The sequence below is a fragment of the Legionella nagasakiensis genome (assembly GCF_900639915.1).
Taxonomy (GTDB): domain Bacteria; phylum Pseudomonadota; class Gammaproteobacteria; order Legionellales; family Legionellaceae; genus Legionella_A; species Legionella_A nagasakiensis.
In genome coordinates this window covers 229,498-287,168 of sequence record NZ_CAAAID010000003.1, presented here as the reverse complement: position 1 = coordinate 287,168, position 57,671 = coordinate 229,498, and the positions used below count along the sequence as shown (strand labels likewise).

The window sequence follows — 57,671 nt, the reverse complement described above, 5'->3', positions numbered from 1 at the left end:
AAGGGTATGATCTTGCCCTTCCTTGGTCTGGGTAAACGTTTAATGTCTTATTTTTAGTTCGTTTCCTGTAATGTGCCACGTCTGATTTGGTCACGTTCGATGGCTTCAAATAATGCCTGAAAATTTCCTTCACCAAATCCTTGATTGCCACGGCGTTGAATAATCTCGAAAAATACTGGGCCGAAAATATTTTCAGTAAAAATCTGCAATAATAATCCCAATTCAGGATTTTTCTCACCATCAATCAGAATTTTTTCTGCTTGCAGTTGATTAACAGGTTCTTGGTGCCAGGGAATCCGTTCAGCAATCATTTCATAATAGGTATCTGGCACATCAAGAAAAGAAACACCATTCTTCCTTAAAGTATGGACGGTTGCATAGATATTTTCAGTACTTAGTGCCACATGCTGAATCCCTTCACCATGATATTCATGGAGAAATTCTTCGATTTGAGAGAGATCATCTTTGGATTCATTTAAAGGAATTTTAATTTTTCCGCAAGGGCTTGCCAAAGCACGGCTGACCAAACCAGTCATTTGCCCGGTAATATTAAAAAAACGGATTTCCTGAAAATTGAAAATGGACTCATAAAAATGCGCCCATTTATCCATATTCCCACGATAAACATTATGCGTTAGATGATCAATCTCAGTTAAACCGGTGGTTTTTCTAGCACTCGTATTATCTGACGTTTGTGTCCATTGTCCAGAAAATGGTTGGTGTTTACGGTCAACAAAATAAATCACGCTGCCACCTATTGCTTCGATGGCGGGTAATTTGTGGTTAGCATGCTTGACATCTTTAAAAGGTGTGGCACCACGCTTAATGGCATGGGCAAAAGCAAGCTCTGCATCTTCTACCTGAAATCCCATCGCACAGGCTCCTGCCCCATGTATTTTGGCGTGTTGTTCGGCCTGACTGTTTTGAGATGCATTGAGGATGAACTGAATGTGACCTTGCTCGTATAAAGTAATATCTTCTTTAACATGGGTTTTAAGTGGATAAAATCCCAGTTCAGAAAATTGGCGGTGTAGAAATGTTTTATCAGGGCCTGAGAATTCGAGAAAGGCAAAACCATTCAGGCCACATGGATTTTCTTTTGAAGAATGATTCATTGTGTGCTCCTTCCTTGTAGTCATTGATTCTGTGCTATATTGGATTTTTAGGTTGTACCAAGAACAAGCCGTCACTAACAGCTAGTAAGCTGGTGTATACACGCTTATCGTGTTTAAGCAATTCATTTAATCTGCGAATTTCTCGAGTTTGATTTCCTGTTTCCTGCTCGTCGATGACTTTACCGCCCCAAAGAACATTATCGATGATAATGAGACCTTGCGGGCGAATTAATTGTAATGCCAACTCATAATAATTGACGTAATTGCTTTTATCAGCATCGATAAATATAAAATCAAAGGAATGGGAAAATCCTTCGTTTAATAATTGATGAAGGGTATTAAGGGCAGGCGCCAAACGTAATTCAATTTTATTATCTTGTTTTGCGCGTTGCCAGAAAGGATGGGCTTTGCTTGTCCATTCTTCATTAATGTCACAAGTGATTAAGTGGCCATCTTCTGGTAAGGCTAATGCCAATGCTAACGCGCTGTACCCTGTAAAAGTACCGATTTCTAATACTTTTTTAGCATTAATGAGACGAATAAGCAGCTGCATGAATTGGCCTTGCTCGGGCGATATTTGCATCATGGCAAGAGGCAATTTAGCAGTCTCTATCCGTAAGGCTTGCAATGCTGGGTGCTCATTGAGTGAAACATCCAGCATGTATTCGTACAAAGCAGGCGTCAAATTTAAATGTTTCATCCTATCCTCTTAGGCTAGTTTTTCCTGCGCAAGTGTGTCAGCAATTTCACTGACCGGACGATTTTCATTCTGGGAGCGAGTAAATATCTGCAACAGAGTGGTACCGATTCCGTCTATTTGTTCATTCACAAGTTCTTCGTGTGTATGTAAATACTTGCTGGCAGCAAAAATAAGCCCGCCGGCATTAATGACATAATCGGTGGCATAGAGTATGCCCCTATCATGTAATTTTTGTCCGTGGTAAGTATGGGCAAGTTGGTTATTGGCAGCACCAGCAATGATGGTGGTTTGCAATTGATTAATAGAAATATCATTAATGATTGCACCAAGTGCACAGGGAGAAAATACATCGCAGGGAACTTTATGAATGTTGTCGGTGGTGGTGGCTGTGGCACCGAATTCTTTTACCGCTTGTTGCACGCGTTTGGGATCAATATCAGCGACAGTAAGCTGCACGCCTAATTCATGAAGATGGCGAGCTAATAAGTAGCCTACATGCCCTAATCCCTGAATAGCAATATGTAATCCATTTAAATTCTCTTTTCCTAATTTGAACAGTACGGCTGCTTGTATTCCGCGTAATATTCCTTTGGCAGTATAAGGAGAAGGATCACCATTGTGACTGGACAAACTGGCCACATAAGACGTTTGCTCGGCGATGATGTCCATGTCACGCAACTCAGTACCACTGTCCAAAGCGGTGATATAGCGTCCTCCCAGCTCATTAATAAATTGACCAAAACAAGTTAGATAGGCGCGGCGATCATAGGTTTTAGGCGGTTGAATAATAACGGCTTTACCACCTCCCAAAGGTAGATTAACCAAAGCCGCCTTATAACTCATCCCACGTGCAAGACGCATGGCGTCATACAAGGCGGACGTGGTGTCTGGATAAGGAATAAAACGGCATCCACCCAGAGCTGGGCCAAGTTTAGTGCTATGAATGGCTATGATGGCTTTCATGCCCGTTTCAGGGTCAACTTTAAAATGTAAATCCCCAAATCCTCGTGTTAAGGCATAATCAAGAAAATCATGGTCATAATTGGTGATTGTATTATTTGCAAACGTATCGATAGACATCATGGGGTAAAACTCCCTAGTAAATATTGTGTAATGTTATAGACGTATTTTGTTGCTAAATCAATTGAAAATGCGAGTGTACAAGGATGAATAAAAGTAAAACATAGCGTACACTAGATTTTTTATCATTTTGGAGAAAAAAATGAAAAAAATGGCTGGATTGCTTGGTTTGGTTTTGTTTAATTCACAGGGATATGCGTTGGATATACCGATCGAACCAGCGCTTGATAAGATAACGTTTCAAGTGTCAGCAAAACAGTGGGTCACGACAAAAACGGCATTGCTTACGGTAAATATCAATGCCACATTGAATAATGCTGAATTGGTTAAAGCGCGCGCCGAAATTATGGCTCAGTTGGCGAAGATAGCACAGGGTGAATGGCATTTAACGCAATTCGATCGCTCGCAGGATAGTTCCGGATTGGAGAAACTTACTGTTCAGGCTCAAGCACGTGTGGATCAAGCAAGTTTGGCGGATGTGTATAAAAATGCAAAGTCAGTGAGTAAGCCGGGCACAAATTATGACATTGGCTCCATTGAATTTAAGCCTAGTCTTGAAGAAGTGCAACACGTGAAAAACGCATTGCGTGAGCAATTATATGGTCAAGTACAAAATGAATTGGCACGGATAAATAAAATATATGCTGGTCAAGCATACAGTGTGTACAATATGGTGTTTATTGAGGGTGATTCAATGCCTCAACCAAAAGCTTATCAAGCACGCGAAATGATTAATACCATGGCGATTGCGGCTCCGGCACCTGTGTTAACCGTGAGTAATGAATTGATCATGACGGCCATGGTACAAGTGGCTTCTAATCGTCAATCGGAGAATTGAATTGCTGCAGGTGGAACGGTTGATAAGTCATCGGGGTGCTTCTGCTTATGCCCCTGAGAATACATTAGTTGCTTTTGATAAAGCGCTTGCTATGGGATGCCGTTTTATTGAATTTGACGTGATGTTAAGTGCGGATGGTGAAGCGTTTATATTTCATGATGAAACGCTACAACGAACAACCAATGGACGGGGGGCGTTTGGCTTAACAACGTCGGCTGTGTTAAAGTCTCTGGATGCAGGACGCTGGTTTTCAAAACAATATCAAGGGGTGAGAATTCCTACGTTGCGTGAGGCACTGGATTGGCTCATCGCCTCAGAAGTCCAAGCCAATATTGAAATAAAACCTTACCCTGGTCAAACTGAAGAAACCGCTGTGGCGGTGCTTACCCACCTGAATCGTTATTGGCCTCAGGAAAGGCCTTGGCCATTATTATCCAGTTTTGAAGTGGAAGTATTAGACCTTTGTCACAACATTTCACCGGAAATGCCCTTGGGACTGCTGTTGGATCAATGGCAAGAACATTGGCTTGAACAGGCTCGTCGTTTGAATTGTTATTCAGTGCATTTAAATAAGCGGGTTTTAACAAAATCACGCGTGGAAGAAATCAAACAATATGATTATAAGGTATATGCTTATACGGTGAATCGTCGGCGCCAGGCCGAAAAATTATTGAACTGGGGGGTTGATGCTGTCTTCAGTGATTATCCGGATTTATTAACTTGATGGTTGTATGATGCATGACTTCTTTTTTTAAAAAAATGTGGATTGCAATCTTTGGGTTATGGGTGTTATTTGCCCCCATGCCTTTATACGCCAAGCCAGTAGAACTCATATTATGGCATTCATTGGCAGGAAAATTGGGGGAAGAAGTTGCTAAATTAACGAAAGGATTTAATCAAAGTCAGCAGGATTATATCATCAAGCCCATTTACAAAGGCGATTATTTAGAATGCTTAACCAGTTTTGCTGCAGCTTTCCAGGCAAAACAACCACCGGCGATTATACAGGTTTTTGAAGTGGGTAAAGCAACCATGCTGGCGCCTATCGGTATTATCAAACCCGTTGAGCAATTGATGCAGGAACAAGACATCCATTTACCGAAAAGCAGTTTTTTCCCTGCGGTACGTGATTATTATAGCGACCATGGTCACTTGATGGCGATGCCATTTAATATTTCAGTTCCAGCCATGTTTTACAATGCAGATGCTTTAGCAAGCGTTGGGTATACTGCTGAAACCTTTCCGCAAACGTGGGATGAGTTAGAACAATTAGCCGAAAAACTTAAGCGGGCTGGTTATCCTTGTGTTTATACATCCGCCCATCCTGCATGGATTTTGTTGGAGTCTTTTTCTGCAATTCACGGCTTGCCAATGATTGATGCTCGTGGCACAAAAGCACTCTATAATAATTTGCCTATTATTCATCATCTTGAACGTTTGGTGCGCTGGCAACGGCTTCATTATTTTGAATATGGCGGACGGACTGATGATTCTACGGTGTTGTTTACCAGTGGCCGATGTCCTCTCTACAGCCAATCTTCTGGTGCCTATAATAGTTTGATGGAGTTGGTGCCTTTTAAATTGGGAATAGCTCCCATACCGTTGGATCAAGCGATTACACCTCGGCGATATGCCAATATTTCTGGTGGAGCGGCTTTGTGGGCTGTTGCCGGCTTATCTTCTACGGAATATAAGGGAGTTGCTCGTTTTTTTATTTATCTTGCGCGACCCGAAGTACAACAACAATGGCATCAGAACACAGGGTATTTACCGCTAGGGGTGGATGGTGTTTATCAATCCTTGGTAAAAAATAAATCACATCCATCACTGTTGTTAGGGCAACACGAACTGACGGGAATGCAAATAGGAGCAAAAATAAATCAATCAGGCATGCAAAATCAAATCCGTGTTATCAATGGCGAATCGCTTGAAGCGGCATTTGCTGGTATTAAAAGCCCTGCAGAAGCCATAAACACGGCAGTGCTACGTGCGAATCATGCATTGTCGCGTTTTAAGCACAATACTGGTGATGAATAAACAAAATGGAGTAAAAGATGCTATTTAGACAACTATTCGATCATGAATCGTCCACTTATACTTATTTGATTGCTGCCGATTATGGGCGAGAAGCAGTTATCATTGATCCGGTTAAGAGAAATGTACATCAATATATAACATTGATAGATCAACTTGGTTTAAAGCTTGTTGCAGCACTTGATACGCATTTGCATGCCGATCATATCACAGGGCTTGGGGATATTAATAAACAACTGAATTGCATGACCATGATGGGAAAACAAAGCAAAGCCAAATGTGTTATGAAAACATTCAGTGATCAGGATCGTTTGAGTTTTGATGGTTTCGAACTTAAAGTACTTTATACGCCTGGCCATACGGATGACTCTTATTGTTTTTTAATGAGTGATCGAGTGTTTACTGGCGATACTTTATTGATTCGTGGAACTGGACGTACCGATTTTCAACATGGTGACCCAGGCACGCAATACGACAGTTTATTAAACCAATTGTTGACTTTGCCTGATTCTATTTTGGTTTATCCGGGACATGACTATAATGGCATGACCGTAAGCACTGTTGGCGAAGAAAAAAGATTCAATCCTAGATTACAGGTGCAATCACGGCAGGAATACATAGAATTAATGAATGCCTTAAATTTGCCTAATCCTAAAATGATGGATATTGCCGTGCCGGCAAACGAGAAATGTGGTTTGCTGGAAGACTTAAATTAGGTCATGATTATTGTCGCTGCTATGGTTAAAAGGGATTTTTTATGAATGAATTTGATCTTTTAGGGATTTTTTATGAGGAAGTGAAAGCTCGAGGAACCACTTATGATAAGGTTTTTCTCGATATTGATCAGAATATGGTTGCTATGTTACGGCAAAATTTTGGTTACAATGTCGGTCTGGATGAACTTTATAGGCTAGCAGATCTTTGTATAGCCAATGAATGGCTGGAGAGAACAACGGCTGATCCTTATTATAATTTTCTTTCTTTAACGGAAGATGGGTTGAAAGTGTTTGTTAAGCATAAGTATAAGGATGAAGTATAGCTCTTTCGTGAGGGGAAAACATGGTCGTTGAAATTCTTTCCAGAATACAATTTGCTTTTAGTATTGGTTTTCATATTTTATTTCCCACATTAAATCTGGGGCTTGCTGTGTTTCTGGTGTTCATGGAAGCAACCTGGCTCTATACTAAAAATCCCATATATCTGAAGATATGTAAATTTTGGGTTAAGATTTTTGCGTTAACGTTTGGTATGGGCGTGGTTTCAGGAATTGTTCTTGCGTATCAAATAGGCACTAATTTCGGGCCATTTATTTCCCAATATGGGAATGTGCTTGGTGCACTATTTGCCTATGAAACGTTGACGGCTTTTTTTCTGGAGGCCGGTTTTTTAGGCGTCATGCTCTTTGGTTGGAAACGCGTTTCGCCGCCAATTCATTTTGCGGCGACCTTATTCGTGGGAATAGGAACAACCCTATCTGCTTTTTGGATTATGTCGGCTAATTCCTGGATGCAAACACCAACGGGATATCAATGGGTTGATGGTAAATACCTTGTGGATGACTGGTGGCGCGTTGTGTTTAACCCCACATTTTTAGCAAGAATGCTTCATATGCTGTTTGCCTCTTACACGACAACCTGTTTTGTCATCGCCGGTATCGCAAGTTATTTTTTGTTAAGAAGCAAACAGGACGACATCGCCAGGAAATCGTTATCCATTGTTATGTGGGCCGCTTTATTTTTGGTTCCTGTACAAATCATCATCGGTGATACAGTCGGTTTGAATGTGCATAAATATCAGCCATTAAAAACGGCTGCCATTGAAGGTGTTTGGGAAACACAAAAGGGTGCTCCTTTGGTGTTATTCGCATGGCCCTCACAGGAAAAGCAAAAAAATGAATACGTTATTTCTATTCCCAAACTTGCCAGTCTAATTAATACTCATCAGTGGGATGGGGAACTGCTTGGATTACGTTCTGTTCCAAGAGAGGATCAGCCATTGGTTGCACCGGTATTTTTTTCATTTCGCATTATGGTTGGTATTGGTATTTTGATGCTAATCACTGCTTTATTTGCGTTATTTTTACGCCCTGGTGATAAACTGTTTACGTCAAAATGGTTTCATCGATGGAGTTTGCTGATGGCGCCGCTTGGTTTTATTGCAGCAATTACTGGCTGGTTTACCGCTGAAATTGGTCGTCAACCTTGGGTCGTTTATTATTTGATGCGTACGAAAGATGCTGTGTCGGCCCTTGGTAAAGAAGAAGTGATTATCTCGATGACTTTATTGGTTTTGGCTTATGGCATCATATTCGGTTTTTATCTTTATTATCTGTTCAAAACGATTCGTTTAGGCCCCGAAAAATCAGAAGAAAAAGAGATGGAGCATCATACTTTCCAATACATGACTGATCATTCTGGAGACAAGAAATAATGTTGCCATTTATTTTTGCATGTCTTATCGCTTTTATCATTATCATGTACGTCATTCTTGATGGCTTTGATTTAGGGATAGGAATTTTGTTTTTGTTCACCCAGAGTGAACGTGAGCGTGATCTGATGATGAATTCGGTAGCGCCTGTATGGGACGGTAACGAAACCTGGCTGGTTTTTGGCGGGGCAATGCTTTATGGCGCTTTCCCCATTGTCTATGGTCTATTATTGCCCATCCTCTACATGCCAATTATGTTGATGCTGCTTGCGTTGATTTTTCGTGGCGTGTGCTTTGAGTTTCGTTTTAAGGCAGAAACGTCTAAGCCGATTTGGAACTGGGCGTTTGCGATGAGTTCCATCATGGCGGCATTTATGCAGGGCGTGATTTTAGGATCCTTCGTGCAAGGCTTTAATATCAATGAAGCGGCATTAGTGATTAGCGATGCTGACTGGCTGACGCCGTTTAGCCTGCTAACGGGTATTGCAGTTATCTGTGGTTATGCTCTGCTTGGAGCAACTTGGATGGTTATAAAAAGTGAAAAAGGTTTGCAAAAGAAAATGACCCATCTGGCGAAGGGGTTTTTGACGATGGTGGCTGTTTTTTTAGTGTTTGTTAGTATTTGGACGCCCTTGCATAATGAAGAAATATTTAATCGCTGGTATAGTTTTCCCAATGTGTTTTTATTGACGCCCTTGCCGATTATTACGGCAGTGATGATCTTTCTTGTGTGGAAAAATTTGTCTGGCGGTCATGAAATTAAACCTTTTGTATATAGCATTGTAATATTTCTCTGTTCCTATTGTGGAATAGGCATCAGCGTATATCCGTACCTCATTCCTCATGACATTACTATTTGGGAGGCCGCTGCTCCTGATAAGACCCTTATTTTTATTTTAATTGGTGTGGTGATTATGTTGCCGGTGTTATTAGGATATACTCTTTACGCTTATCGTGTTTTTTGGGGTAAATCAGCTGGTGAAGGGTACCATTAGATTGAATCTCTTTTCCAATCTTCTTTTAAAAAGAAAAAGATGAATAGGCAGAGCGGTATCAATAAAAGTAAGGATAGTATCTTTGGTTGCATGAATTGAATGGCGGGGTATTGAGTGTATGCATGATGGTGCAGTTTTTTATACAATTTTTTTAATCTTTGGCGGAGCAGCCGTTTTTTCAACCATCGTACTTTATACCAGGCAATTCTTATTGGTTGCCTATATTTTGTTGGGTGGAGCGTTGGGTCCATGGGGATTGCAGTTGATCCCTGATTTAAGTGCAGTACAACAAGTGGGTGATATGGGAATCGTGTTTCTCCTTTTTTTGTTGGGCTTGCATTTACAGCCACAAAATCTGGTGCATATGCTTAAGAAAGTGACGTGGATTGCATTATTTAGTTCTGTTTTTTTTGCAGCCGTTGCCTATTTAATAGGGCGGTGGTTTGGTTTGACGGTTGCTGAGTCGTGGGTACTTGGTGCAGCGATGATGTTTTCGAGTACCATTATTGGGCTGAAGCTATTACCAACGACCATTCTTCATCATCAACATACTGGGGAAGTCATGATCAGTGTGTTGCTGATGCAGGATCTTATTGCTATTGTCGTGTTGATCTTAATCAATGGTGCACGGCAGGATGGTAGTTTGTCTTGGAATGACTTACTTTTAGTGGGTGTTGCGCTCCCTGCCTTGATTTTATTTGCTTTCGCTGTGGAACGTTATGTTCTGGTTAAATTGCTGGCCCGTTTTGACCGGACTCAAGAATATGTCTTTTTGCTTTCCATTGGATGGTGTCTTGGATTATCGATTCTTGCAAATCAATTAGGACTGTCAGAGGATATAGGTGCTTTTGTGGCTGGTGTGGCTTTAGCTGCTAGTCCGATTTCGCTGTTTATTGCTGAAAGCCTCAAACCGTTGCGCGATTTTTTTCTGGTGATGTTTTTCTTTTCAGTTGGCGCGACTTTTAATTTTAGTTTTGCAGCACAGGTGGTTATCCCTGCAATAATCCTGGCTGCGTTAGTATTGTTTCTTAAACCATTGTGTTTTTATTTTCTATTGGCTAAAGCGGGTGAAAAAAGGCCTGTTTCAAAAGAAGTGGGGGTTCGCTTAGGACAGGCGAGTGAATTTTCTTTATTAGTCGCAAGCATTGCTTTGAGCAGTAAGCTGATATCTGATGTAGCATCCAATTTGATTCAGGCTACAACAATTTTAACGTTCATCGTTTCATCGTATGTTGTGGTATTGAAATACCCGACGCCCATGTCATTGTCTGAAAAAATGCGAAAAGATTAGGATTTATAATGAAACTTTTGATTATTGTTCTTTGCCTATTAAGTGAGCGTTTTTTAGTCCATATTAGCGCCCATAAGCGATTTCATTGGTTTTCTTCTTACTTCAATACATTGAGTAAAATCTTACCTGAACGTAGCATCTTTGCAAATCCATGGATAATAATGGCGATGATTTTATTGCCTTTGCTTTTATCAACGAGCATTGTTTTTTATTTTTTTGCGCATTTTCTATTTGGTTTTATCGGATTGTTTTTGAATCTTGTTATTTTTTATTATTGCCTTGGTCCTGGTCATCCGTTTTATCCTGCCCATCCCCAATCGCCTGAATCAGAGATTCATGATGATGTCGGAAATTACCTGGCTCAGGTGAATGGGCAATTATTTGCCGTAATTTTTTGGTATATTATTTCTGGTCCAGTGGGTGTGTTGGCCTATCGTCTGATTTCCCTTTGTCAGAAACAGAATAAAGTACAAGTACAAGCGAGTGTTCTGACGGCAGCCCTGGATTGGTTTCCGGCTAGGATGACCGCGTTATTATACTTGCTGGCAGGGCATTTTCAGATGGGAATTGGTTATTTTTCTCATGGTTTTCTTACATCGCCAGACAATAATCATGTGATGTTAAAGACGTGTGGATTAAATGCCATGGATGGTCATGAACAGGCATCCTTGTTGATGCCAAAGGCTGAAACCCTTGTAGAGCATGCCACCATTGTATTGCTGGTTTTCCTAGCTTTTTTCACTATAGTGGCATGGCTGTAACAAATTAGCACCCAGAAAAAGACACATGGGCAATAAAAGCAATGGCATCAAACCATTTTAAAGAAGAGTGAACCATTATGTATATCATGATTCGATTAATTTTTTGTTTTGTATTTATCTTACTTGCAAGTTGCACCAAGCAAACGCCTGCCTCGGGACAAGCTGGATGTAGGATTTCCTGTGAAAAACAATTTAATGAATGTAAAGCAGTATGTACTAATAATTGCCGTCGATGTTCCACCTGTACGGATTTATCTGCCGCCAAAAGCTATAACCAATATAAGCATGAACAATGTATGCAAGGTGGAATTATTGCTCGCGAGTTGAAATCTTATCGTGATCCACTACAATGCCGCAAAACAACGTGTAATTGCCTGGCGGATTATCGCATGTGTGTCCAATCTTGTGCAGGAACGATACAAAAACGTCTGCAAGTTGCACCAACTTGCTGCTAAAAAAGTCTTTATAGACGAGGAATGATATTCATGACAGATGAGAAATTTAATGATATTGATCCGGTTGAAACTCGGGAATGGCTGGATGCTTTGAAAGCGGTCATTGCTTATGAGGGTAATGAGCGTGCAGAATTTATATTAAAGGAATTGCTTAAAAAAGCCGGCGCAGAAGGGATTAATATTGCAAGCTCAATCAATACCCCTTATCGAAATACAATAAAACTCCATGAAGAAAAACAAATGCCACCCGATGAAGGGATAGGCAAACGCATTAATGCCTTGATTCGCTGGAATGCTGTTGCTATGGTTTTACGTGCGGGGAAATATGCTCCTGAACTGGGCGGTCATATTGCAACGTATGCGTCTGCTTCAACCTTATATGAGGTTGGCTTTAATTATTTTTTCAAAGGTCCAGATAAGCATTTAGGAGATTTGTTATATATTCAAGGGCATTCCTCTCCCGGCATTTATGCCCGTGCTTTTCTTGAAGGCAGGCTTTCTGAGGAACAACTGGGTAATTTCAGACAGGAGGTGGAAACGGATGGCTTGTCTTCCTATCCTCATCCTTGGTTAATGAATGATTTCTGGCAGTTTCCTACCGTATCTATGGGGTTAGGTCCTTTGCAGGCCATTTACCAGGCGCGATTTTTAAAATATCTGGAAAATAGGGGGCTAATTGCGACCGAAGGGCGCAAAGTATGGGCTTTTCTTGGTGATGGTGAAATGGACGAACCAGAATCAGTAGGTGCGTTGTCCATTGCTGCTCGGGAAAAGTTAGACAATCTCATCTTTGTTGTGAACTGTAATCTTCAACGTCTCGATGGTCCAGTACGAGGAAACAGCAAAATTATTCAAGAGCTTGAAGGACTGTTTCGTGGTGCAGGCTGGAATGTGATTAAAGTGGTTTGGGGGGGGCGATGGGATCCTTTATTCGCTCGTGATCATGACGGCTTAATGCAAAAACGTATGGAAGAATGCGTTGATGGTGATTATCAGGCCTATAAAGCAAAAGATGGTGCGTATGTACGGCAGCATTTTTTCGGTCAGTACCCTGAGTTGAAAAAAATGGTTGAACATTTGTCGGATGATGAAATCTGGCGATTGAATCGTGGCGGCCATGACCCACAAAAAGTATATGCCGCTTATGCTCGGGCGGTTGAGCATCAAGGTAGTCCAACCGTCATTCTGGCAAAAACAATTAAAGGATACGGGATGGGGGCTGCTGGTGAAGGCATGAACATCACGCATCAACAAAAGAAAATGACCATAGAGCAATTGCGTGCGTTTCGTGATCGCTTCAGTATTCCTATCAGCGATGACAAAATTACAGAAGTTCCCTTTTACCGCCCCGAAGAAGATAGCCCTGAAATACAGTATTTACGAAAGCAACGAGAAGCTTTAGGTGGATTTTTGCCAGTACGTAATACAGAATTTGAATCATTAAATGTTCCTGATTTATCTGCTTTTTCAGCGGTAACTAAGAGTTCAGGGGAGCGTGAAATTTCTACGACAATGGCGTTTGTTCGTCTTTTATCGATTTTGCTGAAGGATAAAGAAATCGGTCCGCGTATTGTTCCCATTGTACCTGATGAATCCCGTACATTTGGCATGGAGGGCTTATTTCGTCAAATAGGCATTTATTCTCCAGTTGGTCAATTATATACCCCTGTCGATCACGAGCAAGTCATGTATTACCGTGAGGCTCGTGATGGGCAAATTTTAGAAGAAGGAATTAATGAAGCAGGCGCATTTGCTTCTTGGATGGCGGCAGCAACTTCATACAGCACGAATAAGTTGCCCATGATTCCATTTTATATTTATTATTCTATGTTTGGTTTTCAACGTATTGGTGATTTGGCGTGGGCTGCAGGAGACATGCAGGCTCGTGGTTTTTTACTGGGTGGAACGGCTGGGCGGACCACGTTAGCCGGAGAAGGATTGCAGCATCAAGATGGGCATAGTCATTTGTTGGCTTCTACGATTCCAAATTGTGTTTCTTACGACCCAACGTATGCTTACGAACTGGCGGTGATCATTCAGCATGGTTTGTATCGGATGTATCAAAAGCAGGATAATGTGTTTTATTATATTACTGTGATGAATGAAAACTATCATCATCCTGATATGCCTGAAGGAGTAGAGGAAGGTATCCTTAAGGGCATGTATCTCTTGCAAAAAAGCAGCAAAACCTTAAAACATCATGTGCAACTATTAGGATGCGGCGCTATTTTGCGGGAAGTCATTCATGCTGCAAACCTATTGCGGGATGAATTTTCAGTTTCTTCTGATGTTTGGAGTGTCACAAGCTTTACCGAATTGCGTCGCGATGGCTTGACTGTTGAGCGTTATAATCGCATGCATCCAGAGAAAGCACCACAGCAAAGTTATGTTAGCCAACAGTTAACGGGTAAAAAAGGACCGGTGATTGCTGCAACGGATTATATGAAGTTATATGCTGATCAAATACGGCCGTTTGTGCAGGCTCCTTTTGTCACTCTCGGCACGGATGGTTATGGTCGTAGTGATACTCGTGCTCGTTTACGACACTTCTTTGAGGTGGATGCAAAATTCATTGTTATTGCCACATTAAATACTTTAGCTGATCAAGGTGAGTTACCAAAAGAAACGGTGCTGAAAGCCATGAAAAAATTTGGCATTGATAAGGAAAAACTGGATCCGGCAACTCACTAATGCATTGAGAGAAGTATAATGTTTGCACAATAGAGACGAGAGATTATAAGTATGGCAGACGAAAAAAAAATAAAAATACCGGATATTGGTGGTGCCGCAGGCGTGGATGTCATTGAGATACTTGTTAAAGTCGGTGATGAGATAGGCAAAGATACGCCACTCATTACCCTTGAATCTGACAAGGCAAGCATGGAAATTCCATCTCCTGAATCCGGAACTGTCCAATCTATTGAAGTCAAGGTAGGTGATAAGGTGTCTGAAGGTGATGTGATTTTAATGCTTGCTCCAAGTCAAAGTAATACACAACAAGAATCTGACTTCAAATCTCAAGAAAACTCCGAAAGTAAATCTGAAAAGAAAACAACGAATGACAAAAAAAACTCTGATAAAAAAACGCGGAAAGAAACCACGGAAAAAGAAATAAAGATCCCTGATATTGGCGGTGCTCATGGCGTGGATGTGATTGAAATATTGGTTAAGGAAGGGGATAAAATTAATAAGGATACACCACTGATTACCTTGGAATCCGATAAGGCAAGTATGGAAATTCCGTCGCCTTGTGAGGGAACGGTCCAGACCGTCAAAGTAAAACTAGGCGATAAAGTCTCGGAAGGGGATGTGATTTTAACATTAATGCAAGAAGGAGAGACATCTCGGCTAGAATCAAAGCATGAACCAACTTCCTCATCTGTGGAAAATAAAAAAGAAAAACCACAGGAAACATCCCAACCTGTTGTTGAAATTTCAGGAAAATTACCTGCCAAAAGTTCCATATCCAATGCGCCTGTCATTGAGAAAAATGCAAATACGGTTGTTTTTGCCGGCCCTGCTGTAAGACGATTGGCGAGAGAGTTAGGTGTTAATTTGGCCGAAATACAGGGTAGTGGTCGAAAATTACGCATCAGTAAAGAAGATGTCCAGCAGTTTGTGAAAGCGAAATTACAAGAAAAAACTGTTGCTAGTGGGTTGGCGCTATCGCCTGCTCCTGCCATTGATTTTAGCCAGTTTGGTCACATTGAAGTTAAGCCGTTAAATAAAATCAAACGATTAACGGGTATTAATGTACATCGTTCTTGGGTCACAATTCCTCATGTGACTCAATTTGATGAAGCGGATATTACGGAATTGGAAGCGTTTCGTCAGCTTGAGGCGGAAGGTGCAAAAAAATCAGGTTATAAGCTGACGCTGCTTGCGTTTGTATGTAAGGTTGTCAGTAAGGCACTGGCTAAATTTCCGCAATTTAATGCGTCTCTTGACGTCAGTGGAGAAAACTTGATTTATAAACATTATTTCAATATTGGTGTTGCGGTTGAAACACCAAATGGTTTGGTTGTGCCTGTTATAAAAGACGTGGATCAATTATCCGTCGGTGATATTGCTCAAGAAATGGCGCGATTGAGCTCTAAAGCACGTGAAAAAGGATTAATGCCGGCTGATATGAATGGCGGTTGCTTTACAATTTCAAGCTTGGGTGGGATTGGAGGCACCGCATTTACTCCAATCGTTAACAGCCCTGAGGTGGCAATTCTTGGATTATCTCGTTCCATGATAAAGCCAGTTTATCTAGATGGCGAATTTAAGCCGAGATTGATGTTGCCTTTGTCGCTTTCTTATGACCACCGTGTAATAGATGGAGCCGAAGCGGCGCGATTTACTGGATTTTTAAGTGACAGTTTAAGCGATATTCGAAAAATTTTATTGTAGCAGGTCGTTTTTGTGCGACCAGTATCCTAATGAGGTTTTTAAAATGACAAAGCAAATAAAAACAGACGTCGTTGTTATAGGTAGTGGCCCGGGGGGTTATACAGCTGCTTTTCGCGCTGCTGATTTGGGCAAGAAAGTAGTGCTAATTGAACGTTACGACACACTGGGCGGCGTTTGTTTAAATGTGGGCTGTATTCCTTCTAAGGCTTTATTGCATATTGCCAAGGTTCTCGATGAAACAGAAGAAATGGCAGAGTATGGTGTGTCCTTTGCAAAACCCAAACTGGACAATAAAAAGTTGGTTGCCTGGAAAAATTCAGTAGTAAGCAAATTAACAGGTGGATTAAATGCCCTGGCAAAACAGCGCAAGGTTGAAGTAGCCACTGGTCACGCTAAATTTTCAGGAACACATCAAGTTATTGTTGATGGAAAAGAAGGTAAAATTCAAATTGAGTTTGAACATGCGATTATTGCCGTTGGCAGTGAATCCGTCAATTTGCCCTTTATTCCTGAAGACAAACGTATTTTTAGTTCCACAGGTGCACTTGAATTAGCGGATATCAAAGGCAGTCTGCTTGTTTTAGGTGGAGGCATTATCGGGTTGGAAATGGCGACCGTTTATTCTGCTCTTGGTGTTGAGGTAACGGTTGTAGAATTTATGGATCAGCTTATACCTGGTGCAGATGCTGATCTGGTCAATGTATTACAAAAGCGTATGAGCAAGAAAGGTGTCAAATTTTTGTTGAAAACCAAGGTTACAAACATGGATGCTCAAAAAAATGGTATTTACGTCTCAATGGAAGGTGAGCATGCAACGGATAAGCCGTTATGCTTTCAGCAAGTTCTGGTGGCGGTAGGGCGTAAGCCTAATGGTGGTACAATTGCTGCTGATAAAGCAGGTGTTAACGTCGATGAGCGTGGCTTTATTCAGGTGGATAGACAAATGCGTACCAATGTTTCTCATATTTTTGCGATTGGTGATGTGGTTGGGCAACCTATGTTAGCCCATAAGGCGATCCCAGAAGGTAAAGTTGCGGCTGAAGTTATTTCTGGAATGAAGCATTATTTTGATCCTAAGTGTATTGCCAGTGTGGCATACACGGATCCGGAAATTGCCTGGGCAGGACTTACTGAAAAAGAAGCAAAAGCACAAAACATCGCTTATGAGAAAGCTTCTTTTCCTTGGGCAGCCAGTGGACGTGCATTGAGTATGGGTCGTGAGGAAGGCATAACCAAATTATTATTCTGCCCAGACAGTAAGCGTATTTTAGGCGCAGGAATTGTTGGGATTAACGCCGGCGATTTAATTGCCGAGACGGCACTGGCCATTGAAATGGGTTGTGATGTTGAAGATATTGCACTGACGATACATCCACATCCGACCCTTTCAGAAACGGTGGCACAGGCGGCAGAAATTTTTGAAGGTACTATTACGGATCTTTATCTGCCGAAAAAAAAGAAGAAATAAGATAGAACAGTTTTCCATTTTAATGTTCACAGGTTGTGATAATAAACATTCGAAAAAAATGCTTGCATCCCGCGAACAAGCCGTGGGAAGTAGGCAAAATTCAATCGGTCAAAATGAAATGGCATGGTAAGAGGTCATCCATAAGCGGTATTAAACAGGATCAGGTATGCTGTATCACATACGTCCCATGACGGTTGATGATATTGAGAGTATTTACGCCATTGAATGTTCAGCACACAGAGCTCCTTGGAGCCGTGATATTCTGAGAGACTGTGTGCTGGTGGAGTATGATTGTCGTGTGCTCGAATCTTTTGAGCGAACTAATTCTGAGATCATCAGTTATATTATTTCCCGCTATCATGAAAATACCTGCCATATTTTGAATGTATGCGTGGCGTTTGCTTATCAAGGAAAAGGTTATGGCCGGGCGCTTTTACAGGACATGATTGATTCGTTAGCGGGTTCTCAGATTCATGTGATAGTGCTGGAAGTACGACCAAGTAATGTGTCGGCGATAAAATTATATAAAAAAATGGGATTTTATCAGGCCGGTATTAAAAAAGATTACTACCAGGACGAGCATGGGGTTGAAGATGCTGTTTTGTTACAAAAGGAAATTTAATCACTTTTATATCATTCTTTGCAAAAATTCCTGTAAATGCATTTTATCTTGTTCTTCTTGCAGATAGCTGCGAAGTCTTTCAATGGCGCTTCTGTATTCCACCTGATTAATAGAACCGCGCATTAATTCAAAGCGCAAATAAACGCAGTAAGTGTTTAAAACGTCCGTTTCACAATAATCACGAATTCCTTTTAGATTACCGGCTTGATATTCTTCCCATACTTTTGCACCATTCATTCCCATTTTTCCTGGAAAGCCTAACATACTGGCAATTTCATCCAATGGGGCGAAGGCTTTATTTTGATAGGCAGCGAGTATATCCATCAGATCAAGGTGGCGGTAATGAAAACGGTTTAAATAATTATTCCAGCGGAATGCTTGTTGATTATCACCTGCTTCCCAATAGATCGGCGCTTCTATACCATGGAGTAAAGCTCGGTAATGCAGCACCGGGAGATCAAAGCCACTTCCATTCCAGCTAACCAGCGTTGGTGTGTGTTTGTTAATACCTGTAAAAAATCGCTGAATAAGTTCGCGTTCATCGGCAATCTCATCTCCGAGTGTCCAGACTTTTAGTTGTGTGGCACTGCTGATAACCAGTGAAATGACGACAATTTTTTGCAGATGATGGGGTAAAAATTCCTGTCCGGTCTTGGCGCGACGCATGGCAAAAAGTGCTTTAGCCGTATCGTCATCCGATAAGCCGTCCAGATCATACAGTGTACGGCCAGTATCAATATCTGGAATCGTTTCTATATCAAACACTAAGATCGTCATGCAATATCCATTCTGAGGTGAATTGACACTTAGGTGGTGGTCAGGTGTTTTTGCGTCAACCAGAATTGAGAACCTGGATATCGCTTTGCGCTATCCAGGCTACAAAATCCGTTTTTGCTTATGACTATGTTATCAGAAAAATCCGCCGGGAATAAATGTTAATTAATGGCTCCTTCATTCAAGATGACGTAGAAGAATGAATTCATTTCCATATTTTATTTTCTTATGAATTTTGTTATTAATGCAGTGTCTGTTTACTCTCAGGGAATTCATTGAATGAGCTGCGCAAAAATAGGGTTGGGTCTTTTGTTGATATTGATGCTTGCAGGATGTGTCAGTCCACCGCCAAGAGATGTCAATAATATCTGTAGCGTTTTTAGAGAATACCCTGGCTGGTATATGGATGCAAAAGATGTACAGCGACGGTGGCGGGTACCTATCGCCGTACAAATGGCTATTATTCATCAGGAATCAAAATTTAATGGCAGAGCACGTCCGGAGCGTACTAAATTACTGTGGATCATTCCCTGGACACGTCCATCGACCGCTTACGGCTACACTCAGGCGCTGCGCAGCACTTGGGAACATTATAAAAAATCATCGGGCGGCATGTGGTCTTCACGGGATGATTTTGGTGATGGTGTGGATTTTATTGGCTGGTATGCAAACATTGCTTATAAAAAAGCAGGCATCTCGCGTGACGACGCCTATTCATTATATCTTGCCTATCATGAAGGCATTGGCGGCTATCAACGTAAAACGTATCTAAAGAAAAAATGGTTGATGGCCGTGGCTCATAAAGTGGAAGCCCGAGCTCGAATTTATCAGGCTCAATTAGCATCTTGTGAAAAATCATTCAGTCGAAAGGCATGGTATAAAATTTGGTAGCTGCAATATGAGTTTAAACGATAAAGGTGACAATGATCGCTTGAAGCGGTACGATATGGGGCAAAATTCACGTGGGAGCCGATGCATGGGATTAATGCGATTGATGTTATTAGGTGGTCCTGGAGCTGGGAAAGGTACACAGGCATCAAAATTGATGAATCATTTTAATATTCCCCAAATTTCAACAGGTGATATGCTGCGTGCTGCCATTGCTATTGGAAGTGAATTGGGTTTGAGCGCAAAAAAAATAATGGATTCCGGTCAATTGGTTTCAGATGATATTATGATTGCTCTGGTTAAACAGCGCCTACAGCAGGACGATTGTTGTCATGGTTTTCTTTTGGATGGATTTCCTCGTACCATTGTACAAGCGGAGGCATTAAAACAAGCCGGTATTTGTCTGGATCATGTGATAGAAATATCTGTGGATGATGAAGAAATTGTTAAGCGTATCAGTGGCCGACGTATTCACCCCCCTTCTGGACGTGTTTACCATATTGAATATAACCCACCGAGACAGCAAGGCATGGATGATGTGACTGGTGAACCTTTAGTACAGCGTGAGGATGATCGCGAGGAAATTATCCGTAAACGCTTACAAGTCTATCATCAACAAACTGAGCCATTGGTTAAATATTATCGATTATGGGCAAACAGCAAAGATAAACAAGCGCCAAAATTTCATCATATTGTTGGCACTGGCAATGTTGATGCAATTTTTCAAACTATTTTGGCCGCCATTCAATAGGGAGAGAAGTCATGTCATCAGGAAGTAACATCACCCGAACGGTAAACCGCAATAATTTTGAATCGTTGATTCGTGATAATGAAATTGTTTTTATTGATTTTTGGGCAGCGTGGTGCGCTCCATGTAAACAATTTGCTCACATCTATGAACGGGTAGCTAAATTGTATGATCAAGTGGTTTTTGCCAAAATTAATATTGAAGAAGAAACAGAATTGGCTGAAACGTTCCAAATTCGTTCTATTCCTCATTTGTTGGTCTTCAAACAAGGCATTGTGATCTATTCCGAGGCCGGCAGCATGCCAGAATCTACTTTAAAGGAATTGGTTCAGCAAGCATTGGAGGCTGATGTGAGTCAAATTCGGGCGCAATTGGATGAGGAAGATAGCCAGTAATTTATCCATACGGAATGTCGGATTATTGTTTTCAGATGAGGTTGGGCGTCTTCATTTTAGAAGATTGCTGCATTTGGGATAAGTAGTATTCTAATTTTCCCCAAGCGGCTTTATCTAAAGTAAGGCCGAGTTTGGTGCGGCGCCAAAGGATATCTTCTGTCGTCATCGCCCACTCTTCCTGAAGCAAATAATCCACTTCAGCCTGATAGAACGTTCTGGAAAAACATACACCCAAATCACTAAGGGTTTTGCATCCTTGTAATAAGCATTCTATTTGAGTGCCGTAGGTGTTTAAATAGCGATGGATTATTTCTTTATCTAGCCAGTGGTATTTTTCTTCTGCATATTTTTTATATTCAAAAAAATTCATTTCTGCCAAGGTAGCTCCTGGCAGTGGCGTGGAAGCGGTGCGTGATTGCGGTAAAGAAGGGAAAATTTTTTTTAATTGATTAATAACGTGCAATGATAACTTACGGTAAGTAGTGAGCTTACCCCCGTAGATGGTCACAATAGGAGCTGGTTCATTCATGTATTCATAAGCGTAATCACGGCTGAGTGCATTAGGCATTTTGCCTTCTTCTGCCAGCAAGGGTCTAACACCGCTCCAGCTATGGATAATGTCCGCTTTGTTAATTTTTTTCAAAAAGTAGTGGTTTACAAGCGCTAGTAAATACTCTATTTCATGAGTTTCGATGCGGACCCTGTTCAGGGAGCCAGTAAAAGATACATCTGTAGTGCCTATCATGGTGAAATCATAATAAGGAATGACGAATACGATACGGTCATCTTGATGTTGCAACACATAAGCATGTTCGCCTTGATAGAGCTTAGGCACGACTAAATGACTGCCTTTGACCAGAGACATTTTATATTTAAGCGGCCTATTTAGAAGTTCACCTACCGGCTCTACCCAGGGGCCTGCGGCATTGATGACGGTTTTTGCCTTAATATGAAAGGTATTACCTGAAGCGGGCTGCAATGTTAAATGCCATATATGATTGCTGACTTCTGCCTTAATTAATGTTGTTCTGGTGAGAATGGTGGCGCCATGATTGCGGGCTTGTAGTGCGTTAGCGAGCACAAGCCGGGCATCATCCGTTGCGCAGTCATAGAAAAGAAATCCTTTATAGAAGTCTTTTAGCAATGGCTTGAAATAGGGAGATTCATTAGTACGTCGGATGAATTTAGTTTTCGGTAATGTATTTTTACGGCTTAAATGATCATAAAGATACAAACCTGTGCGTAACATCCAGGCAGGCCTCATGTTTTTTTGATGAGGTAAGATAAAGAGCAAAGGATGAACTAAATGAGGGGCTTGCTCCAATAGGATTTGTCTTTCATCCAATGCTTTTTTCACCATGGCAAAGTCATAGTATTCCAGATAACGCAATCCTCCGTGAATAAGCTTGGTGCTGCTGGATGATGTTTTTGCCGCCAAGTCATCTTGTTCACAAAGTAACACGGATAGACCTCGTAAGGCAGCATCAGCTGCACAACCGCAACCATTAATCCCACCTCCAATAATGGCGACATCATAAACCTGGACCATGTTGTTATTTTTCCCTGTTTAAATCTTGCATGGAGTTTTTTTATGGTATAACAATTTAATAGGGGAAAATATAGGGCATGGCAGTATTTGGGGCTGTATGTCAATACGATAAGAAACTAGCTTCGCTCCTTTTGTAAAGGGGAAATGATAGGAGATGTCATTAACTATTTGTTCTACCAGAAGGATTAAATCCAATGAATTATCTTCTTGCTATTGATCAAGGCACAAGCAGCACCAGAGCGGTTTTGTATTCTCGTGAAGGTCAACTTGTCCGCATCAGCCAGCATCCCTTAGCCCAATATTATCCTAATCCAGGTTGGGTTGAACATGATCCTGAAGAAATATGGGAAAAAACACAGCTTGCTATGCAGGAGGTATTGGATGGGATAGAACCAAACCGTGTATTGGCTTGCGGCATAACCAATCAACGGGAAACAACATTAATTTGGGATAAGCAAACCGGTCAATGCTTATATCCAGCTATTGTGTGGCAGGATCGCCGTACTCAAGATTTTTGTCTTACCTTATCTGAAAATAAGGAAATGATTAAAGCCAAAACAGGATTACTTCCTGATCCTTACTTTTCTGCCAGTAAATTACATTGGTTATTTAATCATGTCCCTCAAGCGCGACGACTTGCAGTGGAGGGAAATCTTGCGTTTGGAACCGTGGATTCTTATTTGCTATGGCGTTTGACAGGGGGAAAAAACCATTTAACGGATGTTACCAATGCTTCAAGAACGCTCCTGTACAATATTGTTGATCAAAGTTGGGATGAGCAGTTGCTGCAATTATTTGATATTCCTTTTTCCATATTGCCGGAAGTACAGGCAAGTGATACGTATTTTGGTGTTATAGATAAACACTTACCAGGTGCTTCCATTGCGATTACGGGGGTGGCTGGTGATCAACAAGCCGCCTTAATTGGGCAATGCTGTTTTGCTGAGGGCATGATTAAAGCAACTTTCGGCACAGGTGGATTTTTACTGCTAAATACGGGTCGTAAACCTGTTTTCTCAAAACATAATTTGTTAACCACGATTGCTTATCGTATTCATGGCCAAACGACTTATGGACTGGAGGGCAGTCTCTATCAAGCTGGTACAACCGTAAAGTGGTTGCGGGATGAAATGAAGCTTATCCAGGTTGCAAGCGATACGGAATTTTTGGCTAATAGCCTTGTGAGCAATGAAGGCGTTTATTTGATTCCATCATTTACTGGATTAGGGGCGCCACATTGGCTGACGACTAATGGTGCCGTTATTACTGGGCTCGCTCGTACAAGCACTGCCGCGCATTTGGCACGAGCCGCGCTTGAAAGCGTGTGTTATCAAACACGGGATATTCTTGCATGCATGCGCGATGATAGCGACCTTGATTTTTCCGTTTTACGAGTGGATGGAGGAATGGCGAACAATCAATGGTTTTTACAGTTTCTATCGTCTCAATGTGACTTATCAGTCCAGCGTCCCCAAGACATTGAAACGACGGCTTTAGGAGCGGCCATGTTGGCCGCTATCGGATGTGGTGCAATTGAGTCGCTGGCATCCTTGCAACATAACTGGGTATCTCAGCAACAATTTACTCCCTCTACAGATAGGCAAGCTGCTGAGCTTTGCTATAAAGGATGGTTGCGTGCTTTGTGTATGTTGAAAGCAGGTGAAGAAAGGCTTTAAGTTTGTAAGGATGTTTTCAGGCTACACTGGCAATAATGAAGGCAGTGGTTACCGCGTAGCGGTAACCAGCTCTAGGTAATCCCTTCTGTCTGTTCAAGAGCATAAAAGATCATTGCACATCGCGTTTTTTTTCGCCTGTGTACAGTTGGCGTGGGCGACCAATTCTTGACTTACTGGCAGCCATTTCCATCCAGTGTGACATCCAGCCAACGGTGCGGGCCAAAGCAAAAATGACTGTGAACATGTTGGTGGGAATGCCAATGGCGCTTAAGGTGATGCCAGAATAAAAATCGACGTTTGGATACAGTTTTTTCTCAATGAAATATTCGTCTTCAAGGGCAATACGTTCTAGTTCCATGGCGAGTTTAAATAATGGTTCATTATGAGCGTCAACCGCTTTCAACACTTTATGGCAGGTTTCACGCATGACTTTTGCCCGTGGGTCATAACTTTTATAAACACGATGACCAAAGCCCATTAAACGGAATGGATCGTTTTTATCTTTTGCCCGTTTAATGAATTGCTCAATTCGGCTTACATCGCCAATTTCCTTCAGCATATTTAAGCATGCCTCATTTGCGCCACCATGGGCAGGTCCCCATAAGGCGCCAATGCCAGCTGAAATACAGGCAAATGGATTGGCGCCAGTGGAGCCAGCTAGACGTACGGTTGACGTTGAGGCATTTTGCTCGTGATCGGCATGCAAGGTAAATATGGTATCCATCGCTTTAACGATGATTGGATCGGGCGTGATTTCTTCTGTTGGCACACCAAACATCATATGCAGAAAATTCTCGGCATAAGACATTTTATTTTGTGGATACATATAAGGTTGGCCGATGGAATATTTATAACTCATGGCAGCCAGGGTTGGCATTTTGGCAATCAACCGTACTGCAGCAGTATAACGATCGTTTTGATTGTTCAAATCCATGGTGTCATGGTAGAAGGCCGAAAGCGCACCGACGATTCCAACCATGATGGCCATAGGATGAGCATCACGACGAAATCCATTTAAAAACTGGTACATTTGTTGATGTACCATGGTATGATTGTTAATTAATTGATTAAAATGACTTTTTTCTTCCGTATCAGGAAGCTCTCCATTTAAGAGCAAGTAGCACACATCAAGAAAATCTTTTTTTTCTGCCAGTTGTTCAATGGGATAGCCACGATACAGTAAAATACCTCGTTCACCATCAATATAGGTGATTTTTGATTCGCAAGAAGCGGTGGAGACAAACCCTTGATCGAGCGTAAATACCCCGTGGGATCCAAGCTCACTGATATCGATGACGTCTTTACCCAACGTTGGGCTATACATCGATAACTCGATTGGCTCTGATCCAGGTATGGTCAATTGCGCAGTTTTTTTTGTCATGGTGACTCCTGTTGATTTAAGCGCTGGCCGATGGTTATAAAGTATATACCGCCTAATGCGGCCAAGTGCAGCACTATATAAAAACGACCGGCTTACGTCAATTTATCCAGCATTCGAGGTAAATTCTAGATTATTTTTCAATTTTTTTCGAAGTGTGATGATTCCAGGTTCGTGAATCTAGGCTTGTTATTATTTATTTTTTGCAATAGTTTGGTTTGTTGAAGTAATTTTGCCTGTGGGCGGTAGGCTATGGGAGTTTTTTATGATTAAACCAGCTGAATTACCACTGAATAGTCGTGGGGCCGTGTATCATCTTGATTTGCTTCCGGAAGAATTAGCAGATTTAATTATTACAGTTGGCGATCCTGGGCGTGTGCAACAAGTCAGTCGTCATTTTGATTCTGTTGAGCTTAAGCGTATTCATCGTGAGTTTGTAACCCATACAGGATATATTGGTCAACAACGCATTAGCGTTATTTCCACAGGCATTGGTGTACCGAATGTTGATATTGTTATGAATGAACTAGATGCTTTAGTCAATATTGATTTGGCAACACGCATGCCTTATGAAAAAACAAAGCAGCTTACCATCATTCGTCTTGGCACTACAGGCAGTCTGCAAGAAAGCAGCAGGCCCGGCGATATGGTTATCAGTCATTTTGCCGTGGGTTTTGATACACTGCTTGATTATTATCAAAGCAATTTTTCTCCTGAACTCATTGCAATGCATACAGCGCTGGCAGACCATTTGGCCGAAGCGTGTGGTTCATTTTATTTGGTTGAAGCGGATAATACCTTGCGAGAATTGTTTAAGGATCTGGGAGCCGCGGCGATTACGGCTACCTGTGGTGGATTTTATGGTCCGCAAGGACGGCGTTTGCGTATTCCATTACGTTATCCTCATTTATTGGAAAAATTAGCAACATTTAATTTTTCCAATCTGAAGATACTCAATTTTGAGATGGAAACTGCAGGGATTTTAGGGTTAGGGCAACTCTTGGGACACCGCTGTATTTCTGTGAGTGTAACCATAGCCAATCGCATCACTGGGGAATTTGCTGAAAATATACAAAAACAGGTGGAGCATTTGATTATTAAAGCATTGCAATACATGGGTCATCTGTCTTCTGACAGCAGTTCATGATATACTATCAGACTAAATTTTATCGGGATCTATTGAATTATTTTAGCATTTCATAAAGACCCTAAAGTGATTGCATGAGGACATGTCCCGCCATGATATCAGCCAAAGAAGTTACACCCGTCAATATTGAAGACGAACTGAAACAATCCTATTTGGATTACGCCATGAGCGTCATCGTCGGCCGCGCCTTGCCAGACGTGCGTGATGGTTTAAAGCCGGTTCATCGCCGAGTGCTTTATGCCATGAGTGAATTAGGTAATGACTGGAATAAGCCTTATAAAAAATCAGCACGCGTCGTTGGGGATGTGATTGGTAAATACCATCCGCATGGTGATACGGCCGTTTACGACACCATCGTGCGGATGGCACAACCGTTTTCCATGCGTTATATGTTGGTTGATGGTCAGGGAAACTTCGGGTCGGTTGATGGCGATGCTCCTGCGGCCATGCGTTATACCGAAGTAAGAATGTCAAAGCTTGCGCATGCGCTTTTGGCTGATCTGGAAAAAGAGACGGTTGATTTTAGTCCAAACTATGATGAGACAGAATTTGCTCCCGTGGTGTTGCCGGCCCGGATTCCCAATTTGTTGGTTAATGGTTCTTCCGGCATTGCTGTAGGCATGGCTACCAATATTCCACCGCATAATTTAACTGAAATTATTGATGCTTGTGTTGCTTTGGTTGCTGAACCGGAAATCAGCATTGATGATCTGATGACCATTGTTCCAGGACCTGATTTTCCTACAGCCGCCATCATTAACGGTCGCGCCGGTATTATCCAAGCTTACCGCACTGGCCGCGGACGTATATTAATTCGCGCCAAAACCGATGTTGAGACCGATAAAGATAACGGGCGCCAGGCTATTATTATTACGGAACTTCCTTATCAGGTGAATAAGGCTCGTCTTGTGGAGCGAATTGCTGAGTTAGTTCGCGACAAACGCTTGGAGGGTATTTCAGGCCTGCGTGATGAATCGGATAAGCAAGGGATGCGCGTGGTGATTGAATTGAAACGCGGGGAAGTTGCTGAAGTCATATTAAATAATCTATATGCCCATACCCAAATGCAAAGTGTATTTGGTATTAACATGGTTGCTTTGGTTGACGGTCAACCACGTACGTTAAATTTAAAGGAAATTTTAGAGTATTTCATCAAACACCGCCGTGAGGTGGTGACAAGACGTACCATTTTCGAATTAAAGAAAGCGCGAAATCGGGCTCATTTATTGGAAGGATTGGGAATTGCCCTAGCCAATATTGATGAAATGATTGCATTAATCAAGCAATCACCCACGCCGCAAGAAGCAAAAGATGCTTTATTAGCTCGACATTGGCAGCCTGGGTTGGTGCGTACCATGTTGGACAAGACTGGCAGTGATGGTTCTCGTCCAGATGATCTGCCTGCTCATTTTGGTCTGAGTGAGAAAGGTTATCTTTTATCTCCTCAACAGGCACAAGCAATACTCGAACTGCGCCTGCATCGGTTGACGGCGTTGGAGCAGGACAAAATTCTGAATGAATTTGAGCAATTGCTTGACCAAATTAAAGAATTACTTGACATTTTGGCATCACCAGAACGTTTGATGCAGGTGATTCGCGATGAACTTTTGGAGATGAAAGCTCAGTTTGGTGATGGAAGACGCACGGAGATCATTGCTTCTCAGGAAGATTTAACCATAGAAGATTTAATTACTGAAGAAGATGTGGTGGTCACGATGTCGCATCAGGGGTATGTGAAATACCAACCTTTGTCGGCCTATCAAGCGCAACGACGCGGAGGTAAGGGTAAATCTGCGACTCATGTCAAAGAAGAAGATTTTGTTGAGCGTCTGCTTATCGCCAGTACTCATGATACATTGCTATGTTTCTCCAGTCACGGCAAGGTCTATTGGCTTAAAGTGTATGAACTGCCTATGGCCAGCCGTATCTCAAGAGGTAAACCAATTATTAATGTATTGCCTTTGGCGAATGGCGAGGCTATTAATGCCATGATGCCGGTGCGGGAATACAAAGAAGGTTATTTTGTGTTTATGGCAACCAGCAAGGGTACGGTTAAAAAAGTGCCGCTAGATGCGTTCAGCCGCCCACGTTCCAGCGGTATTATTGCCATTGATCTTGAAGAAGATGATCGTTTAATTGGTGCCGATATAACCGATGGTTCCAAAGACATTATGTTATTCAGTGATGCAGGTAAAGTGATTCGCTTTGATGAAAATCTTGTCAGAGCGATGGGACGAACTGCTCGCGGTGTAAGAGGCATTCGTATGGGTGCCGGACAGGCTTTGATTTCTCTTGTCGTGGTGCGTCAAGGCGGTACGATATTGACAGCCACGGAGTTTGGCTACGGCAAACGCACAGCGATTGAAGAGTATCGCGTAACCGGTCGTGGCGGACAAGGCGTTATCTCCATTCAGGTCAATGAGCGTAACGGCAAGGTTGTGCGTGCCTTGCAAGTGGATGAAAACGATGAAGCAATGCTTATCACCGATAAAGGCACGTTGGTGCGTTTTAAGGTAAATGAGTTGTCGATCATTGGCAGAAATACGCAAGGCGTGCGTCTGATTAATGTCAGTTCTGGCGAGCGTGTCGTTGGAATGCAGCGAATCGATGAAATCCAGGACGACCAGGATGAGCTAGAGGCGTGAAAACCAGAGCGTATAACTTCGGTGCTGGACCTGCCATGTTGCCTGAATCGGTTTTACTGGAAGTAAAATCAGAATTAATGAACTGGCAAGGGTCCGGCATGTCAGTGCTTGAAATAGGTCATCGTTCGGATGAATTTAAGGCATTGCTTGACGAAGCTGAAGCTGACCTTCGCGAACTGATTGCAATTCCTGAGCATTACCATGTGTTGTTTCTTGGGGGGGCAGCGCGTACGCAATTTGCAATGATTCCTATGAATCTTTTACCTCCTGGCCAACAGGCTGGTTATTTGATCTCCGGTTTTTGGTCATCATTAGCGTTTACTGAAGCAACTAAATTGGCAAATGCTTATTGCGTCGCCAGTTCAGAAAAAACTGGATTTGTCTCTGTTCCAGAACCGATAAACTGGCAGATTCAGCAAAATACTGCTTATCTCTATTTTACGCTCAACGAAACCATCAATGGTGTTCATTTTTCTTCGCCACCCAGCGTTGCAAATATCCCGCTTGTTGCCGATATGACGTCTTGCTTATTAAGCGAGCCATTAAACGTGACTGATTATGGTTTGATTTTTGCGGGCGCGCAGAAAAATATTGCTCCCGCTGGTTTGACGATTGTTATTATCCGCGAGGACTTATTGGCAAAATCTGCCAATAGACCGTTGCCAACGATGATGGATTATCGTACTCATGTGGCTTATCATTCAGTCTATGCCACACCGCCGGTGTTTAATTGTTATTTAGCAGGAAAAATGTTTAAGTGGATCAAGACTCAGGGGGGGGTTGAACAATTACATCATCAAAACTGTCAAAAAGCGGATAGATTGTATCAATATATTGATGAGTCCTCTTTTTATCATTGTCACGTTGAGAAGCGTGCCCGCTCGATTGTAAATATTTGTTTTTCCATAACAACGCAACAGCTAGAAGCAGAATTTGTTCGAGCCGCTGCTCAACGAGGATTGTTATCTCTGGCTGGACATCGGATGGCAGGGGGATTACGTGCAAGTTTGTACAATGCTATGCCAATGGCAGGTGTTGAGTCATTAATTGCTTTTATGCAAGAGTTTTCTGAGGAACATCATTGATGAAGCCCTATCATTTAATCAGCAGCCCGGTTGACTATTTACAGGGTGATATTACTGTCCCCGGCGATAAATCCGTTTCACATCGAGCGATCATGTTTGGGTCGCTTGCTAAAGGAATAACAACCATTAATGGTTTTTTAGACAGCGAAGATTGCCTGGCAACGTTACATGCTTTTCAGGCAATGGGAGTTCGTATCGAAGGGCCTGTTTCCCAACGGGTTGTGATTTACGGCGTGGGTAAGTATGGTTTGCAAAACCCTGAGCAAGTAATTCACTGCGGTAATTCAGGTACGACCATGCGACTTCTTACAGGTCTTCTGGCAGCCCAAGAATTTGATAGCGAATTAACAGGCGATGCCAGTCTCTTAAAAAGACCTATGGAGCGAATTGCAAGACCGCTGATGAAAATGGGAGCCAGCATAACGACCAATGAAGGTTGTCCGCCAATTATAATTCGTGGAGGACAAACATTACATGGTATCACTTATGAAATGCCGGAAGCCAGTGCGCAGGTCAAGTCATGTATTTTATTAGCTGGTTTGTATGCTGAAGGTGAAACGTGCGTCATCGAGCCAGGTTTGACTCGTGATCATACAGAACGGATGCTCACCACATTTTCTTATCCTATTCAAAAATTCGATAACGCCATCATCATTAATTCATCGAGTGAATGCCAGGGTACGGATGTGATTGTACCGGCCGATATTTCATCCGCGGCGTTTTTTATTATAGCTGCAACACTTATACCGGGTTCAGAATTATTTATTAGGAATGTAGGTATTAATCCAACCCGTACTGGTGTTCTTCATATATTACAGCAAATGGGAGCCAATATTAGTTTCAGTAATAAGCGCTTATGTGGCGAGGAGTTAGTTGCCGATCTGTATGTGCGCCATGCCCCATTGGAGGGTATTGATATTCCCGTGGCTATGGTTCCTTTAGCAATTGATGAATTTCCTATTATTTTTATCGCGGCTGCTTGTGCTAAAGGACAAACGTTATTACACGGAGCGAAAGAACTGCGTTGCAAGGAAAGTGATCGTATTGCCGCCATGGTGGACGGCTTACAGCGGCTTGGGATAGAAGCTCAGGCATTGGAAGATGGGGCGTTCATCAAAGGTGGGATTTTGCAAGGCGGGGTGGTAGACAGTCTTGGTGACCATCGCATTGCTATGGCATTTGCAATTGCCGGAGCTGCGGCAAGAGAATCTGTAAAAATTTTAAATTGCGCTAATATAGCCACGTCTTTTCCAACGTTTGTTAATACGGCAAATCATGTAAAATTAGCAATCCAAGAGGCAAATGCTTAGAAAGCAGTATGTGACTGATTTAAACGTAAAACTTAACACCAAGATTGGGTTTTTTCGTAAGTCCTGAAAGAAACAGGAAGGATAAATGAAAAAAAATCGTTCTATTGTTTTACGCACTATGAGGATAATCTAAAAATGTCTGAAGAACATGCGCCTGTTATTACCCTAGATGGTCCGAGCGGTACTGGTAAAGGCACAATAAGTCTTATGTTGGCAAGACATTTTGGCTGGCATTTTTTAGACAGTGGTGCATTATACCGTGTGCTGGCCTATGCTGCTAAAAGAAAAAGTATTGATTTTGATGATATAGAAGCGATGGTAACGCTTGCGCATGCATTAGATTTACGGTTTGAAGTCAATGAAAAAAATATCAGTCATGTCTTTCTCGATAAGGAAAACATCAGCGATGCAATCCGTTCCGAACGGTGTGGACAAGATGCTTCTCAGATAGCGGCTATTCCTGAAATTAGAAAGGCCTTATTAAGTCGTCAGCGTGCTTTTGCCAAGCTTCCCGGATTGGTAACGGATGGCCGGGACATGGGCACGGTTGTTTTTCCAAATGCTATCTTAAAGATATATTTGGACGCGAGTCTTGAAGAAAGAGCGTCTCGTCGATATTTACAGTTGAAAGAAAAGGGAAATGATGTTAGCCTCGCGCAGGTTGTGGAAGAATTGGCTAGGCGTGATGAAAGGGATACAGCACGCACGCATTCACCGTTGAAGCCAGCACCTGATGCCGTGCAGATCGATACAACCAAGCTAACAATTGTACAAGTATTTAACAATGTATTACAATTAGCTAAAAAGAGTCTGTTTGTACAAACTGATCATAATAACAATTAAATGAATTGTTGTTGTGATTTTGTTGTTTAAATTTGTACAAAATATGGGGGGAAGATGAGAGGATTTCAGCTTCCATTTTTTTACTAAAGAGTCTATTAACATGTCTGAAAGTTTTAAAGAATTATTTGAGAAAAGCATTGCTGGTGCCCAATTTTATCCAGGCGCTATTATTAACGCCAAAGTCATCGACATTGACGATGACTATGTGACTTTAAATGCAGGATTAAAATCGGAAGGTATCGTCGCTATCGAAGAGTTTCAGGATAAAAATGGTGACCTGGAAATCAACGTTGGTGATGTGGTTGAAGTGGCATTGGATTCCGTCGAAGACGGCCGTGGAGAAACGCTGTTGTCTCGAGAAAAGGCAAAGCGTCAAGAAGCATGGCGTAAGCTTTCGAAGTGCCATGAAAACAATGAAACAGTCACTGGATTAATTTCAGGTAAGGTCAAGGGTGGTTTTACTGTTGAAATTGGCTCAATTCGTGCTTTCTTGCCCGGCTCTTTAGTGGATGTCAGGCCCGTACGTGACCCATCCTATCTTGAAGGAAAAGAACTTGAATTTAAAGTCATCAAGATGGATCTCAAACGCAATAATATTGTTGTTTCTCGCCGTGCAGTTGTAGAAGAAGAAAGCAGTGCAGACAGACAAGCATTACTTGAATCTCTGCATGAAGGCCAGGTATTGAATGGCGTTGTCAAAAATCTTACAGATTATGGTGCCTTTATCGATTTGGGAGGTATTGACGGCCTATTGCATATTACCGATATTTCTTGGAAGCGAGTTAAGCATCCAAGTGAAATGCTGTCGGTTGGTCAGGATGTTAAAGTAAAAGTGTTAAGTTTTGATAGTGAGCGAAATCGTGTTTCGTTGGGAATGAAACAATTAGGTAATGACCCGTGGGTTGACTTGGTTGACCGTTATCCAATAGGCAAACGATTAGAAGGGAAAGTGACTAATATTACCGATTATGGATGTTTTGTTGAAATTGAAGAGGGCGTAGAAGGTCTGGTTCATATGTCTGAAATGGATTGGACAAATAAGAATGTTCATCCCAGCAAAGTTGTTTCAGTCGGCGATATGGTTGAAGTCATGGTCCTTGAAATTGACGAAGAGCGTCGTCGGATTTCCTTAGGCATGAAACAATGTGTTGGCAATCCATGGCAAGAGTTTGCCAAAGCTCATAATAAAGGCGAAAAAGTCTGCGGTAAAATTCGCTCCATTACCGATTTTGGTATTTTCATCGGTTTGGAAGGCGAAATTGATGGCTTAGTTCATTTATCTGATATTTCTTGGGATATTCCAGGAGAAGAAGCGGTTAAGCAATACAAAAAAGGTCAAGAGCTGGAAGCGGTTATTCTTGCCATTGATGCTGAGCGTGAGCGTATTTCTTTAGGCTTGAAACAACTGGAAACAGATAATTTTACCAGCTATGTGGATGAACACGGAAAAGGTGCTATCGTTACAGGAAAAGTAACGGCTGTTGATCCAAAATCCGTGGTGGTTATGCTTGCGGATGATGTATTTGGAACCATTCGTGCCGGTGACTTATCTGATGAAAAAGTAATCGATGCTTCTACTTTGGTTAAAGAGGGTGATGAGATTGAGGCGAAAATTATCAATGTTGATAGAAAAAATCGCAACATTTCTCTTTCTGTTAAAGCCAAAGATGCGCATGATCAGGCTGAAGCAATTAAAAAATATTCCCGAAGCGGAGAGGCCACTGCAACATTGGGTGATTTGCTAAAGGAAAAAATGGCGACTAAAGAAGATGAGTAACTTTTGAAATTCCCTAAAAAAAGCGTAGATACCTACGCTTTTTTTTTATAGATTTTTCGCACATATTGTTTGATGAATTAAAATGTGGATAATTCAGTAAAGAATACAAGATTGTAAGCGCGGATAGCACAAAGTGATAACTGGAAAATTAAGGCTTAATCTTGGTTAACAAACACGTTAACTAATGTACATGATTGATATTTTTGCCCTTCAGCAGATGGACTTTTATATCTTATCTAGGGTAAACCTGAATTTTAATGACTTCATAAGTAAGGTTGATTTGATGCGGATAATACTGATTATTTTTTATTTAATATTGATTTTGGTTGGCGTTAGTTTCGCTGTTTTGAATGCTGCTCCCGTATCGGTGAATTTTTATTTTACGATGATAAAAATGCCTATATCAGTCTTAATGACTATTACGCTTGGGATTGGTGTGCTTATCGGAGCATTTTTGTTTTTATGTAAATATTGGCGCCTTAAAATAGAGCACCATAAAATTAAAGTCCAGTTAAAACTTACTGAAAAGGAAATCAAGAATTTACGTTCGATTCCATTGCAGGATCAACATTAATGGGGGAGCTTTAATGATTAATTTATGGCCATTATTATTGCCTGCTGCTGCCTGGTCTGGCTGGTGGGTTGCGAGCCGTAATTATTCCATTAAAGGAAGGCGCACAACCAGCCATTTTTCCAGAGAATATGTCGTTGGTTTAAATTATTTATTAAATGAGCAGCCTGATAAAGCGGTTGATGTGTTTATTAAATTGCTGGAAGTTGATAGTGATACAGTAGAAACCCATCTCGCATTAGGGAGTTTGTTTCGTCGGCGCGGGGAAGTGGATCGCGCCATTCGTATTCATCAGAATTTAATTGCCAGACCGCAACTTAGTTTATTACAACGTAAAGAAGCGTTAATGGCTCTCGGTCAGGATTATATGAGTGCCGGTGTTTTTGACCGTGCCGAGAGAATTTTCACGGAAGTGGTTGAACTGGGTGGCAATCGTGAAACAAACAGCCTTCATGGCCTGCTGGCTATATATCAACAAGAAAAAGCTTGGGAGAAGGCATTAGATATTATTAAAAAGCTAGAAGACTCGACGGGAAACAGTATGCATGCCCAAATGGCGCATTATTATTGTGAAATAGCCAACCAGGCATTAAAAAGTGGTGCTTATGATAGAGCTTACCATGCCATTAAACAGGCTTTGATAACAGATAAGCAATCCGTACGTGCCAGTTTAATGCAGGCCAATCTGGACATGAAAAGCGGACGTTATAAACAGGCAATTCGTGCTCTGAAGTCAGTCCCCGAGCAAGATCCAGAATTTTTAACCGAGATTGTTGATCCTTTGGTTCATTGTTATCGTGAATTAAATGCGATGGATGAATGTGTTGATTATCTGGAGCAAATGTTGATAGAGCATCCCCGCGCTTCACTGATTTTTGTGGTAGGGGAATATTTGCGGCGTGAAAAAAGCATTGATTTCGCTATAGATTTTGTTTCAGTCCAGCTTGGAAGACATCCTTCCATACGAGGTTTGAACCGCCTTATTTGTTGGCATTTGGAGTCGGCCCATGGAAAAGTACGTGAAAAATTGCAAATGCTTTATGACATTACTAGTAAATTTTTAGACAATAAGCCAATTTACCGCTGTGGTCAATGTGGCTTTGGTGGTAAGTTTTTACACTGGCATTGTCCAAGCTGCAAACAGTGGGGTAGAATGAAGCCGATTCATGGACTGGAAGGTGATTGAGGATTGTTCATGTCGATAAAATTAATTGTTGCACTTGATTTTGCTGATCGGTCTGCTGCGTTGACGTTGGTTGATGAACTGGATCCTACTCATTGTGCTGTCAAAATTGGCAGTGAAATGTTTACGTTATTTGGCGATGCTTTCGTTCATGCATTGGTTGCACGGCAATTTAACGTATTTCTTGATTTAAAATTTCATGATATTCCTAATACTGTTGCACGGGCATGCAAAGCTGCTGCTGAACTTGGTGTCTGGATGATGAACGTTCATGCCAGCGGGGGACTAAACATGATGGAAGCGGCAAAACAAGCTTTAGAATCTTATGGTTCTGAACGACCATTGTTAATTGCGGTGACTGTTTTGACCAGCATGAGTCAGAATGATCTTGTGGCTATTGGTATTCGTGAGACATTAGAAGAGCATGTGTGCAAATTGGCTCGTTTAGCCCAAGAGGCAGCATTGGATGGTGTGGTGAGTGCGGCGTACGAAGTACCTCTCATCAAACAGGCGTGTGGCCGTGATTTTTTGACGGTTACCCCTGGTATTCGTCTAACCGCTGAAAAAATAGACGATCAGGCAAGGATTATGACTCCGGCAGAGGCTTTAAAGACTGGAAGTGACTATTTGGTCATTGGACGGCCAATTACGCAAGCAGAGAAACCAGCACAGGTCATTCAGCAGATACTTGCAGAGATTAGAGCCTGATTTAAGAATAAAAAATCATTTTCTATATTAGATAAATAATCAGATATGCAAAAATCTCTCCAGCAATATTACTTACAACAGATGGGTATTGAAACCTGGGTATTACGCCACGATGCAAGTCAACCTTCATTGCAAGCATTGGCACTAGAGGTTCAGTCATGTACTCATTGTCCACTTCATAAAACGAGAACTCAGACTGTTTTTGCTCGAGGAAATCCTAAGGCTAAATTAATGATTATTGGTGAGGCACCAGGATTTCATGAGGATAAACAAGGATTGCCTTTTGTAGGGAAAGCTGGAAATTTATTAAATAAAATGTTGCTCAGCATTGGATTCACTGCTGAGGATGTTTACATAGCCAATGTGATTAAGTGCCGGCCGCCCAATAATCGCGATCCAAAGGCAGAAGAAATCGAGGCATGTTCGACCCATCTCACTCAGCAGATTATTTTAGTTAATCCACAGTTGATACTGGCTGTTGGGCGTTTTGCCGGACAATTTTTGCTGAATCAATTTCTTCCCTTGAATAAAATGCGTCATCATGTTCACCATTATCAAGGAAAACAAGTATTAGTTAGTTATCATCCGGCCTATCTTTTAAGAAATCCTAAAGATAAAAAGAAAGCTTATGCTGATTTGTTGAACGTTAGGCGATTAATCCTTGCTGCATCATGTTCAAATCTGTCGGCTTAACCCTGATAGAATTATTGGCTACTCTCGCTTTGATGGCATTCGTCTTACTATGCTGCATTCCCTCCATGGACAAAAGCCACAAAAAAAATCAATTAGTATTTATGGTTGATCAATTAAAAAATAATTTACAGTTTGCTAGAACTCAGGCGTTGATACGAGGAGAAACATTGGCATTAACACCGCTACCTGGTGCAAACAATTGGCGGCAAGGGATGATGTTATTTGTTGATAATCCCGAACATGTGTATTCACCAGGCAGTAAAATCATTCATGAATGGCATTGGAATTATCCCTCTGAGTGGGAAATTCTATGGCAAGGGTTTCAATCCAGTCATTATTTATTATTTTCAGCCAATATTAGACAATCTGCAGCAAATGGTCATTTCATAGTAAAAGATAGAAAAACACAATATCAATTAATTGTAAATCGTTTTGGAAAAGTTCGGGAAAACAGGGGCTCTTATTCGTAGTGGTCTATAATTATTACGATAAGTATAAAATTTGACTTTTAATGGTATGACTAATAAACGATTTCCTGGGTTTTCTCTGGTTGAGTTTTTGACGATCTTAACCATCGCTGCTATCTTTACTACGTTGGCAATACCAGGGTATAACGCATTGATTCAAAATAATAAAATTGTGAGTGCTGCAAATAAGTTATCAGCAAGTCTTAATTTTGCACGAATGGAAGCTGTAAAACGAGGTGTTCGGGTAGCCGTATGTCCAGCGGCAAATGCCGCTTTTACTGCATGTGGTAATAACACTCAGTGGTCACAGGGATGGATAGTATTTATCGATGCGGATAATAATAATGCAATTGAGACAACGAGTGATCTGGTTAAGGTTGCCCAATCCTTGCCGAATGATGCGGTAATCACGTCAAGCAGTGACGTCATTAGTTATGATGGTTCCGGTTTTTTAACCAATGGAGCCTCATCATTATCACTGAGAACGAGCGGTTGTACTGGAAATAATGCACGGGTCATAAATATTGCAAATAGTGGACGAATAAGTATCGGTGTCGCGGCCTGTAATTAGGGCATGCCCCTAAGATATGATTTTGCTAAGAAAGTAATTTGTGGTGGAAAAATCAATAGAGGGACGTTAATATAAACGTCTTGGATACTTGATGCATTACTATGTTGATTAACCTAGACAATTTTCTTCAGGAAGAATGTCGACCGCCCAACGAACTTTTACCTTGGATTGTTTATCAAAGTTCATTAACAGATAAGCTTAAACAAGAAGCTGGTGAAGCAAACTTGACGCTGCTTAGGCAGCAATGGGATTCTCCTGATTGGTGGGATGAGCATGTATTGACCTTGAAAAATGATCCTGTCATGCATCGAGAAATTCTAATGTGTGCAGAACATGAGCCTTGTTGGTATGGACGCACCATTATCCCTAAGCAGACTTATGAAAGCGATGTCACTTTTTTTGCAAGGTTAAAAAAAGAATCTTTAGGTCAATTGATATTTGATAATGAAATCATTGAGCGAATCTCTTTAATGAGCTATGCAATTAATCCGCAAGTTATAGAATACCACTGGTTAACCGATGTTATGCATGGCCATGCAACGATTCTCTGGGCGCGTTTCTCAGTATTTATGATTCATAAGCAATTTTCTTTTTATCTGGTTGAAATTCTATTGCCTGGATTAATGAGGTATGCCAATTGAAATTAAGTGCATACTTACGATTGATGCGTTTTCATAAGCCGGTAGGGATTTTTTTACTGTGGTTTCCTATTGCCTGGGCATTATGGCTTGCAAATCAAGGAACCCCCCCCTTGGTCTTGCTGATTTATTTTATGCTGGGAACCATATTGATGCGGGCGGCTGGCTGTGTGGTTAATGACATAGCCGATCGTAATATCGATAGGCATGTCAAGCGTACGCAGCTTCGGCCTTTAACCAATAACGAAGTCAGTTTATCGGAAGCGTTAGTCATTTTTATCTTATCGCTTTTAGCGGCGTTTGTTATCGTGATGCAACTTCCTCGAACTTGTTTTTATTACGCATTATTGGCGTTAGCTATCACAATAATTTATCCTTTTTGTAAACGTTTTATCTATGTTCCTCAACTGGTGTTAGGTATTGCATTTTCTATAGGAATTCCTATGGTTTACAACGCCTCTATGAAAATGCCCAATACTGAAATGGCGATACTGTTGCTTATTAATTTTTTATGGATTGTTTCATATGACACGATGTATGCCATGGTTGATCGTGAAGACGATTTACGAATTGGCGTTAAATCCACGGCCGTGCTTTTTGCTCAATATGATTGTTTGATCATTCTGTTACTCCAAGCATGTTTGCATGTATTATGGTTGGGACTGGCGTTTGTTCATCATTTCTCTTTATTATTCTATGGTGTTTGGGGGATAGCGGCACTGATATTAATGCATCAACAAAAATTGGTTAGCAGCCGCGACATTGAGGCGTGTTTTAAGGCTTTTTCTACCAATATCTGGTATGGTGCGACGATGTGGGTTGCTATCATCGTCGCTTAAAGACTTTATGGAGAAAAAACAGGATGTTTAAATTTCCTGACGATCTTATTTGCTATAATCAAACGGATATTGCTCATGATGGCAATCTTATTTTTTTTCTGGAAAAACACAGCACCAAAGAAGGAACGTGGGGATTTCTACAATTAACGTCTGGAGAGATTGATTTTATCTTCCTGGATGGTTCAGGTCAGGAATTATCCAGACAACGCCTGAATCAAATGAATTCTTCTCAGCTGATTCCTCCAGCATCCTGGCATAAAATTCAACCCATCAGCGAAGTATTCACCGCCTCACTTGAATTTTATTGCAAACCACATCGCTTTTTTAGCAAAAAGCACCGGCTGGCTGCGGTTCATAGTGACTTGCTATACATTTATCAAACCTACGTTCAGAAACAAGATAAACTTGATATTCTTGATGTCGGGTGTGGCTCTGGTCGTAATCTGTTATTTTTAGGATTGGCTGGTCATCACGTCACTGGCATTGATGTTAATGAATCTTCGTTGCAGCAAATTGATCACATCGCGCAGCAGGAGAAGATGACCAACGTCGTAACCAAAATGCATGATCTTCATCATTCATTAAATGTTGCAGTCAATGCATTTGATTTTGTTATTTCAACCGTCAGTTTGCAATTTTTGCAGCCTGAACGGATTCCATCATTATTGACGGAATTGCAATTGGCAACACGTGTACAAGGATTGCATCTATTGATTTTTCCTATTGCGGCCAAGACGTTTGCCTGGCCTGCTTCGTTTACTTATCTGGCAGCCAGCAATGAATTGTATGAGTTTTATCAGAACCGTGGTTGGTCGATATTGGAATATAAAGAAACAGTGGGGCACTTACATAAACTGGATGAATCAGGCAAACCAATGCAAGGGTTATTTGGGCTGCTACTGGCGCAAAAAATAGCTTAGTTCCAGAGTGATTATATTTGCAAGCAATTCAGTCAGTTATGCCCATTATATTTTTTATAATGGCATCTACTGGCAGTATTTCATCAATTAAATCAATGCATTCTCCTGCAAAAACTGGGTATATATCAAAATTATTTTGCTGCTGTGCTTGTAAAAATTCGTTTTTATCAGCCGGGGTGATGTCTTTTTGGGGATTGTTTAAATGCAATAAGCGGCCAAAAAAATCATTTTGAATGATTCTTGCAGTAAATTGCTTTGGCCAGGCAACGCCACGTAAATGATCGGTTAAATGGCTTCGAAACGTTTGATCGCCTTTTCCCATGAGAATATGTTGTTTGGCATCTTGATGACCACCTGATTCTTTTGATGCATAAAAACGGGTTCCCATAAGTACACCCTGGGCTCCTAAAGCACTGGCGGCAAGAAAACCTCGTCTGTCTGCTATTCCTCCGGCGGCGATGACTGGTATACAAACATTATCAACCACAGCGGGTATTAAGGAAAAGGTGCCTCGGGATGCACCATGTCCGCCAGCTTCCGTTCCCTGGGCAACAATAAAGTCGGCTCCTTTTTTCTCCGCGTCCTTTGCATCGGCCACGGTTTGCACTTGAGCAATAATTAATATACCAGCTTGCTTTACTTTATCAACAAAAGGCGAGAAATCACCAAACGAAAACATGATGGCTTTAGGACGATACGGCAGGATGGATTCAAGTTGTTCCGGGTGTTTTTGTAAATACCAGGTAATAAATCCAATGCCGATATTTGCATTTTGGGCTTCTTCAAACTGTTCTTGCAGCCATTTAGCTTCGCAATAGCCTGCTCCTATCATACCAAATCCGCCGGCAGAGGATACGGCTTTTGCCAAATGTGCGGTTGCAATAAAGGCCATTGGCGCAGATAAGATGGGATAATTGCAATTCAATCGTTGCATGCAGACGCTTCCTGTTAGCATGAAACAAAAATGCTCAATGCTGGGTTTTCGTAAATGATGAGTATATAATCAAAAAACTGTGTTTAATTTAAGGAAAATAAATGAAAAAAGCAATCGTGATTTTGGTGATGGGGTGCTTCTCCAAGCTGCTTTTTGCTGCTGGAGGCAGCGGTTGCGGTTATTTCAATATTTCTTTGGAAAATTATACAGGATATCCATGCGCACTTTTGGCTGCCACCGTTCATAGCGGGAATATTGTTAGTGGCAGTGTGCCGCAATATGTGGGGAATGGTGAAATAACACCAAGCGTTCAGATGCAGCAGGGGTATTTTTCTGGGCCAAAAATTCGGCTTGATCTTCAATGTGGTAATAAAACAGTAACCCTCACGTCCCAACAAAACTATTGTTTTTTAGAGGCCGGTAATATTTCCGGCGATGTTATTACTTCCAATAATATTCACGCAAAATACATTCCAGCAAACGGCAGTTACTGGTATTCACGACCAGGCAGCATTGTTTGGACAATTTTTTAACTAAAGGAGAGCCTTTTCCCGGATATCGCTTCGCACTATCCAGGCTACCATCATAATCACGCAACTTTGTAGCCTGGTTAACGCGTAAGCGGTAACCAGGTTATTTTTTCTTATAAATTTATTGATTTTTTTCCAGTAATTGATCTAATAAAGTGCTGGCTCCCAAACGAAACCAATGACTATCAACGTTTTGATTTAGTGCATGTTGTGCTAAATGGATGTATTCAAGGGCTTGTTCCAGAGTTTTAATCCCACCGGATAATTTAATCCCGCAGTTTGCTTTTGTGTCTTTGATCGCTTGCAACATGGCAAAGGCTGCTGGGACGGTGGCGCCGATTGGGATTTTTCCTGTGGATGTTTTTAAAAAATCACAACCTCGTTGGATGATCTTGATGCTTGCCTCATAAATCGTTTCCATCGATGGAAATGCGCCAGTTTCCAGAATAACTTTAAATAGAACGCCATGCCGCTTGCATAGCTGATAATTTCTTTCACAGAAAAAAAAAGCAGATTCACGCTGACCGCGAAGGTAGGAAGAATAGGAAAAAACATAATCAATTTCATCCGCTTGTTGTTTCTTAATGATTTCCTCTATGGTTGCCATGACGTGCTCTTGCGGTTGATTTCCTGAAGGGAAATTGGCCACAGTTGCACGTTTTACTGTCATAAAAGACGGCAGCCAGGCAAGATGTTGTGGCAAAACACAGACAGCAGCGGTTTGATGTGTTTCGGCCTTTTTAGCTAGGGTGCGGATCTCCGTTGCTGTGGCATTGTTATTCAAGAGTGTTAAATCGAGCAATGGAATCACTTCCCGCCAGTTTGGTGTATTGCTCGACGATTTCCTAAGCGTTTGTAAGGTTTGTGTCAGTTGTTCTGTTAACGTCACGCCAGTTCCGCTATGAATCGTTTGACCAGTCGGTTTAATTTCTCAGTCGCTTGCGATGCCATAAGAACCACCGCTTCATGGCTATGACTGGTATTAGATAAGCCAGTAGCATAATTGGTTATCGTCGCAATGACCCCTACTTTCATACCACAATGGTTGGCAACCAGAACCTCCGGTACCGTGGACATGCCAACTGCGTCAGCACCAAGAATACGAAACGCTCTGATTTCAGCGGCCGTTTCATAGTTAGGTCCTAAAACGGAAAGATAGACGCCTTGATGCAAGGATATATTTTCCTTATGAGCATGAATTAATAATTTTTCGCGAATCTCTTGATCGTAGGCATTATCCAAGGGGAAGAAGCGCGATCCAAACTCATCATCATTCGGTCCAACCAGTGGATTGCCTGGTTGCATGTTAATGTGATCTGTAATCAACATCAACTCGCCTGGTCCGACATCCTCCCGTAAGGATCCAGAAGCGTTGGTTGCCAGGAAATAATCACATCCTAGTAATTTTAAGGTACGAACATAGGTTTTGACGACTTCAAAGCTGGTGCCTTCATAAGTATGACTGCGGCCTTGTAAGCAAACAACACCAACACCCGATAGATAACCTAATACCAGTTTGCCGCCATGACCATGTACAGTCAATGTTGGAAATCCGGGCAATTCTTCATAATTAATGTAAATGGGGTCATCCAGTTGTTCAACAAAACCACCTAATCCTGAACCAAGCACGATACCAATGGTTGGTTTGAAGGAAGGCAATCGTTGGATAATGTGGTCAGCAGCAACATGTGCATTGGTTAATTCTTTATTAGACATTTACTTTTTCTCACAAGTCGATTGTAAACTGAATGCCAATGGCAACAGTTCAGCAATGGTTAGCGTTTTTAAAGCCGATTCTTGGTTACATAAATGGATTCGGGTTTCCGGTGTCGAGAATTCATATATTCTTTGGCGGCAAGCGCCGCATGGTGAACAAAGCGCATTATCTGCAGATAAAATAACCATGCTTTTTATTTGTCGTTTGCCTGCCGCAACCATTTGGACGATTGCCGATGTTTCTGCGCATATGGTTAATCCATAGGAGCTGTTTTCCACATTGACTCCAGTGAATAAAGCATGATCTTCTTCACTGCAAAGACAGCTGCTTACTGAATAGCCTGAATAGGGGGCATAAGAATAGTTAAGTGCCTGGCTTGCACGATTAATCATTTGTTGGATTGATTGGCTCATGACTTATTCCTGAAAACATGGGCGAGAACTATACCCAGAATATGCTTTACAAACAAGCTCTCATAGTCTCATTGGAAGTTGGTTCGCTTGGATAATCAGATAGGATTCTTGCAACCTTCCGTACAAAAAGTCCATCTTGATGACAAATCGGTTCTGCTTCTTTGCTACAAGCATCACGACGAGGATGTGGTCTTGTGGGATCCATTGATAAGCCTTCTGCTAAACTTGTGTAGCTGTGGTGAATGGCATCGTCGGGTTTAAACTCATCGAAGGTACTTTTTTTCCAGTAATAAAGAGCAACGACTGTTAAGCCATTTCCAATGATGCTTGCAAGCAATATAGCCATCGACGCGGGTGGAAATAAAAATCCAACAGTAGCGGCCAGTGCGGTAATGGCACTGACGACGGTTGTTAATAAGACATAACGTAGATAGGTTTCCTGACGCAAACTTGAATAATGTTCATCGTTAACAGGAGGTTTTTTGTATTTATGATATTCACCGATGGTCCATACCAAATTACTGACAGTAAACAACCAAACAGCAGGCAATATGAGAGAAGGATATAAAGGGCATAGAAAGCAAAGTATGGTTGCAACCGTACCGATCACAGCAGCCGCCTGATATTGATCTTTAAATTCTGAAAAACCATACCATGCTTCGCGTTTTCTAGGATGATGCGGGTAAAACAAGGTGGCCAAAAACCAGGCAGTATAGCCAATGAGATAAGCAATCAGCGATATTAGATTCAGGATGGAAGCAAGTAGAAGAATCGGAATGTTTTTTAGTTTAGAGATAATAAAACCGGCCAGAAAAAAAGAACCGCTGATTTTATCGAGTAATGCTGCCTGTTTTTTCAAACCACAATCCTTAGGTTGACGCGGTGATTTGATTGTAAAAAATCTTCCATAAAATGCAAGTTGATTTTTTGGATGCTTGATGGCATTGAATCTTATCTTGCTTTTTAAAAGGTAATCATTTGTTCAAGATGTATTTTTTATTTAAAAATGAATGATTATTAATAATTTGTTAATGTTTTTATTTTAGACTTATTGACATGTTACCTATCAATTTTGTTTTAATATGCCAAAAGTCATTTTAGTGTACGCAAACTGTGTCAATCCAACAGCCAAAGGCGATTTTTCACTGGCGGGGAGTATCGCAAGAGATCTCGTCCGTGAGATTAAATCCAGCAATGAAACACTTGATGTGGTTTTAACCAGCACCTTGGATGGTATCCCTCGATTTGAAAGTCTTTATGGAGAGCCAGGTGATAAGCGGGTGACGATCGAGGGTGAAGAGGTTGGCTTATGTGCGTTAGAGTTATTTGATGCGGTTGAAAATACTGTGGTTGCATTTATTGAGGCCAATCGTTGTAAATACGCACCAGCGGATATTGTCAAGCGCGTGCTTTCTCCGGAAAGTAAGACTTTATTTGTGGGTGCTGCCAATCAAGGTACTATGTCTGATTTATTTACTCAAACCATGTATCGCTTTCAAGTTAATATGGATCAGCCTGGGGTGTACGGTAATTTTAATGCAGCGGATGTGTTTGTGGGCAGCAGCGGCATAGGGGATGGCCGTTTAGGCTTGCCAGCGATTGCAAAAACCAGTGATTTACCTGCGTTGACCTCGTCGCAAATGGCTTTAATGCCTACGATGAGTTATGGTTTTATGTATCTTGCTGCAATAGATGATGTAAGAGATTGTCAATTAATAGCGCAATATATGCGGTTAACGGACCCGGTTAGTAGTTATGTGTTGGTCGGTAATTTTGCTGATAAAAGCCGGCAAATAGCCTATGCTTATAGCACGGATACAACCTTAAGTACGCCAAAACGCGCGTTACCACCTATTGTTTATCATCAATCCCTGGATAATGGGTTGATGCGCCATATGGTTGCTAATGCCGCAACTCCTTTAGTATTATCGACCGGCGTTATGGGCACATTAGAGGCAATGCAAGACAGAAAGTTAACGTATTATCAGGATTTATCCAATAATACCAACTTTGTTGCTTCTTATTTACTGGCGGTTAAATCCATTGTTGCCAGTGACGATGCTTTAATAGGTGTTATGCCGCAATTAATCATGGAGCTGTCCCAGTTGCTTTTTGCCAAAAAACCATTAAGCTTCTCGGAGATGGAACGGACGCACGATTTGTTAGCGATCTCTTCTGTCAGCGATAAATTAGTAGACACGAATGAGAGGATTGTAGCTCAGGCACGTGGAAAATTAGCACCAAGATTATTAAGTTTTATTGGTGGCGCAAGAAGTACACATGAGCATGAGCAGTTGGCCTCAGTTTGTGTTTCGTTGCGCAAACCAGGAGAGATTGGAACTCCTGTGTATGATCAAGCTCTAAGGCGTGCTGCTGCATGGGGACGGTTATTTGAGCTTAAAGTATTAATCAAGGCCATGGCTGCAACGGACGGCTTAAATTTGTCGGATGCAACCCATCTGCGAACGGCGCTTCATTGGGCGGTTATTGCACAGAGTGCTGATTGTGTACGGGCTTTAGTAGCAGCTGGAGTTCTTTTGGATGTTCAAGATAAAGAGGGTAAAACCCCTTTACATCATGTAATAGCCAATGGCAATAGACTGTTGATTCAAATTTTGGTAGAAGCAGGTGCTTCTGTGGATATCCCGGACAACAGTCGTAAAAGTCCTATCGAGTGTGCGGATGAAGGAACGGTATTATTCATCCAGAGCTGTAAATCGCATGCTGCTCCAGTGACTTATTCTGGTGTGTTAAGCAGGACAGACGGCATGTAAACATTTTCCAAAAGGAGGACGGCGCGCTTCCTCCAAAAGGAAAATAATCAATGACATCTAAAAAGATTTTATTGAATAAATCATACTAACTCCTCCTTTTTTAAAGGGAGTCAACAGGAGTTTGTAAAAAATCCTCTTACCCTCTTTCACAAAAAGAGAGAATCATTAGAATATGGATTAAAAAATCATTAAGCTTCTCCTTTATAAAAAAGGAATAACCAGACTTGAATCATCAGTAAATTTTAAAATCTATGTTGACTATTAAACTTCAGAATTTCTTATCTCAACGGCAGGAATGCGGTTTATACCGTAAGAGACAATTAATCAATCAAAATGAAATTAATTTCAGCAGCAATGATTATTTATCGCTCTCTAACCACACCTCTATTAAACAAGCTTATGAGGAAGGGTTTCAGCGCTATTCTACCGGCAGTGGTGGCTCTATGGTGGTCTGCGGCTATCATCCAATCCATCGAACATTAGAACAAACGTTTGCTGAGGTACTGAAGGTGGATCAATGCCTTTTGTTTTCATCCGGTTACGCGGCTAATTTAAGTGTAGCGGCACTGCTCGGGTGTTTATGTTTCCCTACGCTGATCGATAAGGCGGCGCATGCTTCTATTTATGACGGCTTAAAATTATCCAATGTGAACTATCTGCGCTATCGGCATAATGATATGGTTGATTTATCCACCAAAATAAAACGCATTTCGGAAAACGCTGTTATTATGACTGAAAGTGTTTTTAGCATGAGTGGTCAAATAGCGCCGCTTGCTGAGATGGTAAAATTGAGTCGAAGCAGTGCAAGTGCCTTGATTGTAGATGAAGCTCACGCTTTTGGTGTAATGGGTAGGCAAGGAATGGGGGCTGTGAGGCAGACAGAGCTAACTCAGGATGAGGTGCCATTAAGAGTGATTCCATTTGGCAAAGCTTATGCTTCGGCAGGAGCTATTGTAGCGGGTAAGGAAGCGTGGATAGAGGCTCTTTTGCAATGTGCACGGCCCTATATTTATTCAACGGCGATAAGTCCGGCTATTGCCTATGGTTTGTTGAAGTCTTTAGATATAATCCGCAGCGCTGAAGAGCGTCGAATAAAGCTTCAAGAGACAATTAGCTATTTTCGAAACGCCCTACGCCACTCATCCTTGAAATGGCGAGATTCATTGACGGCCATTCAACAATTGCAATTAGGGTGTCCTCATCGAGCGCAACGTTACGCCATGAAATTACGTGAACAGGGGATTGTGTGCATACCCATGCGTCCGCCTACGGTCAGCAGACAAGAAACAGGTTTGCGCATTATTCTCAATTGTAATCATCAGGCAGAACACATCGACTACTTAATGAAATGTCTTCATCAACTATGAATATTCATCTCGTGACTGAAGGCAGCGGTGCGCCGCTGGTTTTATTTCATGGCTGGGGATTTGATCATACGGTTTGGTCTTCCCTATTACCGGAACTGACCTCCCATTATCGAGTCTATCGGGTTGATTTACCAGGGTTTGGACGAACGCCGCTTATGGATTGGGATGATTTTAAACATTTGCTGTTAAAGAAACTTCCAGCATCTTTTGCACTTGCTGGCTGGTCTATGGGTGGTTTGTTCGCAACGAGGCTGGCTATTGAGGAATCACAACAGGTGACCCATCTATTGAATATTGCTTCATCGCCTCGATTTGTTAAAGAAGATAATTGGCCTGGCGTGGAGAGGAACGTATTTATGGCGTTTTACCGAACGATGGAGCGAGAGCCACAAAAAACCCTTGCTCAGTTTATTGCATTACAGCTGCAAGAACAGACTGTGCATGATGTTGTTTCTTTAGCAACAACGCCTGCACTCACAACGTCTGTATTATCTGGATTACGGGCTGGTCTTGATGTTTTGGTTGATTGGGATCTAAGAGAAGCATTGCAGCAAGTCCAGATCCCGGTCGGTTATTTGTTTGGCCGATTGGATGCCATCACATTGCCTACGACGTTGATGGTTATGAAAGATAAATATCCTTCATTTCACTATCATTTATTTTCCAAATCAGCGCATGTGCCTTTTTTATCAGAAAAAGAAAAGTTTCTTGTGGCGTTAAAGGAGTTTTTGCAATGAAACGTTATTTTATAACGGGAACGGATACAGACTGTGGTAAAACGTACATTACTTGTCAGCTGCTCCGTTATTTTCAGCAACATAATAAAAAAGCATTGGCGATTAAACCCGTGGCAAGTGGTTGTTTAGAAGATAAAGGAGAACGATTTAATGATGATTTGCTTTTATTAAGGCAATACAATCAAACAGCAGAACAGGAAATATGTCCTTGGCGCCTGCAACTGCCCATTTCGCCTCATTTGGCGGCCATGGATGAGCAACGTGAGTTATCTGCACAGGAAATCACTGAGTTTTGTTATAAGGCGGGAGCGAGTGATACAGAATACTTGTTCATTGAAGGAGCGGGTGGTTTGATGGTTCCTTTAAATCATGAAGAAACCTGGATTGACTTCCTTATGCTCAGTCAAATTCCGGTCATTTTGGTGGTTGGCATGCGTTTAGGGTGTTTAAATCATGCGTTACTTACTGAATCTGTATTTAAAATGCATAACATCGTTTGTGCCGGTTGGATAGCCAATTGCCTCGATCAGGATATGTTGGCATTGCGGGAAAATATTGAAACCTTATCGCACCGTTTGCAGGCACCGTTATTAGCAACGGTTCCCTATCGAGGTCATTTCCAGGGTGAAGATTGTGTCCTTCTAGGATGTTCGTTATAATTTAGGGCTATTTCATTGGTTTTTGTTTGACCATTTTGGTAAAATATCGTTATTTTAACCCCTTTCTTTATTCAGGGTAAAGAGAGGCGGGGAGGGATTTTTATATGCCGATTTACGAATATGAATGTACGGGCTGTCACCATCAGTTTGATTTGATGCAAAAAATTCATGATGAACCGGCTAAGCAATGTCCGCATTGCTTAAAAAATACAGCGGTTCGTCTGGTCTCTGCAGCAGGATTTCAGCTTAAAGGCACAGGATGGTATGTAACCGATTTTAAAAATAAAGGGAAGCCAGAAAAGTCGACCGGGAAAAATTCATCAGAACAATCTGCTGGAAAAGCAGATAAAGCGACGGATGTTGCGGCTACGACTAAGAGTAAAGGTGAATCGGATTGAAAGGCAAAGCGATTCGTAGTTATCTTCTGGCCGGTTTGGTGGTTTGGTTGCCTATATTGGTGACGTTTGTCATTCTTCGTTTCCTTGTGGATTTGCTGGATCAAACCATGGCGCTTTTGCCCAGTGCATATCAGCCAGAACAGCTGATTGGCATTCATTTGCCTGGACTAGGCGTGTTGCTTTCCTTGCTGTTGTTACTGGCAACCGGTATTATAGCGACCAATTTTCTAGGACAGCGCTTGGTTTCCTGGAGTGAATCCATTCTGGAGCGAATTCCTTTGGTTCGTTCTATCTATAATGCTACCAAGCAAGTTATCCAAGCCATTTTTGCAACAAACAGCCAAGCCTTTCGTAAAGTACTTTTAGTAGAATATCCGCGTAAGGGTATGTGGAGTCTTGCGTTTCAAACTGGGGTGACGAGTACCGAACTAAATCGTCATTCAGGTTCAGAGATGATTTCTATTTTTATTCCAACCACACCAAATCCGACGTCGGGCTTCCTGATGATGGTCCCAAAATCAGACGTGATTGAATTGGCAATGACCATTGATGAAGCGTTAAAATTTATTATTTCTCTGGGAGTGATGCAACCGCTTTCCCCGGCTGCATTTGAAGTAAAAGAACAATTATCTAAATAGGCGGCCTTATGAGAACCCACTATTGCTCTGATGTGAATGAAGCGATGATAGATACAACGGTTACGGTGTGTGGCTGGGTGCATAACCGTCGTGACCATGGAGGCGTTATTTTTCTTGATGTTCGTGATCGCTCCGGCCTGGTGCAGGTGGTCTACGAGCCGGAAAAAACAGAAACGTTTGCTATTGCGGAAAAATTGCGACATGAATACGTTGTGTGCATCACAGGGAAAGTGCGTCCACGACCCAGTGGCATGATTAATGAAAAAATGGCAACCGGACATATTGAAATTATTGGTACAGAACTGGATATTTTAAATCAAGCACAAACGCCACCGTTTTTACCAGACGAGCATCAATCCGTCAGTGAAGATTTACGTTACCGTTATCGCTATCTGGATTTGCGGCGTGCCGACATGCAACATAATTTGACCATACGTCATAAATTGATTCGCGTCATTCGTGGCTATCTTAATGACCGGGATTTTCTTGATATTGAAACGCCGATGCTGACCAAAGCAACGCCAGAAGGGGCTCGCGATTATTTGGTTCCTTCCCGCGTTCATCCAGGGCAATTTTATGCGTTGCCGCAATCGCCTCAATTATTTAAGCAATTATTAATGATGTCGGGGTTTGATAAATATTATCAAATCGTTCGCTGTTTCCGTGATGAGGATTTACGTGCCGATCGCCAGCCGGAATTTACGCAACTTGATCTTGAAATGGCGTTCATTGACGCAGAAGCCATCGTGCAACTGATCGAAGGCCTGTTAAAAACCGTGTTTTTTGAGTTGTTGCAAGTTGAATTGCCAGAGGCATTACCACGAATCACCTATGCCGATGCCATGCGCCGTTACGGCAGCGATAAACCTGATCTGCGCAATCCACTGGAATTAGTGGATATTGCTGATTTAACGTTGGATTGTGATTTTAATGTTTTTTCTTCAGCAGCAACTGATCCAGAAGGAAGGGTGGTTGCTTTAAAGTTACCTAACGGTTGCCGATTAACCCGCAAGGAATTGGATAATTATGGTCAGTTTGTTGGAATTTACGGGGCCAAAGGGCTGGCTTATATCAAAGTGAATGATCGAAGCCAGGGAATAGAAGGTTTGCAATCTCCGATTCTTAAGTTTTTATCTGAACAACACATTCAAGCCATTCTGGATCGAGTGCATGCCGAGACAGGCGATGTGGTATTTTTTGGTGCGGATAAGGAAAAAATCGTTAATGAATCCATGGGTGCTTTGCGGACGCGATTAGGGCAAGATTGTCATTTAATTGAACCGGGATGGAAACTTGTATGGGTCGTTGATTGGCCGATGTTTGAATTGGATACCGACACACACAAATTGCAGGCCATGCACCATCCTTTTACTTCGCCAAGACATTTGTCTCCAGATGCCTTAAAAGCTAATCCCTTAGGGACATTGGCAAATGCTTATGATATTGTGATTAATGGATTTGAAATAGGTGGTGGTTCCATTCGTATTCATCAACCACAGCTTCAGCAGACGGTGTTTGAATTACTGGGCATTCAGGAAGAAGAAGCGAAAGACAAGTTTGGCTTTTTACTGGACGCGTTGCAGTATGGGTGTCCTCCTCATGGAGGGATTGCGCTCGGTGTAGATCGGTTGGCCATGTTATTGACTGCCTCAAGTTCTATTCGAGATGTAATTGCTTTCCCTAAGACGCAATCCGCTTCTTGTCTTTTAACCAATGCTCCTTCAGCAACAGGTCCTGCGCAACTTAATGAATTGGGAATACGCCTTGCTCCAACTGTACAGACAAAGTAGATGGAAAGATAGCAACACGGTGCCTAAGCGCCCGTGTTGGCTGCAAGTGGTATGTTTTATTATTTTTTGTTTTTCTTTCTCGCCACTCGCGGCTGCTTTAACGGCTCATGCAAAATCGTATGAAAATAACAATCGACTGATTGAATTTTTAGTTCAGGAAAAAACCGGTTTAACCATTGCCAATAATGAGTTACAACAATCTTCCCCGCCTCATGATTATGAGAACTACCTAGAACGTAAACGACAAAATGCCGCTTTATTAACGTTGAACCATGGGAAAATAGCCAATCTTGAATTGTTTCTAGCCAATCAGCGCAAGCAACAAGAACAATTGATGCAACGCTTAAAAAAACTCCAGCAATCACCACCTGGCAAATCAGGAGAGATGATTGTGCAAGAGCAAATAAGTAAGTTGAACACGTTAAACGACGTCAACAAAAAAATCATTGAATTGATTACTGATAACCTGGAACTTGCGCATCGCTATGAAAAGGACTTGCAGACAGAACGTCATCAACTGGATTTATGGAAGGCGGATTTTGACAAAAAGCAGCAATTAAACGCGTTGAATAAAAAAATTCGCAGTTTAGAGGAAAAACTGGAGGCGCTATATCAAAAAGGCATTTACTTGCAGCAGGAAAAGAAAACGGATGTCAATTTCAATGCATCATTCAATGATGAGGCTAGATTATTACTGAATAATCAAACCATTAATCTGATTCAAAATGAAGTTTCCGGACTTGAATTACGTAAGAGATTAATTAAGGCAGAGAACCAATGGTTGAAACATCAGGACGTCAAATCCATTCAGTTGGTTATTGAAACCTACAAGGCAGCCCTTGAACAATTGAATGAGATGAAGCAATCCTTAAAAAACATGGTTGATTTGCTGGACAGTGAACAATCCTTGCTCATTGATAAACCATTAAGGCAATACTACTTGCGATTGCAAAGCGCGATTCAAACACGACTTCAGGCCGTGTCCGAACAGCAGGAAACGTTACAAGTGATTTTGGAGAAAAGGCAGCAACTGTTAAAAAAACAGTTATCCGCTCGTCAAAGCCTTGTAGAATATCATCTGGATAGTTGGCCTTCTATTGTTAAGCAATTTATTCAAATACCAGGCAAATTTTACAATTATCTGAAGCGTTTGGTCATGAAGGTCAAAGATAACTATATTTGGCAGGATGCGTTGCCGGTTGCTATATACTGGGCTTCCCTCATTCTGATTTTATTTGCAGCGATTGGTTTAAATCGTTTGTTACGAGCCGTCATTCAAGATAAAGAACGCTCCAGGTTGTCTGCCCATCTCTATGATGGGGTACTCGTTCTCTTGCAGCGAAACATGCCACATTTAACGTTGATGACGATGGTGATCGTGACCTTTTTTTTGCATCATGTTCCTTTAGTTAATTATCGGCTATTAGTAAATTTACTGTTGGTTTGGTTGGCTTATCGTAATTTGATTTTGATTGCCCGCTTAATGCTGTTGGAGCGCATAAGTGATGCATCGGGAAAAGATGTTCGATTATATTATCGATTAAAATGGTTATTGCTTGCTGGCGGCTGGTCAACGGCACTGATGGTCTTTAGTCATCAATTGCCTCTATCTTCCTTATTACAGGACATTTTCAATCGCCTATTTATGTTATTTTTGCTCGCTTTGTCCGTTGTCCTTTGGAAGAGCAAAGATATTATTCCTTACTTGCTTCGTCCTTTTCTAAAAACAAGAAAACGCTACGTTCGTAATGCCATTGCCTTGTTAGTGAGCCTTGTTCCTCTGACGTTATTTACGACCGCGTTGATTGGCTTGGTAGGGTATATCAATCTTGCCTGGACCATGAGTCGATATCAGGTTTACCTGTTGTTGGTGATTACTGGTTATGTATTGATACGTGGATTATTGTTTGATGCCCTTGAATTACTTTCTGAATGGATGATTTCGGCTTTGCGTAATGGTTGGTTATGGATAGAAGTTCTGCTAAAGCCGCTTGATAAAATTCTCAGGGCCTTATTGTTAGTATTGAGTATTGTTCTCTTGTTTCAATTATTTGGCTGGTACTCGGATTCATGGGTGATGGTCAATTTGCAGGAATTTGCCCGTTATCCATTCGTGAATATTTCGGGTGTGTATATCACCTTCCTCAGTACCGTAGAATTTTTAGTCTTATTATTTATTTTTATTTGGATGGCAAAATGGACACGGGAATTTTGTTATCGTTGGTTATACCGCAATGCCCGTGATGCTGGTATTCGTAACAGTCTTTCAGTGTTCACCCAATATGCGGTTGTTTTAATTGGTGGCTTTATTACATTACGTGTTCTTGGGCTTGACTTTAGTGGCATGTCCATGGTATTGGGCGGTTTAGCAGTGGGCATGGGATTTGGTTTGCGTGATTTTGCCAGTAATATCATCGGTGGCATCATGCTTTTGATTGAACGGCCGGTACGTGAAGGGGATTTAATTACCCTGGGTGAATACGAAGGGCGTGTGGCGCATATTGGTATACGATCCATGCGTGTTTCTTCTTGGGATAATATGGAGGTGCTCATTCCCAATGCGGAGACCTTCAATAAACCATTTACCAACTGGACGCACCAGGATAGTGTCGTGCGCACCGTTATCCCGATAAAAGTCAGTCGCAGTGATGAGCCAATCATGATTCAACAATTAATTCTGGATGTTTTAGCCATCATTCCTGAAATTCTCGATGAACCACCTCCGCAAGTGTTTCTCAAGCAAATTGATGATGCGCTGATTGAATTTGAAGTGCGTTATTTTATTAATGTGCAATTGCATACGCGTTTTGAAATACGTTCCAAGGTGTTGTTTGCCATTACTGCGCAATTTAAAGCGGCAGGAGTCAAGCCACCGATACCGCCGTTGAGCATTGAGCTCACAGAGGTTGAATGCAATCATGCTGCGCAAAAATCCATTAAAGAATGAAACGGAATTATTGGCGCGTTGCCAGGAGATAGAGGGATTAACACTCGCTCAACTGGCAATCGCATTGAATCTCTGCATACCGAATCATCCCTTACAGCGTAAAGGATGGGCAGGTCAAGCGATTGAGTTAGCATTAGGGGCGACCGCCGGCACGCATCCACAACCTGATTTTTTTGATTTGGGCATTGAGTTGAAATCTTTGCCAATCAATCATTTGGGCAAACCGGCGGAATCGACGTTCGTGACGACGATTTCCTTACTGACCATTCATCAGGAAACCTGGGCTACCTCGCAGTGTTTTGCCAAAATAAAGCGTATCTTATGGTTGCCTATTGAAGCAGACAAGTGTATTCCCTATGCACATCGACGGATAGGCCGTGCTATTCTCTGGTCGCCGAGTAAAGCGCAGGAAGCCGTATTGGCAGAAGATTGGTCTGAACTTTCCTGGATGATTAGCTCGGGAAGACTTGCCGAAATGGATGCAAGTATGGGAAGGTATTTACAAGTTCGACCCAAGGCGGCTAATAGCAAATCGTTATGCTACGGTTATGATGAATCTGGAGAAAAAACATTGACCTTGCCGCGTGGTTTTTATTTGCGCAGTAGCTTTACCGCTACGGTACTGCATGGTTAGGGCCTGGTTAAGTTGCGGGAGAAGAACGTTGTGAAAACACAAAAATAAGGCTGCCTGCAATGGCTGAAATTAATGATCCGCTAACTACCCCAATTTTAACCAGGTTCATCAGTCCAGAACCATTTTGAAACGCCAAAGAACCAATAAATAAACTCATGGTAAAACCGACGCCGCAGATGAGAGAAATACCATACACCTGCGTCAAGGTGATCTGGTAGGTTTTGTAGGATTTTATGTATCGGTCTTGTTTTACAAAAAACCATAAAGGTAGAAAAATACCGATTTGTTTGCCGAAAAACAAACCAGCAGCAATTCCTAAGACGATGGTGTTCGTCAGCATGCTACTGTCGATGCCAATAAAGCTGACGCCAGCGTTAGCAAAGGCAAAAAGCGGCAAGATCAGGAAGACAACCCAGGGATGGATGCCATTTTCCAATTGCGTCAGAATAGAATGAGAAGGTTTGTCAGGGATAGTCATAGCAAGGACGATGCCGGCCAGTGTGGCATGCACCCCGGATTTTAATACTGCGGCCCAAAGAAGTACGCCAACCACCAGATAAAGTGAGATTCGTTTGCAGTCAAAATAATTAAGTGCAATAAGAATACTGGTGAAAAAACCGGCCAATGCCAGGGAAAGCCATGATAACTTATGAGTAAAAAAGATAGCAATGATGACGATGGCACCAATGTCATCAAAAATGGCTATGGCGGTTAACAGAATCTTTAATGAAAAGGGAACCTTGTTATTCAGTAACGAAAGGATTCCTAAAGTAAACGCGATGTCTGTGGCAGTGGGGATTGCCCATCCTCTTAAGTAAAAAGCATTGCCAGAGTTAATCAGAGAATAAATTGCGGCCGGAACAAGCAAGCCGCATAAGGCTGTCAGCGCTGGCACAAGAATACTGGTCTTATCACTTAAGATCCCTCGTTTGATTTCGCGTTTGATTTCAAGACCAACCAGCATGAAATAAACGGCCATTAAGCCATCATTTATCCAGATATGAAGCGGTTTTTTAATTTCAAAGTCACCAATACTTAGCTGAACGGCCATATGAAAAAAATTATCATAAGCAATTCGCAAAGGGGTATTGGCAATAATTATTGCCAATAACGCAGCAACAAACAGCAAGATGCCGCCTATGGTTTC

General features: G+C 41.7%; 55 protein-coding genes (1 of these 55 running past the window's edge). 43 read left to right on the top strand and 12 right to left on the bottom strand.

What is annotated here, in order from left to right; genetic code table 11:
- Positions 1-53: 53 nt before the first annotated feature.
- From hppD to E1O52_RS04310, 3 genes are read right to left on the bottom strand one after another with little or no spacing between them, the layout of a single operon-like run.
- Positions 54-1,115, bottom strand: a complete 1,062-nt coding sequence (gene hppD, locus E1O52_RS04320) for a 4-hydroxyphenylpyruvate dioxygenase (protein WP_133127471.1) — start codon at positions 1,113-1,115, stop codon at positions 54-56.
- Positions 1,116-1,149: 34 nt separating this feature from the next.
- The gene (locus tag E1O52_RS04315; protein WP_133127470.1) at positions 1,150-1,815 is read right to left on the bottom strand and encodes a class I SAM-dependent methyltransferase; all 666 of its coding nucleotides are present in this window, start codon (positions 1,813-1,815) and stop codon (positions 1,150-1,152) included.
- Between the two features lie 9 nt (positions 1,816-1,824).
- Positions 1,825-2,898, bottom strand: coding sequence for a Leu/Phe/Val dehydrogenase (locus tag E1O52_RS04310; RefSeq protein ID WP_133127469.1), 1,074 nt, complete (start codon positions 2,896-2,898; stop codon positions 1,825-1,827).
- Between the two features lie 139 nt (positions 2,899-3,037).
- Between E1O52_RS04310 and E1O52_RS04305 the strand changes: the two genes are divergently transcribed.
- The 14 genes from E1O52_RS04305 to rimI all read left to right on the top strand — a co-directional run bounded on the left by E1O52_RS04305 (position 3,038) and on the right by rimI (position 18,181).
- Complete coding sequence (locus E1O52_RS04305; RefSeq protein WP_133127468.1) at positions 3,038-3,733, top strand: hypothetical protein; 696 nt, start codon at positions 3,038-3,040, stop codon at positions 3,731-3,733.
- Positions 3,734-3,737: 4 nt separating this feature from the next.
- Complete coding sequence (gene ugpQ, locus E1O52_RS04300; RefSeq protein WP_207384176.1) at positions 3,738-4,457, top strand: glycerophosphodiester phosphodiesterase; 720 nt, start codon at positions 3,738-3,740, stop codon at positions 4,455-4,457.
- Positions 4,458-4,492: 35 nt separating this feature from the next.
- Positions 4,493-5,770, top strand: a complete 1,278-nt coding sequence (locus tag E1O52_RS04295; RefSeq protein WP_133127497.1) for an extracellular solute-binding protein — start codon at positions 4,493-4,495, stop codon at positions 5,768-5,770.
- Between the two features lie 17 nt (positions 5,771-5,787).
- Entirely contained in the window at positions 5,788-6,483 is a 696-nt protein-coding gene (locus tag E1O52_RS04290) for an MBL fold metallo-hydrolase (RefSeq protein ID WP_133127466.1), read from the top strand.
- Positions 6,484-6,524: 41 nt separating this feature from the next.
- The gene (locus E1O52_RS04285) at positions 6,525-6,806 is read left to right on the top strand and encodes a hypothetical protein (protein ID WP_133127465.1); all 282 of its coding nucleotides are present in this window, start codon (positions 6,525-6,527) and stop codon (positions 6,804-6,806) included.
- Between the two features lie 20 nt (positions 6,807-6,826).
- Positions 6,827-8,197, top strand: coding sequence for a cytochrome ubiquinol oxidase subunit I (locus E1O52_RS04280; protein WP_133127464.1), 1,371 nt, complete (start codon positions 6,827-6,829; stop codon positions 8,195-8,197).
- A complete protein-coding gene (gene cydB, locus E1O52_RS04275) occupies positions 8,197-9,189 on the top strand; it encodes a cytochrome d ubiquinol oxidase subunit II (RefSeq protein WP_133127463.1) in 993 nt (330 codons plus the stop codon). Before E1O52_RS04280 ends, cydB begins: the two co-directional genes overlap by 1 nt.
- Before the next feature lie 118 nt (positions 9,190-9,307).
- Positions 9,308-10,480 carry a cation:proton antiporter gene (locus E1O52_RS04270; RefSeq protein WP_133127462.1) on the top strand — a complete coding sequence of 391 codons (1,173 nt, stop codon included), beginning with the start codon at positions 9,308-9,310 and terminating at the stop codon, positions 10,478-10,480.
- 8 nt (positions 10,481-10,488) lie between these two features.
- Positions 10,489-11,241, top strand: a complete 753-nt coding sequence (gene ampE / locus E1O52_RS04265) for a regulatory signaling modulator protein AmpE (RefSeq protein WP_133127461.1) — start codon at positions 10,489-10,491, stop codon at positions 11,239-11,241.
- A gap of 77 nt (positions 11,242-11,318) precedes the next feature.
- On the top strand, positions 11,319-11,696 hold the full coding sequence (locus E1O52_RS04260) for an acyltransferase (protein WP_133127460.1): 378 nt from the start codon (positions 11,319-11,321) through the stop codon (positions 11,694-11,696).
- Positions 11,697-11,726: 30 nt separating this feature from the next.
- Positions 11,727-14,387 carry a pyruvate dehydrogenase (acetyl-transferring), homodimeric type gene (gene aceE / locus E1O52_RS04255; protein ID WP_133127459.1) on the top strand — a complete coding sequence of 887 codons (2,661 nt, stop codon included), beginning with the start codon at positions 11,727-11,729 and terminating at the stop codon, positions 14,385-14,387.
- Positions 14,388-14,438: 51 nt separating this feature from the next.
- A complete protein-coding gene (gene aceF, locus E1O52_RS04250; RefSeq protein WP_133127458.1) occupies positions 14,439-16,091 on the top strand; it encodes a dihydrolipoyllysine-residue acetyltransferase in 1,653 nt (550 codons plus the stop codon).
- 43 nt (positions 16,092-16,134) lie between these two features.
- On the top strand, positions 16,135-17,559 hold the full coding sequence (gene lpdA, locus E1O52_RS04245; RefSeq protein ID WP_133127457.1) for a dihydrolipoyl dehydrogenase: 1,425 nt from the start codon (positions 16,135-16,137) through the stop codon (positions 17,557-17,559).
- 166 nt (positions 17,560-17,725) lie between these two features.
- Positions 17,726-18,181, top strand: a complete 456-nt coding sequence (rimI, locus tag E1O52_RS04240; protein ID WP_133127456.1) for a ribosomal protein S18-alanine N-acetyltransferase — start codon at positions 17,726-17,728, stop codon at positions 18,179-18,181.
- A gap of 6 nt (positions 18,182-18,187) precedes the next feature.
- On the opposite strand, the gene E1O52_RS04235 is transcribed toward rimI, so the two are convergent.
- The gene (locus E1O52_RS04235; protein ID WP_133127455.1) at positions 18,188-18,958 is read right to left on the bottom strand and encodes a 3'-5' exonuclease; all 771 of its coding nucleotides are present in this window, start codon (positions 18,956-18,958) and stop codon (positions 18,188-18,190) included.
- Between the two features lie 276 nt (positions 18,959-19,234).
- On the opposite strand from E1O52_RS04235, the gene E1O52_RS04230 reads away from it, so the two are divergent.
- From E1O52_RS04230 to trxA, 3 genes are all read left to right on the top strand, one after another.
- Positions 19,235-19,846 carry a transglycosylase SLT domain-containing protein gene (locus E1O52_RS04230; protein WP_133127454.1) on the top strand — a complete coding sequence of 204 codons (612 nt, stop codon included), beginning with the start codon at positions 19,235-19,237 and terminating at the stop codon, positions 19,844-19,846.
- A 94-nt stretch (positions 19,847-19,940) separates the two neighbouring features.
- Positions 19,941-20,594: an adenylate kinase gene (gene adk, locus E1O52_RS04225; protein ID WP_133127496.1), complete on the top strand. Its 654-nt coding sequence runs from the start codon at positions 19,941-19,943 to the stop codon at positions 20,592-20,594.
- Between the two features lie 11 nt (positions 20,595-20,605).
- Positions 20,606-20,986: a thioredoxin gene (gene trxA, locus E1O52_RS04220; RefSeq protein WP_133127453.1), complete on the top strand. Its 381-nt coding sequence runs from the start codon at positions 20,606-20,608 to the stop codon at positions 20,984-20,986.
- A 31-nt stretch (positions 20,987-21,017) separates the two neighbouring features.
- Here trxA and glpD read toward each other — a convergent pair whose 3' ends face one another.
- Positions 21,018-22,535 carry a glycerol-3-phosphate dehydrogenase gene (gene glpD / locus E1O52_RS04215; RefSeq protein WP_133127452.1) on the bottom strand — a complete coding sequence of 506 codons (1,518 nt, stop codon included), beginning with the start codon at positions 22,533-22,535 and terminating at the stop codon, positions 21,018-21,020.
- A gap of 194 nt (positions 22,536-22,729) precedes the next feature.
- Here glpD and glpK point away from each other — a divergent pair, with 194 nt between their 5' ends.
- The gene (gene glpK / locus E1O52_RS04210; RefSeq protein ID WP_133127451.1) at positions 22,730-24,211 is read left to right on the top strand and encodes a glycerol kinase GlpK; all 1,482 of its coding nucleotides are present in this window, start codon (positions 22,730-22,732) and stop codon (positions 24,209-24,211) included.
- 109 nt (positions 24,212-24,320) lie between these two features.
- On the opposite strand, the gene gltA is transcribed toward glpK, so the two are convergent.
- Entirely contained in the window at positions 24,321-25,592 is a 1,272-nt protein-coding gene (gene gltA / locus E1O52_RS04205) for a citrate synthase (RefSeq protein WP_133127450.1), read from the bottom strand.
- 262 nt (positions 25,593-25,854) lie between these two features.
- Between gltA and E1O52_RS04200 the strand changes: the two genes are divergently transcribed.
- The 15 genes from E1O52_RS04200 (at position 25,855) to tehB (ending at position 40,986) form a co-directional block, all read left to right on the top strand.
- A complete protein-coding gene (locus tag E1O52_RS04200) occupies positions 25,855-26,736 on the top strand; it encodes a nucleoside phosphorylase (protein ID WP_133127449.1) in 882 nt (293 codons plus the stop codon).
- A gap of 74 nt (positions 26,737-26,810) precedes the next feature.
- A complete protein-coding gene (gyrA, locus tag E1O52_RS04195; RefSeq protein ID WP_133127448.1) occupies positions 26,811-29,381 on the top strand; it encodes a DNA gyrase subunit A in 2,571 nt (856 codons plus the stop codon).
- Positions 29,378-30,466, top strand: a complete 1,089-nt coding sequence (gene serC, locus E1O52_RS04190) for a 3-phosphoserine/phosphohydroxythreonine transaminase (RefSeq protein WP_133127447.1) — start codon at positions 29,378-29,380, stop codon at positions 30,464-30,466. Before gyrA ends, serC begins: the two co-directional genes overlap by 4 nt.
- Positions 30,466-31,776 (top strand): 3-phosphoshikimate 1-carboxyvinyltransferase, encoded by a 1,311-nt coding sequence (gene aroA / locus E1O52_RS04185; RefSeq protein WP_133127446.1) that lies wholly within the window; start codon positions 30,466-30,468, stop codon positions 31,774-31,776. Before serC ends, aroA begins: the two co-directional genes overlap by 1 nt.
- Before the next feature lie 135 nt (positions 31,777-31,911).
- Entirely contained in the window at positions 31,912-32,619 is a 708-nt protein-coding gene (gene cmk, locus E1O52_RS04180; protein ID WP_133127445.1) for a (d)CMP kinase, read from the top strand.
- A gap of 100 nt (positions 32,620-32,719) precedes the next feature.
- Positions 32,720-34,396, top strand: coding sequence for a 30S ribosomal protein S1 (gene rpsA, locus E1O52_RS04175; protein WP_133127444.1), 1,677 nt, complete (start codon positions 32,720-32,722; stop codon positions 34,394-34,396).
- 283 nt (positions 34,397-34,679) lie between these two features.
- Positions 34,680-34,970, top strand: a complete 291-nt coding sequence (locus E1O52_RS04170; protein ID WP_133127443.1) for a LapA family protein — start codon at positions 34,680-34,682, stop codon at positions 34,968-34,970.
- A 13-nt stretch (positions 34,971-34,983) separates the two neighbouring features.
- The gene (lapB, locus tag E1O52_RS04165) at positions 34,984-36,153 is read left to right on the top strand and encodes a lipopolysaccharide assembly protein LapB (RefSeq protein ID WP_133127442.1); all 1,170 of its coding nucleotides are present in this window, start codon (positions 34,984-34,986) and stop codon (positions 36,151-36,153) included.
- Between the two features lie 9 nt (positions 36,154-36,162).
- A complete protein-coding gene (pyrF, locus tag E1O52_RS04160) occupies positions 36,163-36,858 on the top strand; it encodes an orotidine-5'-phosphate decarboxylase (RefSeq protein ID WP_133127441.1) in 696 nt (231 codons plus the stop codon).
- Positions 36,859-36,903: 45 nt separating this feature from the next.
- Positions 36,904-37,551, top strand: coding sequence for a uracil-DNA glycosylase (locus tag E1O52_RS04155; RefSeq protein ID WP_133127440.1), 648 nt, complete (start codon positions 36,904-36,906; stop codon positions 37,549-37,551).
- Positions 37,530-38,021 (top strand): GspH/FimT family pseudopilin, encoded by a 492-nt coding sequence (locus tag E1O52_RS04150; protein WP_133127439.1) that lies wholly within the window; start codon positions 37,530-37,532, stop codon positions 38,019-38,021. Before E1O52_RS04155 ends, E1O52_RS04150 begins: the two co-directional genes overlap by 22 nt.
- A 46-nt stretch (positions 38,022-38,067) precedes the next feature.
- A complete protein-coding gene (locus tag E1O52_RS04145; protein ID WP_133127438.1) occupies positions 38,068-38,589 on the top strand; it encodes a GspH/FimT family pseudopilin in 522 nt (173 codons plus the stop codon).
- A 101-nt stretch (positions 38,590-38,690) separates the two neighbouring features.
- Positions 38,691-39,230, top strand: coding sequence for a chorismate--pyruvate lyase family protein (locus E1O52_RS04140; RefSeq protein ID WP_133127437.1), 540 nt, complete (start codon positions 38,691-38,693; stop codon positions 39,228-39,230).
- Positions 39,227-40,066 (top strand): 4-hydroxybenzoate octaprenyltransferase, encoded by an 840-nt coding sequence (gene ubiA / locus E1O52_RS04135; RefSeq protein WP_133127436.1) that lies wholly within the window; start codon positions 39,227-39,229, stop codon positions 40,064-40,066. The genes E1O52_RS04140 and ubiA overlap by 4 nt, the downstream gene beginning before the upstream one ends.
- Positions 40,067-40,089: 23 nt before the next feature.
- Entirely contained in the window at positions 40,090-40,986 is an 897-nt protein-coding gene (tehB, locus tag E1O52_RS04130; RefSeq protein ID WP_133127435.1) for an SAM-dependent methyltransferase TehB, read from the top strand.
- A 28-nt stretch (positions 40,987-41,014) separates the two neighbouring features.
- Here tehB and E1O52_RS04125 read toward each other — a convergent pair whose 3' ends face one another.
- A complete protein-coding gene (locus E1O52_RS04125; protein WP_165474698.1) occupies positions 41,015-41,920 on the bottom strand; it encodes an NAD(P)H-dependent flavin oxidoreductase in 906 nt (301 codons plus the stop codon).
- Between the two features lie 101 nt (positions 41,921-42,021).
- Here E1O52_RS04125 and E1O52_RS04120 point away from each other — a divergent pair, with 101 nt between their 5' ends.
- Positions 42,022-42,453: a hypothetical protein gene (locus E1O52_RS04120; RefSeq protein WP_133127433.1), complete on the top strand. Its 432-nt coding sequence runs from the start codon at positions 42,022-42,024 to the stop codon at positions 42,451-42,453.
- 118 nt (positions 42,454-42,571) lie between these two features.
- On the opposite strand, the gene deoC is transcribed toward E1O52_RS04120, so the two are convergent.
- From deoC to E1O52_RS04100, 4 genes are read right to left on the bottom strand one after another with little or no spacing between them, the layout of a single operon-like run.
- On the bottom strand, positions 42,572-43,339 hold the full coding sequence (deoC, locus tag E1O52_RS04115; protein ID WP_165474697.1) for a deoxyribose-phosphate aldolase: 768 nt from the start codon (positions 43,337-43,339) through the stop codon (positions 42,572-42,574).
- Positions 43,336-44,166, bottom strand: a complete 831-nt coding sequence (locus E1O52_RS04110; protein ID WP_133127431.1) for a purine-nucleoside phosphorylase — start codon at positions 44,164-44,166, stop codon at positions 43,336-43,338. The genes deoC and E1O52_RS04110 overlap by 4 nt, the downstream gene beginning before the upstream one ends.
- A complete protein-coding gene (cdd, locus tag E1O52_RS04105; RefSeq protein WP_133127430.1) occupies positions 44,167-44,580 on the bottom strand; it encodes a cytidine deaminase in 414 nt (137 codons plus the stop codon).
- 46 nt (positions 44,581-44,626) lie between these two features.
- Complete coding sequence (locus tag E1O52_RS04100; protein ID WP_133127429.1) at positions 44,627-45,439, bottom strand: hypothetical protein; 813 nt, start codon at positions 45,437-45,439, stop codon at positions 44,627-44,629.
- A gap of 223 nt (positions 45,440-45,662) precedes the next feature.
- Here E1O52_RS04100 and ankY point away from each other — a divergent pair, with 223 nt between their 5' ends.
- The 9 genes from ankY (at position 45,663) to mutH (ending at position 56,524) form a co-directional block, all read left to right on the top strand.
- Positions 45,663-47,354, top strand: a complete 1,692-nt coding sequence (gene ankY / locus E1O52_RS04095; RefSeq protein WP_133127428.1) for a Dot/Icm T4SS effector AnkY/LegA9 — start codon at positions 45,663-45,665, stop codon at positions 47,352-47,354.
- A gap of 251 nt (positions 47,355-47,605) precedes the next feature.
- Positions 47,606-48,721, top strand: a complete 1,116-nt coding sequence (locus E1O52_RS04090; RefSeq protein ID WP_242602151.1) for an aminotransferase class I/II-fold pyridoxal phosphate-dependent enzyme — start codon at positions 47,606-47,608, stop codon at positions 48,719-48,721.
- Positions 48,718-49,458, top strand: a complete 741-nt coding sequence (locus E1O52_RS04085) for an alpha/beta fold hydrolase (RefSeq protein WP_133127427.1) — start codon at positions 48,718-48,720, stop codon at positions 49,456-49,458. Before E1O52_RS04090 ends, E1O52_RS04085 begins: the two co-directional genes overlap by 4 nt.
- Positions 49,455-50,117, top strand: coding sequence for a dethiobiotin synthase (bioD, locus tag E1O52_RS04080; protein WP_133127426.1), 663 nt, complete (start codon positions 49,455-49,457; stop codon positions 50,115-50,117). Before E1O52_RS04085 ends, bioD begins: the two co-directional genes overlap by 4 nt.
- A 104-nt stretch (positions 50,118-50,221) precedes the next feature.
- Positions 50,222-50,515 carry an FmdB family zinc ribbon protein gene (locus E1O52_RS04075; RefSeq protein ID WP_133127425.1) on the top strand — a complete coding sequence of 98 codons (294 nt, stop codon included), beginning with the start codon at positions 50,222-50,224 and terminating at the stop codon, positions 50,513-50,515.
- Positions 50,512-51,153, top strand: a complete 642-nt coding sequence (locus E1O52_RS04070; protein ID WP_133127424.1) for a DUF502 domain-containing protein — start codon at positions 50,512-50,514, stop codon at positions 51,151-51,153. The genes E1O52_RS04075 and E1O52_RS04070 overlap by 4 nt, the downstream gene beginning before the upstream one ends.
- A gap of 8 nt (positions 51,154-51,161) precedes the next feature.
- Positions 51,162-52,943 carry an aspartate--tRNA ligase gene (gene aspS, locus E1O52_RS04065; protein WP_133127423.1) on the top strand — a complete coding sequence of 594 codons (1,782 nt, stop codon included), beginning with the start codon at positions 51,162-51,164 and terminating at the stop codon, positions 52,941-52,943.
- Positions 52,900-55,890, top strand: coding sequence for a mechanosensitive ion channel domain-containing protein (locus E1O52_RS04060; RefSeq protein ID WP_133127422.1), 2,991 nt, complete (start codon positions 52,900-52,902; stop codon positions 55,888-55,890). Before aspS ends, E1O52_RS04060 begins: the two co-directional genes overlap by 44 nt.
- Positions 55,862-56,524 carry a DNA mismatch repair endonuclease MutH gene (mutH, locus tag E1O52_RS04055; protein WP_133127421.1) on the top strand — a complete coding sequence of 221 codons (663 nt, stop codon included), beginning with the start codon at positions 55,862-55,864 and terminating at the stop codon, positions 56,522-56,524. The genes E1O52_RS04060 and mutH overlap by 29 nt, the downstream gene beginning before the upstream one ends.
- A 7-nt stretch (positions 56,525-56,531) precedes the next feature.
- Here mutH and nhaA read toward each other — a convergent pair whose 3' ends face one another.
- Positions 56,532-57,671, bottom strand: partial view of a Na+/H+ antiporter NhaA gene (nhaA, locus tag E1O52_RS04050; protein WP_133127420.1) — the 3' portion only. 30 nt of this gene lie beyond the right edge of the window; only the last 1,140 of its 1,170 coding nucleotides appear in the window; its start codon lies off the right edge, out of view; it ends in the stop codon at positions 56,532-56,534.

What these genes read in the sequence shown, in the direction of transcription:
- rimI (WP_133127456.1), top strand. Translation starts at nt 17,726, where the DNA reads ATGCTGTATCACATACGTCCCATGACGGTTGATGATATTGAGAGTATT.
- cydB (WP_133127463.1), top strand. Translation starts at nt 8,197, where the DNA reads ATGTTGCCATTTATTTTTGCATGTCTTATCGCTTTTATCATTATCATG.
- E1O52_RS04075 (WP_133127425.1), top strand. Translation starts at nt 50,222, where the DNA reads ATGCCGATTTACGAATATGAATGTACGGGCTGTCACCATCAGTTTGAT.
- E1O52_RS04170 (WP_133127443.1), top strand. Translation starts at nt 34,680, where the DNA reads ATGCGGATAATACTGATTATTTTTTATTTAATATTGATTTTGGTTGGC.
- E1O52_RS04235 (WP_133127455.1), bottom strand. Translation starts at nt 18,958, where the DNA reads ATGACGATCTTAGTGTTTGATATAGAAACGATTCCAGATATTGATACT.
- hppD (WP_133127471.1), bottom strand. Translation starts at nt 1,115, where the DNA reads ATGAATCATTCTTCAAAAGAAAATCCATGTGGCCTGAATGGTTTTGCC.
- E1O52_RS04285 (WP_133127465.1), top strand. Translation starts at nt 6,525, where the DNA reads ATGAATGAATTTGATCTTTTAGGGATTTTTTATGAGGAAGTGAAAGCT.
- E1O52_RS04310 (WP_133127469.1), bottom strand. Translation starts at nt 2,898, where the DNA reads ATGATGTCTATCGATACGTTTGCAAATAATACAATCACCAATTATGAC.
- E1O52_RS04270 (WP_133127462.1), top strand. Translation starts at nt 9,308, where the DNA reads ATGCATGATGGTGCAGTTTTTTATACAATTTTTTTAATCTTTGGCGGA.
- trxA (WP_133127453.1), top strand. Translation starts at nt 20,606, where the DNA reads ATGTCATCAGGAAGTAACATCACCCGAACGGTAAACCGCAATAATTTT.
- E1O52_RS04260 (WP_133127460.1), top strand. Translation starts at nt 11,319, where the DNA reads ATGTATATCATGATTCGATTAATTTTTTGTTTTGTATTTATCTTACTT.
- gyrA (WP_133127448.1), top strand. Translation starts at nt 26,811, where the DNA reads ATGAGGACATGTCCCGCCATGATATCAGCCAAAGAAGTTACACCCGTC.
- E1O52_RS04085 (WP_133127427.1), top strand. Translation starts at nt 48,718, where the DNA reads ATGAATATTCATCTCGTGACTGAAGGCAGCGGTGCGCCGCTGGTTTTA.
- lapB (WP_133127442.1), top strand. Translation starts at nt 34,984, where the DNA reads ATGATTAATTTATGGCCATTATTATTGCCTGCTGCTGCCTGGTCTGGC.
- gltA (WP_133127450.1), bottom strand. Translation starts at nt 25,592, where the DNA reads ATGACAAAAAAAACTGCGCAATTGACCATACCTGGATCAGAGCCAATC.
- E1O52_RS04145 (WP_133127438.1), top strand. Translation starts at nt 38,068, where the DNA reads ATGACTAATAAACGATTTCCTGGGTTTTCTCTGGTTGAGTTTTTGACG.
- E1O52_RS04110 (WP_133127431.1), bottom strand. Translation starts at nt 44,166, where the DNA reads ATGTCTAATAAAGAATTAACCAATGCACATGTTGCTGCTGACCACATT.
- cmk (WP_133127445.1), top strand. Translation starts at nt 31,912, where the DNA reads ATGTCTGAAGAACATGCGCCTGTTATTACCCTAGATGGTCCGAGCGGT.
- rpsA (WP_133127444.1), top strand. Translation starts at nt 32,720, where the DNA reads ATGTCTGAAAGTTTTAAAGAATTATTTGAGAAAAGCATTGCTGGTGCC.
- bioD (WP_133127426.1), top strand. Translation starts at nt 49,455, where the DNA reads ATGAAACGTTATTTTATAACGGGAACGGATACAGACTGTGGTAAAACG.
- E1O52_RS04200 (WP_133127449.1), top strand. Translation starts at nt 25,855, where the DNA reads ATGATTAAACCAGCTGAATTACCACTGAATAGTCGTGGGGCCGTGTAT.
- adk (WP_133127496.1), top strand. Translation starts at nt 19,941, where the DNA reads ATGCGATTGATGTTATTAGGTGGTCCTGGAGCTGGGAAAGGTACACAG.
- E1O52_RS04140 (WP_133127437.1), top strand. Translation starts at nt 38,691, where the DNA reads ATGTTGATTAACCTAGACAATTTTCTTCAGGAAGAATGTCGACCGCCC.
- cdd (WP_133127430.1), bottom strand. Translation starts at nt 44,580, where the DNA reads ATGAGCCAATCAATCCAACAAATGATTAATCGTGCAAGCCAGGCACTT.
- E1O52_RS04315 (WP_133127470.1), bottom strand. Translation starts at nt 1,815, where the DNA reads ATGAAACATTTAAATTTGACGCCTGCTTTGTACGAATACATGCTGGAT.
- E1O52_RS04305 (WP_133127468.1), top strand. Translation starts at nt 3,038, where the DNA reads ATGAAAAAAATGGCTGGATTGCTTGGTTTGGTTTTGTTTAATTCACAG.
- pyrF (WP_133127441.1), top strand. Translation starts at nt 36,163, where the DNA reads ATGTCGATAAAATTAATTGTTGCACTTGATTTTGCTGATCGGTCTGCT.
- glpD (WP_133127452.1), bottom strand. Translation starts at nt 22,535, where the DNA reads ATGGTCCAGGTTTATGATGTCGCCATTATTGGAGGTGGGATTAATGGT.
- tehB (WP_133127435.1), top strand. Translation starts at nt 40,090, where the DNA reads ATGTTTAAATTTCCTGACGATCTTATTTGCTATAATCAAACGGATATT.
- ankY (WP_133127428.1), top strand. Translation starts at nt 45,663, where the DNA reads ATGCCAAAAGTCATTTTAGTGTACGCAAACTGTGTCAATCCAACAGCC.
- E1O52_RS04295 (WP_133127497.1), top strand. Translation starts at nt 4,493, where the DNA reads ATGTGGATTGCAATCTTTGGGTTATGGGTGTTATTTGCCCCCATGCCT.
- aceF (WP_133127458.1), top strand. Translation starts at nt 14,439, where the DNA reads ATGGCAGACGAAAAAAAAATAAAAATACCGGATATTGGTGGTGCCGCA.
- E1O52_RS04155 (WP_133127440.1), top strand. Translation starts at nt 36,904, where the DNA reads ATGCAAAAATCTCTCCAGCAATATTACTTACAACAGATGGGTATTGAA.
- E1O52_RS04125 (WP_165474698.1), bottom strand. Translation starts at nt 41,920, where the DNA reads ATGCAACGATTGAATTGCAATTATCCCATCTTATCTGCGCCAATGGCC.
- glpK (WP_133127451.1), top strand. Translation starts at nt 22,730, where the DNA reads ATGAATTATCTTCTTGCTATTGATCAAGGCACAAGCAGCACCAGAGCG.
- aroA (WP_133127446.1), top strand. Translation starts at nt 30,466, where the DNA reads ATGAAGCCCTATCATTTAATCAGCAGCCCGGTTGACTATTTACAGGGT.
- lpdA (WP_133127457.1), top strand. Translation starts at nt 16,135, where the DNA reads ATGACAAAGCAAATAAAAACAGACGTCGTTGTTATAGGTAGTGGCCCG.
- aspS (WP_133127423.1), top strand. Translation starts at nt 51,162, where the DNA reads ATGAGAACCCACTATTGCTCTGATGTGAATGAAGCGATGATAGATACA.
- ampE (WP_133127461.1), top strand. Translation starts at nt 10,489, where the DNA reads ATGAAACTTTTGATTATTGTTCTTTGCCTATTAAGTGAGCGTTTTTTA.
- E1O52_RS04120 (WP_133127433.1), top strand. Translation starts at nt 42,022, where the DNA reads ATGAAAAAAGCAATCGTGATTTTGGTGATGGGGTGCTTCTCCAAGCTG.
- E1O52_RS04280 (WP_133127464.1), top strand. Translation starts at nt 6,827, where the DNA reads ATGGTCGTTGAAATTCTTTCCAGAATACAATTTGCTTTTAGTATTGGT.
- aceE (WP_133127459.1), top strand. Translation starts at nt 11,727, where the DNA reads ATGACAGATGAGAAATTTAATGATATTGATCCGGTTGAAACTCGGGAA.
- E1O52_RS04090 (WP_242602151.1), top strand. Translation starts at nt 47,606, where the DNA reads ATGTTGACTATTAAACTTCAGAATTTCTTATCTCAACGGCAGGAATGC.
- E1O52_RS04230 (WP_133127454.1), top strand. Translation starts at nt 19,235, where the DNA reads ATGAGCTGCGCAAAAATAGGGTTGGGTCTTTTGTTGATATTGATGCTT.
- E1O52_RS04290 (WP_133127466.1), top strand. Translation starts at nt 5,788, where the DNA reads ATGCTATTTAGACAACTATTCGATCATGAATCGTCCACTTATACTTAT.
- E1O52_RS04060 (WP_133127422.1), top strand. Translation starts at nt 52,900, where the DNA reads ATGAATTGGGAATACGCCTTGCTCCAACTGTACAGACAAAGTAGATGG.
- mutH (WP_133127421.1), top strand. Translation starts at nt 55,862, where the DNA reads ATGCTGCGCAAAAATCCATTAAAGAATGAAACGGAATTATTGGCGCGT.
- E1O52_RS04150 (WP_133127439.1), top strand. Translation starts at nt 37,530, where the DNA reads ATGTTCAAATCTGTCGGCTTAACCCTGATAGAATTATTGGCTACTCTC.